This is a genomic window from Shewanella sp. SM20, from assembly GCF_025654545.1.
GTDB classification, from domain to species: domain Bacteria; phylum Pseudomonadota; class Gammaproteobacteria; order Enterobacterales; family Shewanellaceae; genus Shewanella; species Shewanella oncorhynchi.
Map to the genome: position 1 here is coordinate 1 of NZ_JAKKRK010000042.1, position 46,974 is coordinate 46,974.

Sequence of the window (46,974 nt, forward strand, 5' to 3'; positions counted from 1 at the left end):
TTTCGACCTAACTTTCGACCTAACTCAGTCAAGGTCAGTGTCTTACATTCAATCAGTGCCTTAGAGGCCAGCATCAAGCTGTTTAATCGTTTTAGGTGAAGTTCTGGGCAGTATTGGTGTAAAGAATGTTGTAGGATATTGGCTTCGCGCATCTTGTTGTCCAAGTGTAGTTTTTAGCGAAACCATTTGATCATGCAACAAGATGCGCTTCCACTCTAATTTGATGATTTATTTGTAAATCATCAGGGGATTCTTCAGCACTCAGTGGCGATGAACCTCAAGTGTTGTTTCATTGTGGTCAGAGCCGACATTCCCACGCCTTTTTACCAGGAATCGAGCTGATGACAGTTCGCTTTCACCCCGGCGGCGCGTTTCATTTACTTGGCATTGAACTGCAAGATATTCTGTCTGCCGCATCAATGAAGGCTATTGATGCGACGCAATTGCAGCTAACAGGATTGGATCAACTGCTATCGCAACTGGCGGAAACCAATCAGCCAGCCCAACGCGTCGCCCTACTTGAGCACTGGTTATTGCAGCTCACCCAGCAGCAATGTGATGCGGCCTTATCTCGACATAAAAGCGCTATGATTAGCTTAGTGCAGGCGAGTTTACCAAAGCTTACTCAAACCCAAGCCAGTTTAGAGGATTTCTATAGGCAACTGCCCTTAAGCCGCCGTCAATTTGAACGAAGATTTAAACAAGAAACCGGATTGTCACCCGCGCAGTTACTGCAATTAAACAGAGTCAAAATCGCCCGCAATTTACTCAGCCAATCACCTAACCTCAGCCTAGTGCAGGTCGCATTCGATTGCGGATTTTACGATCAAGCCCATCTACATCAACACTTTGTACGGGTGACACAGCAAACACCAGGACAATACAAAAAGCGTAAAATGTCGCAAATATCCAATCCTACGTCGCGCTAACCGCTTAGATTGAAGCCTCAGCTTATAGGAGGCTTTTATGTCAGAACGAATACCACGCCAGCAAATTTATCAGCTACAACCCGCACTCGCCAACGCACTGTTAAGCTTAGACAAAGCAGCGGGCGACTCCCACTTTTCGCCATTACTGGTGCATTTAGTCAAGCTTAGAGCATCGCAACTCAATGGCTGTGCTTTCTGCCAACGCATGCACGCAGAGGAAGCCAGAAACGATGGCGAAGAGCAACTGCGTTTAGATTTACTTGCCGCTTGGCATGAGGTCGATGGGGTATTTGATGAACAGGAACGAGCAGCTTTAGTGTGGACAGAAATACTCACCCAAGTTGCGTCGGCCCCCGTCCCTGATAGTCAATATGCTCAGCTGGCCGAGCACTATTCCGAGAAAGAAATTGTCGACCTCACCAGCTTAATCATTGCCATTAATGGCTGGAACCGCGTCGCGATTGCCTTCCATTTACAGCCCATCTAGCGGCAAATAAATGGACAAATAAACAGGGCACCGAATCGGGTGCCCTGCTTGTTAATATCACTATGTAGTTCTTATCACTATACCATTTGTATAACTAACTTAATGTCAGTGCCACTATTTTAAGTGGATGATTGTCATCGAACGAAGGGAAATCCTCATGGGGATCGAGCCAAGTGTGCGTAGTGACTGTACGGCCTTGTTTTTCAACGCAGCGCACTAAACTGTCAAACCATGCTTGGCGCTCGACTTTCGCCACATTGTTACAGCAAACGATAGTGCCACCGACTTTGGTCGCCATTAATGCGGGCTTGAACAAACCTTGATAATCATTGACCAAATCAACAATACCAAAAGCACTCTTGGCATAACGCGGCGGATCGAGGAACACCAGATCAAACTGGGTTTGCGCCAATTTGGGATAACTCGGTAATTTTTGATTGCGACGCCCTCCCACACTCAAGCCTGCCAATTGGCGCAGGACCGGAAACGCATCACTCTGCACAAACTCACATACATTCGACACCTGATTTAACGCCGCATTCGCTTTGCCCGTCGCTAAAGCAAAGGAAGAAAAATCAACATTCATCACCTGAGTCGCGCCGCCGATGGCTGCCGCAGTACCAATGCCGCAGGTGTAGGAAAACAAATTCAGCACAGTTTTATCTTGGCTGTGTGCCCGCACATATTCGCGGCCAATGCGCATATCAAGGAATAACAGCGGATCTTGTCCTTCGTGGCGCAGTTTAGTGCTGAACTTGATGCCATTTTCCTGCATTACTCGCTCAGAACTCGCAATCTCTGTCAGTGCGGGAGATAAGGCATTCAATACACGGGAATGGCCTAATGAACGATCGTTATACACTATCGGCAAATCGGCCTGTTGCAACAAAACAGTGCCGACATCAACCAACTCTTCGTCGGTTAAGGTCTGATGAAAACTCTGCACTAGCCAAGTATCGCCATAACGGTCGATATTCAAGCCACTGACGCCTTCGACTGTGCCATGGAACACCCGAAAACAATCGGTTTGATCCTGTTCTGCTTGTTGTAAAAAATCATGGCGTTTCGCCAGAGCCGTCGATAACAGCGTTTGAATAGACATAAAAAGCGGGACTCGCGCAGCGGAAACCTGCGTAAGGTTTCAAGAGGGAAAACGGCATAATACCAAACTAGGTCGCAGAATATCGGAAAAGTTCGCCCCGAAAACAGCATAAACACCGACTAACACCCAAATGGGGGGAACTCTATGTCCCCCAACCCGCCAAGCCTGTTATAACCAAGTGCACGGAATAATTTTCAAACAAAGATGTAGGTTAAATCACTTCAAGCAACGGCTCTAACCCTGGCGCCGTTTTAGTCGGCACAAACTCTATCACCTCAAACTCAGCGACATCGGCAATGCAGAAAGGATCTTGCTGCAAAATAGCCTCTAGCGCCGCGCGACTTTCAGCCTTGGCGAGGATGACGCCACCGGTACGTGGCACCTTACGACCCGAGGCGACAAAAGTCCCTGCGGCATAATACTCATCAAGATAAGCAATATGGGCGGCTAAATGTAACTCCACTTCTGCAATTGGCTTTTTATAGGTAAGCGAGACAACAAACATAGGGATCCTTTAATCAACTGAAAAAATTTAAAATAATCGAACGAAAAACGCTTAATCTGGCGATCATCATAAGCTAAGTACCTATCTGATCCCACCATATCTAGGCTGGCTATTATCATAGTGCAGAGTGCGCGACTTTCGAGTCAAGCTATCAGCATCCGTACTGGATATTTATTGCATGCTGAGTCTGATTAAGTGCATTGAACTCGCCGTCAGTTATGCTGCGGTTGATTTTATCACTCAGTTAACATCCGCAATAACAATACCCTTTTATCTGAAAAATAATGCAATGACTGATCATCAAGTATTCTAACAAGATTAGAGAGTTATTTGAGCATTCCAGCAAGCCTATGACTATTGATAAACCGTCTAAATGCGTTACACCTATGTTTCCATCCAGTTACTAAGCCATGATGAATACGTATGTAAGCAGTTGTGCAAAAATCTACGCCGAGGCTACTATAAATCCGCTCGTTTCACCCTCTGCTTGTGGGGTTTGAAATCTGTGAGGTCGTTTCTGATAGGGTTACATACAAGGATTGCTATCAGGCTTAAGTTCTTTCTGCTGACTGGCTTTAGGCCACTCACTTGGGCTAACCCCTTTGAATTAAGGTGTTAGCCCAAATTTGAAATGAATTTATCGGCGAATATGCTTCTGAGGGAGGAGTATATTCGCTATTTTTTCACAGAGTACACTCATTCATCGCATGCGCGAAAGCACCATGAATAAGCCATGAATCTGACTCTTGGCTTTTATTGTATGCTCTTGGCTGTGATGAAATAGCTCACCACATAAAAGCAAAGTACAGTGCCAATCCATTGCTAGGCAAAACAATTAAAACAATAAGCACTCAAGGCAGAACGACTGCCAGCAACAGAAAGGAAGTTCAATGTCTTCGAATTACCAGCAAGATCCCCATCAAGCCGCAGCGCCTCAGTTGCCGCATGCATTCAAGCAACAACCTGAGCTGAGTTTCTGGCAAATTTTTAATATGTGTTTCGGTTTTTTAGGCATTCAATTTGGGTTTGCCCTGCAAAATGCCAACGTCAGCCGCATTTTTCAAACCTTAGGGGCTTCTATCGATGAAATCCCCATACTGTGGATTGCCGCGCCGCTAACGGGTTTATTGGTTCAACCTATTATTGGTTATTTGAGTGATAACACTTGGGGACGCCTTGGCCGTCGCCGCCCCTATTTTTTGATTGGCGCGATTTTTACTACCCTTGCCATTTTTATCATGCCGCACTCGCCTACCCTGTGGATTGCCGCCGGCATGTTATGGATCATGGATGCCTCGATCAACATCGCCATGGAGCCATTTCGCGCCTTCGTCGGTGACAATTTACCGAAAAGCCAACGTACTCAAGGCTATGCCATGCAAAGCTTTTTCATCGGCATTGGCGCTGTGGTGGCTTCGGCCTTACCCTATATTTTGACTCACTTTTTTGATGTTGCGAATACTGCACCAGCAGGTGAAATTGCCGATTCAGTGCGTTATGCCTTCTATTTCGGTGGCGCAGTGTTATTGCTCGCCGTCAGTTGGACTGTCGTATCGTCAAGAGAATATTCCCCTGAAGAACTAGCCGCCTTTAACGCAAAACAAGTCGATGCTGAAGATGAAACTTTAGCCCGCACTCGTACCCGCAAGGATTATCAATTTGCCTCCTTCGTATGGATGGGTCTCGGCGCCCTGCTCACCTTCGCTATTGGGGCGCAAGATTTAGACAAGCAGCTGTATATTTTGAGCTTAGGGATTTTCGCCTTTGGCCCATTACAACTGTATTGCGCGCTGCGTTTGGGCCATTCACAACCCGCTGAACGCAATAAGCTCGGCATGGTATTTAGCGTGGTCGATGACTTGTTCCATATGCCCAAAGCCATGCATCAACTGGCGATCGTGCAGTTTTTCTCTTGGTTCGCACTGTTTGCCATGTGGATTTACACCACTGCCGCCGTGACGTCTTACCATTTTGGCAGCAGCGATGTGTTGTCCCAAGCTTATAACGACGGCGCAGATTGGGTCGGCGTACTGTTCGCCTCCTACAATGGTTTTGCCGCCATTGCCGCGATTTTTATTCCTATGCTGGCTAAGCGTATTGGCATCAAGCTAACCCACACAGCCAATATGTTCTGTGGTGGTATAGGTTTGATTAGTTTCTTTTTTATTAAAGACCCAAGCCTGTTATGGCTGCCTATGATAGGTGTCGGTATCGCGTGGGCGTCAATTTTATCTGTGCCCTACGCCATGTTGTCGGGCATGTTACCCCCGCAAAAAATGGGCGTTTACATGGGGATTTTTAACTTCTTCATCGTCATCCCGCAGCTTCTTGCCGCCAGTGTGCTGGGTTTAGTGCTCAATGGTCTGTTCGATGGTCAACCTATTTATGCACTGATCACAGGTGGCGTCTTGATGATGTGTGCAGGCATTGCCGTATTATTTGTCGACCAAGACATTGTCGAACAAAATAACTCAAATAATCAAATTGCAGCGATGAACCGCAAGACCCACTCAATCACGAAAGCCACAAGCAAATTAACGAATAAAATTAACAAATAAAAGTTAGCTCTTTATAGCAGCGATACACATTAGGCGACATGCAGCAATGCATGTTAAGCGCGGTGAATTCGGTCATTTGGCTAATCACAGCTGCATAAAATATCTTTATCAATTCAATCACTATAAAAATAAAACCATTATTTGGGGAGAACGAGATGGAATCGAGTCCTACGCCGCAGCAGGATCTGCACACCAGCCAAAACCGTCACACACAAGCGTTAACAAGGCACAGCCGCCTAGCGCTTGCCGTCGCCGCAAGCCTATTAGGGATAATAGGATTAGCGGCCTGTTCACCCACATCGAATTCAGCAACAACTGCCACAAGTGTGAATGCCGCGCCAAATGTGCAGCGGGTTGCGCCCGGCGCACCGGGTAAAGCGCCGACTTGGGCATTTTCGGGTAAAACCGGTATTGGAACGTCTTACGAGCCTTACACCCAAGGTCAATACCAAGATGCTAAGCAAAATCCCATTAGCCGTGTTTGGTTCTCCCTCGCCCAAGGTATTTTAACCGAAACCATGTATGGTCTTATTCACAATGCGCAGCTCAAAGAACTGCAATTTGTGATCACGGGAAATGGCTTTGTCGATACCGAAAAAGATAACACCATCAGCAGCATAGAATATTTAGATACAGATACTAATGGTCGCCCGCAATCCCTTGCCTATAAAATTATCAATAAAGATGTTGAAGGTAAGTATCAGATTGAAAAGCATATCTTTACCGATCCCAACCGCGACACTTTGATGATGCGTGTCACCTTTACCGCCTTTGAAGATGGCATTACACCGCATTTGTATGTCAATCCGCATATCGACAATGCGGGCGCCAATGATATCGGCCGCATCGACACTCATACTGACAGTCATGCTAATAATCAGGCGCTGGTGGCCTATACCGCCGCCAAAGACAGTAGCGTAATGACGGTAAAATCCGATCTGAATTTTGTGCAGGCTACGACTGGCTTTGTCGGTGTCTCCGATGGCCTAGCCGATTTGGCCGATAACGGCAAACTCGATACGCCCTATCAAATAACCAGTGCGCAAGATAAATCGACCGTCGGCAATATCGCCTTTACCGCAAGCTACCCTACGCTCATCAAAGCCAAACCCGTCACTTTTAATCTCGCCATCGGTTTTGGTAAAGATGAAGCACAAAGTTTAGCCAATGCCGATGCCACCTTGGCCGCAGGTTATGATGCTGTGCTCAGCCATTACAATGCAGGCTGGCACGATTACCTAAGCTCACTGCCCGCCATCGCTAACATGGCCAACAACACGACCGATAACGGTAAGCTGCTGTATACCAGCGCTATGGTCTTGAAAGCGCAGGAAGATAAAACCTATGCGGGCGCACTTATCGCCTCGTTATCTAATCCTTGGGGCGATACGGTTTCGGCAGCCGTGCCGAGCACTGGCTATAAAGCGGTATGGCCGCGCGACTTTTACCAATGCGCCATGGCATTCCTCGCCATGGGTGACACGCAAACGCCCAAAGTGGCCTTCGAATACCTGAAAAAAGTGCAAGTGACCGAAAAGACGCCCGGCTTTACGGGTACGCCCGGTTGGTTCCTGCAAAAGACCCATGTGGATGGCCAAATTGAATGGGTCGGCGTGCAACTCGATCAAACTGCCATGCCTATCATGCTCGGCTGGAAACTCTGGCAAGCGGGCGTACTCACCCCTGATGAGATCAGTCACTGGTATCAAGAGATGCTCAAAGGTGCAGCGGACTTTTTGATCAGCGGCGGTGACGTCAATCTGGATTGGAATCACACCCAAATCACCCCGCCCAAAACCCAGCAAGAGCGTTGGGAAGAACAAGCGGGTTACTCCCCCTCAACAACGGCCGCAGTGATTGCCGGTCTTGTTGCCGCGAGTGACATCGCCAAAGAAGCCAAGGATATCGACTCCAGCAGCCGTTATCTTGCTGCCGCTAAAAGCTTAAGTGACAGCTTGGAAAAGCATTTAGTCACCACCCAAGGATTATTGAAGAACAGCGCAGGCGTCAGCCCGCCTTACTATTTACGTTTAAGCCCGAATGGAAAGCCAAATACTAGCGATACACTGGCGGCAAATAACGGTAAGCAAGGTTTAGATCAGCGTCAAATCCTCGATGGCGGATTTTTAGAACTAGTGCGTTATGGCGTGCGCGGTGCAACTGACAAGCTCATCAAGCAAAGCCTTCAACTGATTGATAATACAGAGCTTGAACCAAATCTACGCATAAAATACGAGTTTACCGCCAAAGATGGCAGCACTATCCCAGGCTTTAGACGTTATGGTAACGACGGCTACGGTGAGGATACGGTTTCTGGCAATAACTATGCGGAATCCGGCAGCAACAGCGCCGATCAACGCGGCCGAATCTGGCCATTCTTCACCGGCGAGCGCGGTCATTTTGAATTAGCACTCGCCCAAGCAAAAGGTGAGCTAACAGGCAATAACGCGCAGCAAACCAAGCAGCAGTTAATCAACACCTATGTGCAAGGCATGGAAACGTTTGCGAATGCTGGCATGATGTTACCCGAGCAAGCGTGGGACGGTGTCGGCGACGCCACCCGTTATCATTACCAACTCGGACAAGGCACCAACTCTGCCACACCGCTTGCCTGGACCCATGCCGAATACATCAAACTGGTGCGCTCAATGACCGATGGCCAAGTCTGGGATTATTACCCTATCGTCCCAGCGGCATTGAAATGACAAGTTGAAATAGCCGATTAAAATAGCGCATTAGCTTAACAATACTTTGATAAATTGCAGGCTAGAACAGCATCCTAGATATTGTTCTAGCTTTTTTATAGACGGTTTTATGATGCCTGATTTAGCGCCCGCTTTTCATAGGCTTATGCTGCGGGTAATCTTGCGGCGTGCAACCAAATTGCATTTTAAAGGCGGCACTGAAACTGCTGACACTCAAATAACCTAAACTATGGGCCACCATAGTTGTGCTCTCCCCTTGGCTTAAGCTCTCAAGCGAATTTAACAAACGAAATCTTTGTCGCCATTGTCGATAAGTAAGCCCAGTTTCAGCTTTGAATAGTCGCTCAATAGTTCTCACACTCGCGCCGCCCATTTCGGCTAACTCGGTCAGTGAGTAACTCACTTTTGGACGTCGGATCAGCGTTTGGATCAAGCGGCTGAGTCTTGGATCTGAGCCAGCAGGTAAATGGGCATCCAGACTGTCCAGAGTTTGAAGCTCATCGATGGCAACCAAACCCAGCCGATGCAGTTGTCCACTGTCCATAAGATGTGAACTTTCACAAAGTTTAAGCACTAATTCGCGCATCAACGCTGTCATCGTCACCATCACCACTTGCGTATCCTGTGGCCTAACATCATAGCTAGGATCAATATAGATATTGCGAGTATGGGCGTGGGTTTCACTGTTCACTTGATGGGGCAAATTGCAAGGGATCCAAACGGCATGGGTTGAGGGTACCACCCAAACGGCATTTTCACTGCGAACACGTAACAAGCCTTTGACGGCCCAAAGTAACTGACCCCGCGGGTGCGAGTGAGGCTCGATACCCGCTTCCGCCGCCATATTGCGAGTATGGGTCAGCACGGGCCGATTGGCATCTATGATAAACGCCGCATCACTGGGTGTTAATAATGTCGCTTTAGGAACATGTTTTGACATATTACCCTCTTAAAACGCCAAACTAAGTCAGCTATCTTAGTAGGCATCTTTTACGTATTCAACCCAATAGGTCGGTAAACATGAAACGTTTTATTGGCGTTAAACAGCTAGCGTTTTTCAGTGCACTGTTGATCGCTACTTTACTTGCGCTTTTTCCGCTAAGTCAGCATCCCGCGGTGTTTTCCTACAGCGCAGGCGTAGTGTTAGTGACCTTGATGTTTTGGAGCACAGGTTTCTTCCCGCCCTTTATGGCGGGGTTAATCTTTTTTGCCCTTGCCACCATTTTTAAACTCATTGAGCCGAGTATACTTTTCTCCGGATTCGGCTCAACTGCGGTGTGGTTAATCATTTCAGGGTTTGTGATCGGCAGTGCAATCACTCAGTCAGGTTTAAGTCGCAGAATGGCCAGTTTGATTGCCCCAATACTGACCACAAGTTATCCACGCTTAATTGCGGGTTTGGTCTTTAGTGCCGTGCTGCTTGGCTTTGTGATGCCCTCATCCGTTGGCCGTGCAGTGGTACTGGTGCCTATTGGTATGGCGTTAGCCAAGCAAGTCGGTTTTGCTCGTGGTAGCCATGGGCGGATAGGCATTGCGACCGCCTTGGCACTGGCGTGTAACATGCCCAGTTTTGCCGTGTTGCCCGCGAATATTCCCAACATGATATTAGCGGGTTCCAGTGAGAATCTATTCAATATCCACTTTGGTTATACTGAGTATCTCTTATTGCATTTTCCAATCCTTGGTTTACTCAAATCGATATTGATTGTGGCGCTAGTTATCTTCCTATTTCCTGCAAAAATTGATAAAAATCAGCCTGAACGCGTTATTGAAAAAGAAGCTTATAACCTTGGTATGCAAAAGAAAGTTGCACTGTTACTGGCGATTACTTTGCTCTTTTGGGTGACTGACTCGCTGCACGGCATCAACCCCGCTTGGGTAGGATTAACAACGGCTATCTTGTTATTGCTCCCAAAATGGGGAGTGCTTGAGCCTAAGAGTTTTAATAGTTCAGTGGATTTGTCGACCGTCATTTTTGTCGCGGCGGCCTTAGGTCTGGGAGCATTGGTCAATCATTCCGGGCTCGGCACTGCGCTAGGTCAACTGTTCAGTGAATGGTTACCCTTGCAGCAAGGGGCATCGTTCCTGAATTTTATGTCGTTATCGTTAATCGCGACGCTAACAGGATTAGTGGCAACGGTTCCAGGCGTGCCGACTGTGTTATCCCCCATGGCGGCAGACTTTGCCAATGCAACTGGCTTCTCCACCCCTGCGGTATTAATGACGCAGGTGATCGGGTTTTCAACCGTGATTTTTCCTTATCAGGTGGCTCCTTTGATTTTGGCGATGCAATTATCCCAAGAGCCATTAACTAAAATACTTCGCATCACCTTACCTCTAGCGGCAATAACTCTAGTTGCACTTATTCCACTGGATTATCTGTGGTGGCTATGGCTCGGTTGGATAGCCTAAACCCTCACCATTGGCGGTATTCATGCCGCCAATGGTGGATTTTAGAGCGGTTATATCAAGAACTCACAAGGCCCACGTCCAAAGCGCGATGCTCAGGTGACTGAGTAAAACTCAATTACTTGATCTTGAGTTGGTAAACACTCGTTGTGCCACTAACTTCATTGCCTATTATTAACAAAGGATTACCGTTAGGGCTTTTATCGGCACTGACAAATTTCATCCCTTCTGGTCCCAAATCACCCGCCAATGTTGCATCACCTTTGACTGCACCTGTAGCGGTATCGACAACGAAGTCAGCTTCAAAATCACGGTTCACAACATAGTCGACAAAATGCACATCAAAAGGATTAGTCACGTCATAGATCATAAAGCCAGAGGTACGTTCTAAACCAACAAAGGCATATAGTCGTTGACCAATTTGGCCTAGGGCTAAAGCTTCTGGCTCTGGCCCCTTGTCATCGCTGCGACTATCACCTTTATTTTCTTCGTTGTTATTGTTGAACTTATCCCCCAGTAGTGCGGCGGTAATACGTTCAAAATCACTGCCACTGTCAAACACTTGCTGACCATCAGCATTCCAAATCGAGAAGGAACGAGCACCAAAGCTCACGACTTTGTCGTAGTCGCCATCCTTATCATCGTCCCCCATGCTCGTCGTTACCTTAAGACGCGCTAATTGGGTTTTATCTTTTGCGGCGGCAAATTGTGGGTGATTCGGGTCGAGCACTAAATCCCCTGCGCGGGCTTCTTCCGAAAAAGCCGCATAGTCACGGGAGTCACCTTCATTCGCAGTCACAATAAAGTCAGTGTTATTCCAACGGTAGCTAGCAAGGGTATCGGGTTGATACATGCCGTACACCCCAGTGTAGCTTTGCAGGTTCACAAGATTGTCTTTGTCACTCGCATCAATTTTATTCACATCAAGCCCGTAATCTTTGAGGCCTAGTGGTAAAATCTTTGAGACTTTCGCATTGGCGATATCAATCACGGCAATAGCATTGTTCTCTTGTAAACTGACAAATGCACGGCGGTTATCTTGGCTAATGGCGATATATTCAGGTTCTAAATCCTGCGCCACACTCGCCATTGGGCCATTAATTTTAATGTCAGCGGTGATTTCAGTTGCACGCGCACCGCCATGATTAAACACACTAAAATCTATGATGGTCGCAGCGGCTGCAGGCTTACCGTCAGTAATCGCAATCAGCGCAACACTGCCTTCAGGATCTAAGGTATAAGCAGGATTAGGTTCGCCTTCATTGGCCACGAGTAAAGTTTTACCGTCGTGGGTGAACACTACATTATCGGGTAAAGCACCGACTTCGACGGCGCTGATAAACTGTGGAGCATCTGTGCCATTAAGCTGATAAAAAGCTACAAAACCATTGGCTTGAGTTTTATTGCCTGCAGAGTCACCACGCTCAATGGCAGCCGCTAACAAGTTGCCTGAAATACTCACGCTGTTAACGCTACCCATAAAGGTTTGACCCACATCCTTAGCAACATCGAGTTCAGCTAATTTGTCGAGATTATTCAATGCTAAAGGATCTGTGGCGTTTGATGCAGTCACTAATAAGCTGCCATCGATAATATCGACTTTGCCGCTGATCGCATTGACCACAAAAATACGGTTAGATGCACTGTGATATTCAACGATTTCGGCAGCACTTAAGCCATAAACGCCAGTCTGATGACGACCAATCAACTCTGCTTTTAAGCTTGCAGTTTGTGGCTGGCAAACATATTGGGTTTGCGCGACTGCAATTTCACTGTTATCCAATTGTCCATTATGGTTGGCATCTAATCCGGTATCGATACGCTGACCACCGGCGGGACAATTTGCATCACCAATAGTTAATGCGGTCACTTTAACCAGTGAATTTAAGCCGTTGTCGCCTTTATCACCTGCTGCGCCATCATCACCGCTGCAAGCACCTAGCAATAAGCTCGCCATAATGGCGGCTGCAAGCGGGAGTCGTTGTGTTTTCATCGTGTCATTCCTGAATATTTTATTTTTAGTAGGGTGAAGCTAAAGCCAACTAAATTAGTCAGCATAAAAGACACCTAGATGACAAAGCAGTGACACTCAGATGACAACTAACACTTTTGAATGAAGCATATTGGAGGATAACGGCTCGAGCCGCCAAGGTTATACCTCGATTATCGAGACTTGCTACTTAGTTACAATTTAATCGGTAAAATACGGTAAAGAAATCATCGCAAAGATTGGTTTATTTGTCCTAGCGCTTTACTATGCTATTGCTTAATGCCTTACCGTGAAAATTGATCGAAGCACAATTCACTTTTCCCCAAACACTGCCAATTAGCGCAAGATGCTGGCTAAAAATGGACGGATTAGAGTGAATTGTCCTAGTACAATTTAAACCACGCCGCATAACCCTGAGAAATACGCTTTCAATTCTTTCGCCACCCGAGGTAACAGTGGACCCACAATCACAACCTTCTGCCCATAACGGCAGACATATACCGAATTTAGCACTGCTTATTCCCATGCTAGCGGCGATTGTCGCGATCACACCATTGGCCATCGACATGTACTTACCTGCGATGTCGACATTGGCCCTTAGTTTTCATACCGATATCACAACAGTGCAACAGTCCCTGAGTATCTACTTAGCAGGTTATGCACTGGGCATGTTGTGTTTCGGTCCCTTAGCTGACCGCATTGGCCGTCGCCCTATGGTGATAATGGGGCTGAGTGGCTTTATGCTAACAAGTTTATTGATTGGTTTTGCTGGTCAAGTCGAAATCTTTCTTGGACTACGCTTTTTGCAGGCCTTTATCGGCGCAGCAGCGACTGTGGTGGTGCCGGGATACATCAAAGAAGTCTATGGCGACAATACCGCCAAAGGTATGTCTTACGTGAGTTTAATCATGATGTTAGCGCCATTACTGGCACCTAGCATTGGCAGCATTATCTTAGAACTCGGTGATTGGCATTTAATCTTCTTCATTCAATCTGCCTATGCAGCAACCCTGTTATTACTCGTGCTGTTTGCGCTAAAAATGCCCAGCGATAAAGATATGGATACCCGCAGCCAAAAATCGTTTCTTGGTGCCTATGCGACCGTATTTTCCCGATCTGGCGTTAAGTTAAACATTGCCAGCGGCGTGTTAACGTCTTTTGCGTTTTTCTGTTATCTCACCGCATCACCCTTCGTTTATATGGAAGTCTTTGCCTTAGATAAATCCTATTTTGCCATCTTGTTTAGCACCAACGTTGGCGCTTTGATGTTGGCCAATATCATTAATACTCGCATTGTCGGCCGCTATGGTTCGCTGCGTATGTTGCACGTATCGACCTTTTTTGGCGCTATTGCGGGAGCTGGTTTATTAACCGTCAACCTACTGGATATGAGCTATCATTTTACCGTGATCATGCTTATTCCTTTGATGGGCAGCCTAGGGGTGATGTCGGTCAACGCCGATGCGATAGTGCTGATGAAGTTCAAACAAGAAACCGGAACGGCAACAGCGGTTATTGGCACCTTAAGATTTGGCTGTGGCGCGTTAGCGGGGCCGTTATTAGCGGTGTTCTATGATGGCACAGCAGTGCCCTTCTCCGCCCTCATGTTAGGCTCTATTGCGTTAGTCGGCATTTGCCAATTTAATCGTCCAAAACATCAAATACAGCCGACGATTTAAGGATCTATTTTTAAGGGTCTATTTCTAAGAGCCATGGATACCAATGCCACATCGGCAACACATGTTTGATCGCGTGAAAACAGCGCATTAGCCTTCACTAATGTAGCAAATAAGTAATATTCAATCGCAACAGTTAAGTATCTGCTTATCTAACGTCCCACAGCAAAACGGCACTTTTAGTGCCGTTTTTGCTTTTTAAGCATCTAACAATCTGAAAAATATAAAATAAGTCCATAAATCAGCCTAGATTACTTGGCGATTCCAGCAAGTTCTCCACCCATTCAAACGTGAAATTGTTTCAAGTTGGTTACTTTTTACATAAAAGGCTTGAAATGTTGTTTTTTTTGAATATGATGAAATTCTGTTCATTGCAACAGTTGCTGCATCCTAAGGATGAATCACTTGTCTTCTACGAAGTCAGTTCAGCATTTCGGAGTCTGAATTACCCTTCAGGCTTAATTTTTAGAGCGATTACCGTCGCTGTAACAAAATACTGTTTACCGTAACGGTACTATGCAATAGGAGTTCCACATGGAGATGTTATCCGGCGCCAGCATGATAGTGCGTTCTTTGATTGATGAAGGCGTAAAGCACATTTTTGGCTATCCTGGCGGTTCAGTTTTAGATATCTACGATGCCCTGCACGTTATCCCAGGTATTGAACACATACTCGTTCGCCACGAACAAGCCGCCGTACACATGGCCGATGGCTACGCCCGCGCCACGGGTAAAGTGGGTGTGGTATTAGTCACTTCAGGACCCGGTGCCACCAACGCGATTACCGGTATTGCCACCGCCTACATGGACTCTATTCCCCTCGTCGTATTATCGGGTCAAGTACCGAGCAACCTTATCGGTAATGACGCCTTCCAAGAATGCGATATGATCGGCATCTCTCGTCCAGTGGTCAAACATAGCTTTTTAGTTAAAGATCCCACTCAAATCCCTGAAACGATAAAAAAAGCCTTTTATATTGCCTCTACCGGCCGTCCTGGGCCTGTGGTCGTCGACCTGCCAAAAGATTGCTTAAACCCAGCGCTACTGCACGAATATATTTATCCCGAAAGCGTGAAAATGCGCTCATACAACCCGACAACCTCGGGGCATAAAGGACAGATCCGTCGTGGACTACAGGCACTATTAGCGGCTAAAAAGCCTGTGCTCTATGTCGGTGGCGGCGCCATTATCTCGGGTTGTGATAAGCAAATTTTACAATTAGCTGAGAGATTAAATATTCCCGTCGTCAGCACACTTATGGGACTAGGGGCTTTTCCAAGTACCCACAAAAACAGCCTAGGCATGTTAGGGATGCACGGTCGCTACGAAGCCAACATGACAATGCATAACTGCGATTTGATCTTCGGTATTGGTGTGCGCTTCGACGATAGAACCACTAATAATGTGGAAAAATATTGCCCGAACGCGACCATTTTGCACATAGATATCGACCCCTCGTCTATTTCAAAAACTATCCACGTCGATATTCCCATCGTAGGGTCGGCCGACAGTATTTTAGACAGCATGTTGACACTGTTAGATGAATCGAACGAGCACAATGACAACGATGCCATCGCCACTTGGTGGAATGATATTGAGCAATGGCGCGGCCGCGATTGTCTGGCCTATGACAAAAACAGTGGTCGCATCAAACCACAGCAAGTGATTGAAACCTTGTATAAGCTGACCAATGGCGATGCCTATGTCGCCTCTGATGTTGGCCAGCACCAGATGTTTGCCGCCTTGTACTATCCGTTCGATAAGCCGCGCCGCTGGATCAACTCAGGGGGTCTAGGCACCATGGGGTTTGGCCTACCCGCCGCAATGGGGGTTAAAATGGCGATGCCTGATGCCACGGTTGTCTGTGTCACGGGTGATGGTTCAATCCAGATGAACATTCAAGAGCTTTCGACCGCGCTGCAATATGATACGCCGGTTAAAATTATCAACTTAAACAATCGTTTCCTTGGCATGGTTAAACAATGGCAGGACATGATTTACTCTGGCCGTCACTCACATTCCTATATGGATTCAGTACCTAATTTTGCCAAAATTGCCGAGGCCTATGGCCATGTAGGTATGACGATCAGCGATCCCGCCGAACTTGAGTCAAAAATGGCAGAAGCGCTGGCGATGAAAGACAGACTGGTCTTTATCGACATCATGGTGGATGAAACTGAGCACGTGTACCCAATGTTGATCCGTGGTGGTGCGATGAATGAAATGTGGCTGACCAAGACGGAGAAATGCTAATGCGTCGAATTATATCTGTATTATTAGAAAACCAATCCGGCGCCCTTTCTCGTGTGGTCGGTTTGTTTTCACAGCGCGGCTATAACATTGAAAGTTTAACGGTGGCGCCAACGGACGATATCACACTGTCGCGGCTTAACATCACAGTCGTTGCCGATGAAATGGTGTTAGAGCAAATAGAGAAGCAGCTACATAAACTCATCGATGTGTTAAAAGTTTCGAATATTACCGAGTCAGCTTATATTGAACGCGAATTAGCCCTTATCAAGGTCCGCGCCCAAGGCGAGTTTAGGGAAGAAGTTAAACGGATGGCGGACATTTTCCGCGGCCAGATTGTCGATGTCACCGCCAATTTATATACCATCCAAATGGTCGGCACATCAGAGAAACTCGATGCGTTTATTCATGCGCTAGGTGAAGTGACTAAATTGGTCGAAGTCTCTCGCTCCGGTGTGGTGGGTTTGGCTCGCGGAGAAAAGGCCATGAAAGCGTAACTTTCTCACGGAAATCTCGCGGACATTTTTTGCGTGAACACAAAAACAAGGGGAGCATTATGCTCCCCTTGTTTTTAGGTGGTTACCACAGTGTCAATTATGACTGGCTGTCTAGCAAGCGCGATGAAGTGATCTCAATTTTGCGTGGTTTCAATGCTTCAGGGATTTCACGCACTAAATCAATATTGAGTAAGCCATTTTCTAAACTTGCGCCGAGCACAGTGACATAGTCTGCCAGTTGGAAAGTGCGCTCAAAACCGCGTTCCGCTATGCCTTGGTACAAGTATTTACGCTCGGTTTGGCTTTCAGCTTTGTTGCCTTTCACCAGTAATTTCTCACCTTCACTGCTGATCTCAAGTTCATTCATTGAGAATCCGGCCACGGCCATAGTAATGCGATAGCGATTTTCGCCTAATAATTCAATGTTATATGGGGGATAGCCAGTATTGCCATTATTAGCGGCGGCATGTTCTGCCAGCTGAGCTAAACGGTCAAAACCAATGGCACTACGGTACAGGGGAGCTAGATCATAATTACGCATATTCATATCCTTGTCTTAAGCAATATGGAGAATTGGCGGACGGTTTTCACGATGAAAACGCTTGTAGAGTCTGCCGAGTTAAATCTTCTGTCCTTACGGCACAGAATTCACACTAGGATCCTCATCGAGCGATCCTGAAATAGATATAAGGACGGGAGAGAAAATTTCAAGCAAGAAAATTAAAAAAATGTGCAAAATTTAAAAAGACTAATAAAAACAAAATTTTATTAAGTTTTAACACTTTGAATTGACGTATGATTTGTATAAAGGGATTAGCATCATTGCAATATGGAAATCTATATTCGCTAAATTGCAGCCAATAAAAAAGGAGCCTAAGCTCCTTTTTCAGTCTTAGCATCGAATTAACGAGTGCGTGGACACAATTCTTCAGCGCTGAAGAAGTAAGCAATTTCACGAGCAGCAGATTCAACAGCATCTGAACCGTGAGCCGCGTTTTCGTCAATGCTTTCTGCGAAATCAGCACGGATAGTACCAGGAGCTGCTTGAGCAGGATTAGTTGCACCTAAAATTTCACGGTGAGCTAAAACAGCGTTTTCGCCTTCTAATACTTGGACCATGATTGGACCAGAAGTCATAAATGCAACCAGAGCACCGAAGAAACCGCGCTCGCTATGCTCAGCATAGAAACCTTCAGCTTGTTCTTTGGTCAGGTGTAACATTTTAGCTGCAACGATCTTAAGACCAGCAGTTTCAAAACGATTGTAGATAGCACCGATGTGGTTTTTTGCAACAGCATCTGGCTTGATAATAGAAAATGTGCGTTCGACCGCCATAACTAGCTTCCTTTGTCAGCAAGTTTAAAAAATTCGCGCGGATTATACGAAATTTAAAAGCTAAATCCTATCTTTATAGCAAATTAGTCTGAGATATTGCGCACATTCGCTTTATTCGTAATCAGTTTGATCACACAAAATACCCCGCTAGGAGGATAAATCCTTAGCAGGGTTCATTAACTCATTAAAAAATGGGATTATTTTCTATTTTTTGCCCAAATACCAGCCCATGCAATCAAAGCGACTAAAATGACTGCGGGTGCAAGATCTAACAAGTGATGGAATAAACCGACACCGCCATGACCTGGATGAGCCCAAGCCATTGAAGGGACAAGCATACATAACAATACAAGCAAAAGTTTCATGTGAACATCCTTGCAGTTGCGATAATAAAGTTAAGCCATATAAATGCCTTAACCAATATACAACAAATTACGATATCCACTGAAAATGAACTTGACTGTGATCAAACTCTCGCGAAATATTCTCTGCGCCACTGCAAATACGTGAGGTAAATCACCTTAGTTAATTTTCTGAAGGACAAGATGCCTCACATAAAAAGCCGTACCACAACTGTGCTCACTACTTTTCATCAATCCAACACTGCTGAATTGCTTCCAGTATTTTTTCATTGCAATGCTTAGGATCATCAGCAAAATCATTCAAAGCTAACACCCACTCATACAGTTGGGTGAAATGCAGCTGAGTGGGATTCACCTCTGGGTGTGCTTCGAGTAATTCCAACGCAATATCTAACGAATCTATCCAAGTTAATGTCATCGTTTTCCCCTATTCTGTTCGCTTGAATGGATAAGCTAGTGCTTAACGCCGTTACCCATAAGGAGGTGAATCAAGTGTTGATATTCCGTAGTCAATACTCGACAACCGAGGCATTACCCCTGTGCTTGCGTCACCTTTTTTACTTTAATCGCATTTTTTTCAACAAAATCAATAATAGCACCCGCAACATCTTTCGTGGTGGCGCCTTCAATCCCCTCAAGCCCTGGTGAAGAGTTCACTTCCATGATCACAGGGCCATGGTTTGAGCGTAACAAATCAACCCCTGCCACATTTAATCCCATCGTCTTCGCCGCACGAATAGCTACAGAGCGCTCTTCAGGAGTCAGTTTGACTAAACTCGCCGTGCCACCACGGTGCAAATTAGAGCGGAACTCACCGGGCATAGCTTGACGTTTCATGGCGGCAATCACTTTATCGCCGAGCACGAAACAACGAATGTCTGCGCCGTTGGCTTCTTTGATATATTCCTGCACCATGATGTTGGCTTTAAGGCCCATAAAGGCTTCAATCACGCTCTCAGCCGCTTTGCGGGTCTCGGCTAATACCACGCCAATGCCTTGAGTGCCTTCGAGTAATTTAATCACCAGAGGCGCGCCACCCACCATATCAATTAAGTCTGGAATATCACTCGGTTTATTGGCAAAACCGGTAATAGGCAAACCAATACCGCGGCGTGACATCAGCTGCATAGAACGCAATTTGTCCCGTGAGCGGGAAATTCCAACTGAATCATTTAAGGCATAGACGCCCATCATCTCAAATTGGCGCAACACCGCCGAACCATAAAAGGTAATCGACGCCCCAATACGGGGGATCACGGCATCAAATGCAGGTAACTCTCGCCCGCCAATGTGGATACTCGATTGCCGCATGTTGATATTCATATAACATTCAAGGGGATTGATTACGTGTACTTCATGACCACGTAATTGAGCCGCTTCAACGAGTCGCTTCGTTGAATATAACTCTGGCCCTTGCGATAAAATCGCTATTCTCATTTGGTCTCCGGCAACCATTAATTTTGAGCGCATAATACGCCTGCGCAAGGATAAATCAAACAACTAGAGGCATAGACAAGATTAGTTGCACAAATGCTCAACGCCAAAAGCAAAAAACCAGTCACGTGGACTGGTTTTAATCATTATCGAAGCAATATTAATTGCCTTCGCTAACCATGTTAACCGTGTATTTAGGGATCTCAATCACCATGTCAGTGTCGACCACTTTAGCCTGACAAGATAGACGGCTTTCGGGCTCGAGTCCCCATGCTTTGTCTAACATGTCATCTTCTAGCTCATCACTTGGCTCAAGATCATTAAAGCCTTCACGCACGATACAGTGACACGTCGTGCAAGCACAGGACTTTTCACAGGCATGCTCGATATTGATGCCATTACGCAGCGCAACATCGAGAATGGTCTCACCAACATTCGCCTCAAGCACAGCGCCATCAGGGCACAACTCGGCATGGGGAAGAAAGACTAATTGGGGCATTACATCACCTATATGTTGTCGATCGACTGGCCTTTAAATGCCACTCGAATAGAATTGTCCATACGTCTGGCAGCAAAATCTTGGGTTTGCTCATCCAGTTTTTCAATCGCGAGTTTAATCGCATCGGCATCATCGCCCGCGGCAACTTGCGCCACATTGGCCATAGTAGCATCGATCTGAGCACGCTCATCGGCATTCAGCAAATCGCCATCCTTCGCTAACGCTGCATGTAAAGACTCGAGTACCCTCGCCGCCTCCACTTGCTGCTCGGCCAGCATACGACGACCGATATCGTCTTTGGCATACTTCATCGAATCTTTCAGCATAGTGGCAATTTCAGTATCCGATAAACCAAAAGACGGCTTAACTTGAATACTAGACTGCACGCCGGTGGATTTCTCCATCGCCGTCACGCTAAGTAAACCATCGGCATCCACTTGAAAAGTCACCCGAATGTGCGCAGCACCAGCGGCTAACGGCGGAATACCCTTTAAGGTAAAACGCGCCAGTGAGCGGCAATCGGCAACGAGCTCACGCTCACCCTGCACCACATGGAATGCCATGGCCGTTTGACCATCTTTAAAGGTGGTAAATTCCTGCGCCCGTGCAACAGGAATCGTGGTATTACGCGATACCACTTTTTCAACTAAGCCGCCCATGGTCTCTATGCCTAATGACAAAGGGATCACATCGAGCAATAACAAATCCGATTCAGGTTTGTTGCCCACTAAAATGTCGGCTTGAATGGCCGCACCAATGGCGACAACACGATCGGGATCGATAGATGTCAGGGGTGGTTTACCGAAGAAAGCTTCGACCTGTTCACGCACTAATGGCACGCGCGTTGAACCGCCAACCATCACAGTTTCAAGCACTTCATCCGTCGTCACGCCCGCATCACGCAGGGTACGGCGACAGCTGGCAATCGTCTTTTTCACCAATGCCGCAATCATGGCATCAAATTCAGCTTTAGTAACGATTTGCGTCAGTTCAGTACCATCGGCAAGGATCACTTTCGCTTCAGTTTCTGCTGCATCAGTTAAGGCTTCTTTAACTCGACGCGATTCAATCAGCAACTGACGACTTAATTGTGAGTCGATGTCGCTAAGCTGCCACACTTGCTGCATATGTGCTTGCAGTAAATGATCGAAATCATCGCCGCCAAGCGCTGAATCACCACCAGTGGCTAACACTTCAAATACACCACGATTCAAGCGCAAAATAGAAATATCGAAGGTACCGCCGCCTAAATCATAGATAGCAATCACGCCCTCTTGCTTAGAATCTAAGCCATAGGCAATCGCAGCAGCCGTCGGTTCATTCAACAGACGTAGCACTTTAACACCCAGCAAAGCTGCGGCATCTTTTGTGCCTTGGCGCTGAGCATCGTCGAAATACGCAGGCACAGTGATCACCACGCCTTGCAGTTCGCCGCCTAAGGTTTTTTCAGCGCGGGCGATCAGCGGACGTAAAATCTCCGCAGATACTTGCACGGGATTCACTTGGCCTTGGGGAGTCACAAATAAAGGTAAACCGTTTTCGCTTTCGGCAAACTCGTAGGGTAATGATTGCTCGCCAGCTTGAATATCCGCTAGGCTGCGGCCCATAAAACGCTTTACCGAAACGATCGTGTTTTGCGGATCCTGCGCCGAACTCAACGCCGCAAGTGCGCCGACTTCGACTGAATCTTGGGTATAACGCACGATAGAAGGTAATGAATGCTGTCCAAGTTCGTCCGGCAGGGTTGCCGTCTCTCCACTTCGAACGGCCGCCACCAAAGAATTGGTCGTACCTAAATCGATGCCAACGGCAAGTCTATGTTGGTGCGGCGCGGCACTTTGACCGGGCTCAGCTATCTGCAAAAGGGCCATATATATCCAACTTAGTAATGCCAACTCAAGCGTACTTGAGTCAGCAAAGTAACATAAACACGGAAAATCAATCTAACAGAGCGTCTTCGACTCTGGTCAACTCGTCGTGTAATTTTGCCATAAATTTGAGTTTGCGAACTTGATCCGCCGCTAACAATGCATCTTCAGCCTGATCACTGGTTAACAGTTGAGTCAGTTGCTGAGTGAGTTGCGCGCGGTACTCTGCAAACGATTGATATAGCTCGTCAATACTCGCTTGAGGATCGGCACTATCGCGTATATCTTCTAACGCCTCGCGCCATTCCATTTGCTGCATCAAGAAGCCGGTATCTTTCACTGTCGTGGTTTCATGGCTTAATTCAATTCCACGCAGCGACAACATATGCTCAGCGCGGCGAATGGGATCTTTTAAGGTTTGAAAACCATCATTGACTTGCGCCGTGCGCTGCACCGACAGCAATTTTTGCTGATCAGTATCATTGGCAAATTTATCGGGATGAACCGCCCGTTGCAGTTCACGATAGCGTTCTGCAAGTAAGGCGGTATCAATATCGAAGGCAGGGGAAAATTTAAACAGCTCGAAATAATTCATGCGTCAACTTTAGCGGTTAAACAGTGAAACTCTCACCACAACCACACTCACCTTTTGCGTTAGGATTATTAAATTGGAAGCCTTCATTCAGCCCTTCTTTAACAAAATCCAGCTCGATCCCTTGAAGATAGATAAGGCTCTTGGCATCTATGATGATTTTCACATCTTCGATATCAAACACTTCATCATCATCATTTAAAGAATCAACGAACTCAAGTACATAAGCCATACCAGAACAGCCTGATGTTCTTAAGCCGAGACGCAGGCCTACACCTTTGCCTCGGTTGACTAAGAAAGATCTGACACGATCGGCTGCCGCTGGGGTCATTGTAATCGCCATCTTAACTCCAGATGTTACTTAGCTTGTTTCGATTTGTACTCGTCGATAGCAGCTTTAATGGCATCTTCAGCCAAAATTGAACAGTGGATCTTCACTGGTGGCAATGCCAATTCTTCAGCGATATCCGTGTTTTTGATCGCCGCAGCTTGTTCGATAGTCTTGCCTTTAACCCACTCAGTTACCAGTGAGCTAGACGCAATCGCGCTACCACAACCGTAGGTTTTGAACTTAGCGTCTTGAATGATGCCATCAGCACCAATTTTCAACTGAAGTTTCATCACGTCACCGCAAGCAGGTGCGCCTACCATACCGGTCACGACCGAAGGATCGTTTTTATCAAAAGAACCAACGTTACGTGGATTCTCATAATGATCTATCACTTTTTCACTGTAAGCCATGGTACTGCTCCAAAATTATCTATTGTAAAGGTCAGAATTAATGATGTGCCCACTGAACTTGGTTCAGGTCGATCCCATCTTTAAACATTTCCCACAAAGGAGACATTTCTCTTAATTTATCAATAGATTGAGTAATAACTTCGATAGCGTGATCGATTTCTTCTTCGGTTGTGAAACGGCCGATTGAGAAACGAATCGAGCTATGTGCCATTTCATCATTTAAGCCAAGTGCACGTAATACGTAACTAGGCTCTAGGCTGGCTGAAGTACAAGCCGAACCCGATGAAACCGCTAAATCTTTCAGTGCCATCATTAACGACTCACCTTCAACATAGTTGAAGCTGACGTTGAGGCTACCGCTAACACGGTCAATCGCATCACCATTGATATAGGTTTCTTCAATGTGCTTGATGCCATTCCATAATTTGTCACGTAATGCACCGATACGGGCATCATCAGAGGCCATTTCCGCTTTTGCGATTGCAGCCGCTTCACCTAAACCTACGATTTGATGCGTTGGTAACGTACCGCTACGCATGCCACGCTCATGACCACCACCGTGCATTTGCGCTTCTAGGCGAATGCGTGGCTTACGACGAACATATAGTGCGCCGATACCTTTAGGGCCATACATTTTGTGACCAGAAATCGAGATCAAATCCACTTTAGTGGCTTGCACATCGATAGGCACTTTGCCTGCACTTTGCGCCGCATCCATGTGGAAAATAATGCCCTTTGAACGGCATAGCTCACCGATTGCATCGATATCGTGGATAACACCGATTTCGTTGTTCACGTGCATGATGCTGACAAGGATAGTGTCGTCACGCATCGCTGCTTCTAAACGTTCCATCGGAATGATGCCGTTAGCCGCAGGCTCTAAATAAGTCACTTCGAAACCTTCACGCTCTAATTGGCGACAAGTATCGAGAACCGCTTTATGTTCAGTCTTACTGGTGATGATGTGCTTACCTTTCTTGTGATAGAAATGAGCAACACCTTTTATCGCTAAGTTGTTCGATTCCGTCGCGCCAGAGGTAAACACAATTTCGCGGTGATCGGCGTTAATTAACTCGGCAACTTGGTTGCGAGCAATATCCACCGCTTCTTCGGCTTGCCAGCCGTAGCGGTGTGAACGTGAGGCCGGATTACCAAAGATGCCGTCCATTGTCATGCATTGGAACATCTTTTCCGCGACTCTAGGATCAACAGGCGTGGTGGCGGCATAATCTAAATAGATAGGAAGCTTCATAACACACTCCGTACTGAGCAGTCTCTGGTAGAGGCTACATACAACGTACAAAAATTATTTTTATATATAACAAAGTGCCGCTATAAACTGACTCTTTGTTCCTTTTGCATAGTGTCTTGCTTAAGTGAGATAAATTGCACATCTCGCTTCTGCATCAAGCCGGCAAGACTGATACCATCTAAAAAATCGGAAATTTGTTTGCTTAAATCGCCCCAAAGTGAATGGGTTAAGCAGCGAGTTCCACTCTGACAGTTGCCAAGTCCTTGGCAACGAGTCGCATCGACAGACTCGTCTACAGCATGGACAACCATGCCGACTGAAATATCATTAGCTTCTAGGCCTAAGCGATAACCACCGCCCGGTCCACGTACACTGGCAACTAAACCGTGTTTTCTTAGCTTAGCGAAGAGTTGTTCCAGATAGGAAAGCGAAATCCCTTGTCTTTCAGAGATATCCGCTAAGGGAACTGGTCCCGATGCTGAGTGGATTGCCACATCTAGCATAGCGGTTACTGCATAACGACCTTTTGATGTAAGTTTCATAACTACCATAGCTCCCGAACAGGTATGCATTATTTCAACATACCCGAGTAATTCAGTCAAGTATTAAAACCTACTAAAACACTCAAGTATATGAGTGTGCACATAACCAATACCCTTTCATCTTGGTGGGGTATTTAACCTTTTTCTAGGCTAAGATTCAATGCTAAAGCGCCAATTAATCGACATCTAGCACGATATAAACGCAGGATAAAAGTGATCTCGGTACTATGGTGCGATCAAACTCAGGTTTGATCACAATATGCGCCTTTACAACAGGATGAGCTAAAGTAACACGCTAAACGAGACCCTTGTGAGGGTTAGCCCTTAAGTAAGTTAGACCGCTAAGTTAAACCATTTCGTTAAAACTTAGATACTCGGATCAAACTCATCTAATGCACTATGGCGTTTTTCCGCCGCCGCTTTTTCTGCATCATTAAACTCACCCATATCAAGCTCTGGCAGCTTTTCAGTGCAGACATTGCCACCCAGCCCTTGAATGGCTTGACACAACTCTTGAACTTTCGAGTCCATCAAATGCATGTGATCGAGCATCTGCCCTATTGCATTGGCCACCGGATCGGGATTATCCGGTGATACCGCATACGCATCGAAGCCATATTTTTTTGCCATCGCGCTGCGGCGTTCAGTTTTCTCTTTCGATTGCGGTGACGGTGTTGCTACCACGCGCCCAGGAATCCCCACAACCGTGGTATCTTTGGGCACATCTTTCACCACAACAGAATTAGAGCCCACACGCGCACCATCGTGCATGGTAATAGGACCGAGGATTTTTGCCCCTGCGCCCACCACTACGTTATTGGCTAACGTCGGGTGACGTTTCCCCGCCTGCCAGGTGGTTCCACCAAGCGTGACACCGTGATAAAGGGTGCAATCATCACCAATCTCAGCCGTTTCACCTATCACAACGCCCATACCGTGGTCGATAAAAAATCGATGACCTATGGTTGCCCCAGGATGGATTTCAACCCCTGTCAACCAACGGGAAAACGTCGATAAACAACGTGCCGTTAAGCGCCAATCGCGCTTCCATAGCTTATGGCTTATCCGATGCAACCAAATGGCATGCATGCCTGGATAGTTAACCAAGATCTCAAACGCGCTACGCGCCGCAGGATCACGGTGATATATAGATTCAATATCTTCTTTTAGCCTAGCTATCACGCCCATTGTTTATCCTTCGCGATTAGTGTTAATTATTAAGGTTTGGCTATTTTTCTTTAGAACCCGCCACTTTCTCAATTGACGTCAAAATACCCCTGAGGATATTCATTTCCTGACTCTCAATCCGTGCACGACTAAACAAGCGGCGAAGTTTCATCATCACTTGTCCAGGATGGTTCTTGATGATAAATCCAGTTGATAACAGTGTCGTTTCAAGGTGTGCGAAAAAACGTTCCTGATCGGCAGCCAAGGGATACTCAGTCAGCTCTTCTTCGGCAACGTCTTTTTGCGCGAGATGGGCAACGCGGGTTTCATAACAAATGATTTGTACGGCTTGCGCCAGATTAAGCGAGCTGTACTCTGGATTTGCAGGGATAGCCACATGATAAGTGCACTGTTGCAGCTCTTCATTGCTTAAACCATGGTTTTCACGGCCAAACACAATCGCAACAGGGCCTTTAAGTGCCTCGGTCGCTAATTTCACCCCAGCTTGTCTTGGCTCTAACATGGGCCAATCTAAAGTGCGACTGCGCGCGCTGGTTGCAATCACTAGACTGCAATCGGCAATCGCTTCAGCAAGTGAATCCACTTTCACAAGATGTTTCAGAATATCCGATGCACCCGCGGCTAATGCTATGGAATGACCATCGGGCTCAACCCGGGGTTCTGCAAGATACAGAGTAGACAGACCCATAGTCTTCATCGCTCTGGCAGTAGAACCAATATTGCCGGGGTGCGAAGTCCCCACTAAAACCACTCGAATATTACTTAGCATGAAACAACTTAATTTAATTCATAAAACGTTGGGGACGAATATTATCACAGCCATTGCCGAATGCTTATATGAAAATCGGTATTTGATATAACTATCAAATCGAGTATAATACCGTCCGCTATTTTAACGTTCTTTAACATCCAGGGGATTGCAATGCATCCGATGCTGACGATTGCTGTACGCGCTGCCCGCGCGGCCGGCCAAACTATTATGCGCGCCTATACTGAACTTGACCGTATCGAAGTCAGTTCAAAAGGTATCAACGATTTTGTTACCAGTGTAGACAAGGAAGCAGAAGCGACAATTACTTACCAAATTCGTAAATCTTACCCTGATCACACTATCGTGGGTGAAGAGAAAGGCGAAAACCGCGGTGAGAATAAAGACTATGTTTGGATAGTCGACCCTCTGGATGGCACTAACAACTTTGTTAGAGGCATTCCCCACTTCGCGGTTTCTATCGCTCTGCAATACAAAGGCAAGACTGAAGTTGCCGTTGTTTACGATCCTGTCCGTGAAGAACTCTTTACCGCCGTCCGTGGTAAAGGCGCCAAACTCAATGATTTCCGCCTGCGTGTTACCAACGTGAATGAATTAGCACCTACTATGATTGGTACTGGCTTCCCATTCAAGGCGCGTCAACACACTGAAACTTACATGGCTATTTTCGGCGAAGTCTTCGGCCAATGTGCTGACTTACGTCGCGCAGGTTCTGCCGCATTAGATTTAGCCTATGTTGCCGCGGGTCGTTTGGACGGTTTCTTTGAAATCGGCTTAAAGCCATGGGATATCGCTGCTGGCGATCTGATTTGCCGCGAAGCGGGCGGTACTGTGACTGATTTTACTGGCAACCATAACTATTTGGTTTCGGGCAACATAGTTGCTGGCTCGCCTAAGGTGACCACAGAATTAGTGAAGATCATGCGTCCATTATTGAACGAAGGCTTAAAGCGTTAATCAAGATTAACACTTAGCTTTAAATAAACGCATAAAACAGATACAAAAAAGGCCAGTGGTAATCTCTTTAAGAGCACCTACTGGCCTTTTTGTTTATATGGTTTTCATTCTAAAGCCTTAAGTACTCGAGTCATCAAGTCCTCAGTCACCACAATATCGTATTTAGAAATAGTATAGTAATTAAGCAATAGTCATTGGGAAGAAAGGAGTGTCCTGAAAACATCTACACTTATTTCAGCCCAAATCGGCTAACATGACGAACAGCCACTTATCCAGTTATCTACCCGCTAACGCTTGTGCTGGTGCAATTTGGCTCGCCTTCCAAGCGGGATACAAAGTCGCGATTAAACTCATCACAAACGCCATCACAATCACCAGTACCGCATCCGAAACATGCAATTCAGACGGTAAAAAATCGACAAAGTAAACATCGGCCGAGAGCAGTTGAATACCGAGTAATTGCTCAACTGAGCTCGCAATCGCACTTAAATTCAGCGCCACACTAATGCCAATAATGCCGCCAAGACCACAGCCAAGCAGACCATTTAACGCGCCCTGCACCATGAAAATCCCCATCACAGCCAAACGACTCAGGCCCATGGTCATCAAAATCGCAATTTCGGACGCTTTATCCCGCACCGCCATGACTAAGGTGGAGACAATGTTAAAGCAGGCCACACCAATCACGAGCACTAAAACTAAATACATCACAGTGCGAACTAACTGAATATCTTGATATAAATGCCCTTGAGTACGAGTCCAGTCACTGATATACACAGACTGCTTTTGCGCATAACCGAGTTCGCGCACTTTTACTGGTGCATCAAACACTTTATCGACGCTAATACGCACACCCGTTACACCGTTATTCATGTTCAAGATCTGCGCCGCGTATTGCAATGGAATATAAGCGGTTGTCAGTTCAAGCTCGCCGCCCAGATGATAGGTGCCTGACACCACAAAACGATGGCTCTTCGCAGCACGTAAACTGCCTGCCGCGTCTGGATCGATATCCTGCACATATAAGGCCAGCGTATCACCCACCTCAAGCCCCAACTTAGCCAATAAACTCTCGCCAAGGACGATATGATTCTCATCTTGGCTCAGACTCTGCCAGCTTGCATCACTCATAAACTGTGACAAAGTTGAAACCTTCGTTTCTTCTTTCGGATCAATACCCACCACGGCTAAGCCTTGAAAACCACCAGGCTTCTGCACTAAACCTTGCATGCGAATAAAGGGGGCTGCACCACGAATACCTTCAATTTGTAGCGCACCTTGCGCAACACTCTGCCAATTGACGATAGGTTCGTCCACCCCGACAATGTCCGCCTGCGGCACTACACCCAGTAATCTTTGCTCTAGCTCGCGCTCAAAACCATTCATTGCAGACAGAACTATGATCAATACCGCCACACCTAAAGCGATACCGGCAGTCGATGCAAAGGAAATAAAACTAATAAAACTGTTGGATTGGCGGGCGCGATAAAAACGCCAACCAATCGATAGGGCTAACGGTCCTTTCATACTTGGGTTTCCGCCGCTAATTGCAAGTAACCGTTTTTCATCATCAGTTGGCGGTCCATACGGGCAGCCAATTTATGATCATGAGTCACCACAACAAACGCCGTACCTAACTGATCGGCCAGCTCGCGGATCAACTCATAAACCGCATCGCCACTGTTAGCATCTAAATTACCCGTAGGTTCATCGGCCAGCACTAACTTAGGTTTATTAATCAACGCCCTTGCAATAGCGACACGCTGACGCTCGCCGCCCGATAGTTCGGCGGGAATGTGGGTCATGCGATGGCCTAGCCCTACCCGCTCCAATAAGACTTTGGCATCGAAGAGCGCTTTTTTACGATCTTTACCTTGAATAAATGCCGGCATAGCGACGTTTTCTAGCGCAGTGAATTCAGGCAATAAATGATGGAATTGATAGATAAAGCCGAGATCTTGATTGCGGATCTGCGCTTGGCGCGCACTAGACACTTGGTATAAATCTTCGCCTAGCAACAAGACTTTGCCCGCGGTTGGCTCATCCAAAGTCCCCATAATATGCAGCAGCGTACTCTTACCTGAGCCTGAGCTGCCGACAATCGCCAACTGCTCGCCCTTAAACACCTGCAAATCGACATTAGACAACACTTGCGTGGTCACGGCGCCATCATGGTAACTCTTACTGACACTCTGCACTTGCAGTAACACGTCTTGCATTGAAGTTCTCTCTTAAACATGCTTTGGCATCAATTTATTTCATTAAATCAATGCATTAAATTATTTCCATCTTGGCAAGCCATCACTCACGAATGAATGCCCATGGGTGACGACTATTCGTAAAAGCTCACAAGCTTACTCGTATCTCAACGCAGTTGCAGGTTGCACTCTGGCCGCACGCAGCGCGGGATATAAGGTCGCCAACAAGGTGACCAATAGCGTGCCTATCACGATCACTGACAACTGTATCAACTCCAGTTTTACTGGCAAACTCTGTCCCGCACCTAAAATCGAAATGCCTAAGGTCGCCATAATGCCATTCAGATTCAAAGTGATAAGTATACCTACCGCGAGCCCAAGCACTAAACCGAGTACTGCATTGAGCGAACCCTGCACCACAAAAATGCCCATCACGGCGGGCGTGGTTACGCCTTGGGTTTTTAGCACTGCCACATCCGTGGTTTTATCGACCACCATCATCACCAGCGCCGAAACAATATTGAATGCGGCCACGGCCACAATCAGGCTCAGCATCAGTGACATCATGTTCTTTTCCATTTTTACCGCACCAAACAAGTGACCATAGGTATCGCGCCAATCGCTGGTTGTTACCTTAATATCTTGTTTTGCGAGAACATCCTGCACTTTAGACGCTAAAGCGGGCGCGCTGAAGGGATCAGCTAAATAGAGTCTAAGCTGATCAATAGCCTCACTCGGTTGACGCATTAGACGCTTTGCATCTTGATAATGGATATATGCAACGCCGGCATCAACCTGAGAGCCCATTTCAAAAATGCCAGATACCAAGAACTTACGTTGACTCGGCACTGGGCCTAATGGGGAGTACACCACACCATCGCCACTCAATAATCGTACCGTATCACCGGGAGCGACTTTGAGTTGCCGTGCGAGCTCAGATCCTAAAATCACCTTGAAGTCGCCACTCGCCAACTGTTCAAATGCACCTGAGTAAGTGTGCTGCGCAACGGAGGATAACTTTTGCGCTAATTCGGGAAACACCCCATAAACCTGCACAGCGCGAATATTCGACGCAGATTGCACCATGGCCTGCGTCGACACGCTCGGTGTAACGCCTAACACACCCGGTAAGGCTTTAAGCGCACTCGCCTGCTTTGTCCAATCGACTAACGGCGCTTCGCTATAAAGGGTTAATTGCGGTACTGCACCTAAGATACGTTGCTTAAGTTGGCCTTCAAGGCCATTCATCACTGAACTGACAACGATCAGGGCTGCAACGCCTAAAAAAATGCCCGAAACGGCAAATAAGGTAATGAACGACGCGAACGCGTTCGCTTTTTTGGCCCGCCAATAACGGTAACCAATATAGAAAGGGAATCCTGGATTCATTGAAAGAGGGTTGCGTCCTGTGTGCTGAACTTGCTAAATCATGAAGATGGGCACGATAATAGGGGTATTGGTCCTATAAATAAAGAGGCAAGCCTTGTTCACTGACACCAATCCGTATTTTAGTGTGCCTCACCACTTTACCGCCTACCTAAGCCAATGGCCGAGTTCCCAGCCATTACCCTCAGAAATGGCACTGAGATCAATGCAATCATTAGGCATTCAATTGCTCAGCGAAGTCAAAACACTCGAAGCTAACTGCTTGCTACAGCTGCGCCATTTAGATAACGAGGCAAAAGTTGTCGTGGATTTTTTAAAGCTGCAATCTCGCAAAGTGGATTTAGTGCTGCAGCATGTATTAGAGAAAGAAACCCAAGAGGGCGAAAAATGCATTGGCAATCAGTTTGGTGGCAGCGGCCTAAGATTACTCACCCCAACAGCCTTAGATATTGGCTCCCACTATAAAATCACTCTGTTTATTCACGACGAATTAGTTGCCATTCTCTGTTTTGGCAAAGTCATCGCCACTCAAGCACAAAAAATAGCACAAGCCGAAGGCGATATGAGTCGTAACGACAGTACAGAGCAACATACTCAACCTGAACATCTACAATGGCAAACCGACTTTGAATTCAGTCAAATTCTTGAATCTGATGTGGAGCAATTAGTCAAAGCCAGCCTCAATGTGCAACAGAAACAACTCAAGTTACGCAAACTCGCCAGAGACGAGCGTCAATAGCCGCTGACTTTTCTCTGGCACCTACGCCATCAAGTCTCTACAATGTCTGCAACTCTTTGTGAATGAATCAGTTTATCGCACGCCAATGACTCACATATCAGCCCTAACGCCGCCAGCCGTCAAAAATGGCACTCAAATTCAGACTCTGTCCACCGTGGGCGGCGTTTGCCAAGCCGTTACACTCGCCAATTTAGCGCGTCAACATAAGGGAACGACCTTAGTCGTCACCAGTGACACGCCAAGTGCCTTAAGCTTAGAGTTAGAGCTGAGTTATTTGCTCAGTAAAACAGGCATTAAGGTCAGATTGTTCCCTGACCGCGAAACCTTGCCCTACGACAGTTTTTCGCCCCATCAGGATTTAATCTCCCAGCGACTCGAAACGCTATCGCAGCTGTCTCAGATTGAGCAAAATATCGTTATCGTGCCCGTCACCACCTTGATGATACGCCTGCCACCTAAGGCCTATTTAAGCGCAAACGTGTTTGTGCTCAAAAAGGGGGATAGCTACAAGTTACACGATGTACGCCAGCATTTAACCGACACTGGCTACCATTCGGTGGAGCAAGTGTATGAACATGGCGAGTTTGCCATTCGCGGTTCGATTCTGGATATCTTCCCAACGGGGATGAATATGCCACTGCGCATCGAGCTATTCGATGAAGAAGTGGAAACCATTCGCCATTTTGATCCAGAAACCCAACGCTCATTGCAACCTGTCGACTCGATTCGCCTATTGCCCGCGAAGGAATTCCCAACCGACAGTTTGGCCATCGAAGGGTTTAGGCAAAGATACCGCCGCCGTTTCGAGGTCATAGTCAAAGAGCCGGAATCGGTTTATCAGCTAGTGAGCCGTAACTTGATGCCGGCGGGGATCGAAAACTACCTGCCGCTATTTTTTGATAACACCGCCACCCTATTCGATTACTTGCCCAAGGACACTCAACTCGTCACCTTAGGCGATATCGAAAAGTCGGCGCGCGCCCATCTGCAAGAAGTCGAGCATCGCTATCAAGACAGACGCGTCGATCCGCTGCGGCCATTACTGGCGCCTAAAGAGCTGTATTTACTCATAGAAGAGTTATTTGCCGCCTTTAAACCGCTGCCACGTTATCAAATGCAAGTGCCAACAGATGGCACTGAAACAACGAAAGCGGTTGTTATTGCCGCCAGCACCCTACCCGACATCAGCGCCAATCATAAATTAAAGCAACCACTGCTAGCGCTGCAAGATTATGCCAGCAGCGCCAAACGCATGTTGTTTAGCGCTGAGTCCGAGGGTCGCCGCGAAGCGCTGCTTGAATTGCTCGCTAAAATTCAGTTAAAACCTGCACTGTTTAACCATTTTGATGAATTTATTCAAAGTGATGCCAAGTTAGGCCTTATCGTGTCGCCGCTGTCACGCGGTTGTTTACTGCAAATCAGCGCCAAAGAAAGTATCAGTATCATTTGTGAGACTGAACTCTTCGGCCATCGTATTTCCCAGCAACGTCGCCGTGAAAAACAGCGTCAGATCAGTAATGATGCCCTGATTAAAAACTTGGCCGAACTCAAAGTTGGCCAGCCCATAGTGCATTTAGAACACGGCGTTGCACTTTATAGGGGCTTAGTCACCCTAGATACGGGTGGACTGGTCGCAGAATACTTGCAATTAGAATACGCTGGCGGTGACAAACTGTATGTGCCAGTGTCTTCATTGCATCTCATCAGCCGTTACAGTGTTGGCGCCGATGAAGACGCCCACTTAAATAAACTCGGCAACGAGACGTGGGCTAAAGCCAAGAAAAAGGCGATTGAAAAAATCCGCGACGTCGCAGCCGAGCTGCTCGATGTCTATGCCCGTCGCCAAGCGCGTCCCGGCGAAAGCTGCGCAATTGACGAAGAAGAATACGCTCAATTCGCCCGCGGCTTCCCCTTCGAAGAAACCGTTGATCAAGAAAGTGCCATCATCGCCGTGTTAGCCGATATGCAATCGCCGACCGCAATGGACAGATTAGTCTGTGGCGATGTGGGCTTTGGTAAAACCGAAGTCGCCATGCGCGCCGCCTTTGTGGCCGTCAACGCTGGCAAACAAGTGGTCGTGCTAGTTCCGACCACATTGCTTGCCCAGCAACACTATGAAAACTTTAAAGACAGATTTGCCGACTGGCCCGTGGTCACTGAAGTTATGTCACGCTTTCGTACCGCCAAAGAGCAGACTCAAGTGCTGCAGCAATTGGAAGAAGGCAAAGTCGATATTGTTATCGGTACCCACAAGTTACTGCAATCTGAGGCCAAGTTTGAAAACTTAGGCCTGTTGATTATCGACGAAGAACACAGATTCGGTGTGCGTCAAAAAGAGAAAATCAAGGCGCTGCGCGCCAACGTGGATATCTTAACCCTGACCGCGACGCCCATTCCGCGCACCTTAAACATGGCCATGTCGGGTATGCGCGATTTATCGATTATCGCCACCCCGCCCGCCAAACGTTTAGCAGTGAAAACCTTTGTACGGGAATCGGATCCCGCGACTGTGCGCGAGGCTATTCTGCGGGAAATTCTCCGTGGCGGCCAAGTGTATTACCTGCACAATAATGTTGAAAGTATTGAGAAATGTGCCCAAGGCATTATCGATTTATTGCCTGAAGCACGAGTCGTTGTTGCCCACGGTCAAATGCGTGAGCGCGATCTAGAACGGGTAATGTCAGACTTTTACCATCAAAGATTCAACGTGTTAGTCTGTACCACTATTATCGAAACCGGTATCGACGTCCCAAGTGCCAACACCATTATTATTGAGCGCGCCGACACCTTTGGTCTGGCGCAGTTACACCAATTACGCGGCCGCGTCGGACGCTCGCACCATCAGGCCTATGCCTATTTGATGACGCCGCATCCCAAACGTATGACCCCAGATGCGCGCAAACGTTTAGAAGCCATTGATGCTCTTGAAGATCTCGGTGCGGGCTTTATGCTGGCGACCCAAGATTTAGAGATCCGCGGCGCAGGTGAACTCTTGGGCGATGAACAGAGTGGCCATATTTCGAAAATTGGTTTTAGCTTGTACATGGAAATGCTCGAAGCGGCAGTCAAAGCCTTAAAACAAGGCAAAGAACCGTCACTGGCGCAAATGCTCAATCAGCAATGCGAAATTGAACTGCGTATCCCAGCCCTTCTGCCTGAAGCCTATGTGAGCGACGTAAATATTCGTCTGTCGCTCTATAAACGCATCGCAGGGTGCGAAACACAGGCGGCGCTGGATGAGTTAAAAGTCGAATTGATCGACCGTTTTGGCTTATTACCTGAACCGACGCGTAACTTAATGGAAATGACCCTCTATAAACATGAGGCGACTCGCTTAGGTGCGACTAAAATAGAAGTGCACAGTAAAGGTGGCAGCATCGAATTTAGTGATGATCATGTCATAGATCCTGTGTTTATTATTGGATTACTCCAAAGCCAGCCACAAATCTATCGAATGGAAGGACCGAATAAGTTAAAGTTCAGCCTTGCAGCCGAAACCAGTAAAGACAGGCTCGCTTTAGTGAAACTCTTGCTAGAACAATTATCGCAACATCGTCTTGGAGATAAATAGTGTTACGTAAACTCGCGGTCTCTATCGCTACACTCATTGCACTATCACACAGTCAAGTCGTCCAAGCAGAAGCTTGGTTCGAGGTTGAAGTCTATGTGTTTGAACGCCAAAGCCAGTCAAGTGAACAATGGCCTGATGCGCCAAACAAGACGAAAACCGATAACGCAATAGACTTAATCTCCCCCGCTATCGCGCAAGCAATCACGCCGATACCCAGCGCATCTGCGCCTTGCACACTGGTATTTGATGCCGATGCAAATAGCCACTGCGCTGAAACCTTAAACGGTACCTCGACGTCAGAACCTATGCCTGCCGCGCCTGCGAGTGTGGAATATCGTTACCCGCCGGTGATCCCATCAGAAATCAGCAGCGCACAGATCAGTTATCCTACAGCCAATGGCAACCCAGTATTGTTAACCCGCAGCCAAAGTCAGTTCGCGAGCATTATCAATAGTATCTCCCGCGAACGTGGTACCCGCAGTTTACTGCACATGGCTTGGCAACAACCTATGCGTGGTAAGAATGGCTCAGTACCCATACGCTTATTTGCGGGTAAAGATTTCTCAGGTACTTATCACTTCGATGGTAGAAAAATCATTAAGCAAGCTCAAGCAGAGCCTATGACTAATGCCGATGGCACGCCAATGCTTGCACCTGCTGTATCACCAGTATGGGAATTAGATGGCACACTGAATATCTATTTAAGCCACTATTTGTATATTGAAACCGCATTGCACTTGCGCAAAGAAGGCAGAAAGTTAATGCCAGCCGTACCCAGTGATGCTTCCGATACCAGCGCAACACTCACGGCGCCCAAAGTCATGACACCATTTTTAATGTCTGTGCCTTTGGAGCAAAACCGCCGTGTGAAGAGTGAAGAAATCCATTATTTAGATCATCCCGAAATGGGCATGGTGATCCAAATCCGCAAGATGGCGCAACCCAGTGCAATGCAAAATAATCAGAATGCCGAATCAATACAGACTGTTGGCCAATACTGAACAAACGCACAACCCGCACAATTCTTAAGTTAACACGGTGCAGTTAAGTTAACATGGTACGTTTAAATTAAGACTGAACGATGGAGAAATCGAGGTAGATATCATCAGCCTCGTCTTCTCCTACCGTTACGGTTAATCCATCAGTGCAGGGCACACCTACTTCGCACCAAGCAATTAAAGCATTAACGGCGATGTCACTGCCTTGGGCGAGAACTTCAACACTGCCATCGCGGCAATTGGTTACATATCCTGTCACACCAAGGGCTCTGGCCTTAGTCAAGGTCGCATGACGGCAACCAACACCTTGCACTTTTCCCGTCAAATTAATTAATACTCGCTTCATCTCACGCTCCTTTTTCACGGAACCTTGTTATAGAAATAAGCATAGCCGCAATTATCCAAAGGCTAAGTGTTAACCTATGGATTTGTAGAGCAAAAAACAAACAATATTTAAATTTAGGCAAAAAAAAACAGCTAACAAGACTGCTGCTAGCTGTGTCGGGCGACATACGCAAAGGGATATCCAATAAATGGACAAATAAAACAGCAATTCTGTATCATTTTGTTACAAAATAGCAAGGGTCGCTACTTTACACAATAAATAATTATTTTCAAGAGTTTGAAAAGTAAAACTATCCATCACGAATGAATATAATGCTTTTAGCTGAAAATCAGCTCGTACACCCATCTGCATTGTTCATGTTTAAAAACACCCCCTGTGATAGCCGAAGAAGTATGAAGGCGTATTGACGTTTAACGCTGAGATTGTGTTTGTTCTGGCAAGTTAGTAAACGCGAAACGAGGGTTTGAGAAGTGAGCCCTTTAATGACAAGCGGTGCGTATGCCTGACGATAAAGCAAGGCAAGCAAACTAGATGCAAAAAAGTAAAAAACCGGCCAATTAGCCGGTTTTTGCTTGATTGTGTGGTTAGGTGATGAAGTGCTACTCGCTGATCATCTGACCATTTTGATAGCGATACTCGGATGAGGGTTCACCATTAAAGTAGTACACCGACCTGCCGTGCAGTTGATTATCAAGATACTCATCACTTTGCAGCAGGCTGCCATCTTCGTTAAAACTATAGCCTTTGCCTTGCAATTGACCTTTATCATCATACTGGGCCTGCCCTAATAAATGGCCATTGGCGGAAAAGGCTTGCCAGTGACCCACTTCGTGTCCTGCTTTATAGTTGCCATGCCAGAGCTTAACCATGCTGTAGCTGCTTTCATCTTGCAGCAGCCATTGGCCTTCGCGCTGACCGTTAACATACTGACCTTGGGCTTGAAGTTGTTTATCAAAGCCACGCAGTAAATACGCGCCATGTAACTTAGCGTTTTTATAAAACTCTCGACGCATTATCGTGCCATCGGCTGCGATTTCTGTTTGTTCACCACTCAGCTCACCTTGTTGGTTAAACTGCTCATTGCGCGTCGTATCCGCGTTTTTTGTGACCCACTTGCCGGACTTTAACCCTAAGTGATATTGGCCGCTGACAAAACCGCCGTCCTCGGCCTTATCTTCTCGATATGCACCGTGCATTTGACCTTTGCGGTAGTTTATCCGCCTGATATAACCGTTCCAGCCTGCACCGATATACAAGCCATCGTATCGCCCCTTGAGTTGTTCATCACGTTCAATCAGCTCTCCTGCTGCATCAAAACGCTGACGTAAGCTCCAGTCTTTTGCTGTATCTTGCTGATATTGATAAGTTAACTTTCCCGCAGAATCGAAGCGCTGTTCAGTGCTAGTCTGACCGTTAGCGAGGTATTGCGTGTCGGTTTGGGTCGCAACGTTACCGGCATTATCATAGGTAATATGTTGAATTTCACGACCATCCTTATCATACTTTTGCAGCTCTGCTAACCGCCCTTGTTCATCAAAACGCTGCTGGTTTCCCACCTGTTTATCATGCTCATAGTGTTTAATCTCTTGCAGCACATCGGCAGCTCGGTAAATCAACACTTCGCCGTGTATTTTCCCCTTAAGATAAAACTCTTTAGTGTATAACCAGCCTTCTTTTGTCCAATACAGTCGCTCGCCTTCTCTTTTTCCCGCCACCATATTAACGGTTTGCTCCGGCTGACCATTGTTATGAAAGCTTTCATATAGCCCTTCCATACCGTTAGCGCCGTAGGTTACGCGTGTTTGCAACTGGCCATTGTTAAAATAACTTTGCGATAATCCTAATTCAGCCCCATTCACACGATGCTGAAGCTCCCTTAATTGACCATTAGTATGGTAACTTTTCTGATCTCCATTCAACTGGCCATGCTGGTAGTGGTACTCTCCCGAGATCGCTCCGTCTTCCCAATAATGCAGATGCGTGCCTTGATAACGCCCTTGTGCATCGCTACTGCCCTTGCGAGACAATTGACCATCGGGATAGAAAAACTCAAAATCACCAACGATAAAACTCTCGGCTAAATTGGAACTGTTGACGCTGCCCTTAAAAACGGGTTTATCCGTCTCCAGATAAAAGAGTTGTAGCGGCCACACGCCATCTTTCTCTGTTGGTGCTTGCTCCTGATAATAAATGGCTTCACCAGGCACATCGCTAAGCCGCCATAGTTCGTCGAGTAAAATTCGCTCAGCCGACAGATTGAACGACATAAGTAGCGCAGATAATAGTAATAAGACTCTCATATTCTGCTCCTTAAGGTAACGCAGGGAATGTATTAACCCACTGTTTATTGACCGGTTCGCCGCTTATCGTCAGCTGCTCTATCTGTGCTGCGCGCCCCGCCAGTACAAACCAGCGTTCCTCACGTAATACTTGCTGCAACGGACGCTGATAAAAATCACTACTGTCACCTTGAATAGCAGGAGCTAGCTGTAAATTTTGCGCATTTAAAAAACGATAGCGCCGCATAAAGTCGGCCACGGTTTGATGGGTATCAACATTCGGCAACTGAGTGATATCAATCAACCAGCTTTGCTCGGGTTGATACGCTAGCGCTTGCCATTTGGGCGTACCGGTACAGGTCAAAGTGCTGCTGACATTGATGTCGTAAAAATTGCGGCGGATCCTATCGGCGCTAGTCAGTTGGTACAGCACAAACTTATCCAGCCCTCCACCAAAACCCGTGTTGTTAGTGCTTGTGTTTGTCCATTGCAGTGTGTGCTCGTTGACCTTAGGTGCATCGACAACACTGAGCGTGCACACTGCTGCTTGCTCGGAAGTTAACAGCAAACTGACGCCGTATTTGGCCACAACTTGCGGCTCAAGTAAGGCGGGGTCTTCAGGTGCAGTAACTTGCGGCTGATTAACATAGGACGCATACATATCATCACTATAAAGCAGCTGTTGCTGCGCCGGCGGATAGGCGACATTTTGCGCGTAATCTTGAGTCGGAATAAAACGAATGTTCTTAGTCAGTTCACCACTGTCAACCACAGTATTCACATAGAGTGTCAGCGTCGGCGGCGCTGCGGGAAAGGTAAACTGTGTGATCGATTCATATTGTGTCGATGAGGCCAACGCCAGCATATTTTGCTCTGCCGGGGTTAACCAATCCGGTCCAGTGGGCGGCGGTGAAAGATATTTCACCATAGCGCCTTCGGCACCGTCAAAGCGTCGGTATAACCAAGATTTGTCAGTGCTGCCTCGCGATTTCAGCAAATAACTGAATGGTTTATCTGCGATCGGCGAGAGTTCCAGCTGTATATCTTCATACTGCAAGGCCACCGTTTTGCTGGGATCGGGGGTCAGGTTAAGTTTGACTAATTTCGCGCCGCGATAATGGGCAGTCGCGCGAAACTCAGCAACCTGAGCTAAGAGGTCATTCGGCGCATTCCAACCGATAAGCAAATTCTGCTGCTCAGACTGATGGAAACCATCCTGTTCTGGATAACTGTAACTGCCTACCTTGCTCAATTGCAGCGGCAGTACTGTGCCATCCGCACTGTGTGCTGTGATATCGGTTAAGCTAAACCCGCCTTCGGGTTTAAAACCTGAAAAGTCATACTGATAAGTCAGCTTTAATAAATCATCTTGCTGGTAAAAGTAGCCCGCATCATAGGCAAATACAGCATCTTGGGTTAAGGTCTTATTGACGTTATCCAACACAACGTCAGGTTGTTTTTGATACTCAAATACTGGGAAATCATAAAAACCTAAATACTGCGTCAGATCGCCCAACTGGCGCTCCTGCGGCAACATAATAACGTTGCTGCGCACTGTGCCCTTATAGCCGTAGCGCTCAAACGGCGCTTCTGCCACTAAGGCTAACTGCGCTAACCAACCCCGCTCACGTTCTAACATCAGCTGACCGTATATTTTGGCTTGCTCGCCGTCACTTTCAACTTTAACTAACACATGCGTATCAGTGACTTGCAATACAGTAAGCTTGGCATTGGCGTGGCCTTGATAGGTAGGAAGCGCGACAACCGCCCCCGCTTTGGCGGGTATGGTGCTAAGAAAGGCCGATGAGCTAAAGAGCTTTTTCAGCTCCTGCTCAAGCTCTGCGCCGCGTTCAGCCAGCAGCGCCTGCCATACAGATTTGTTCAATGCACTGAATTCTTTAACGCTGCCATCGTCTAGATTTAACGTAAATTCAAACCCCTGCGAGAAAATAGCGTGCATTTCTGGATTACGATCGGCCCGTTGGCCACTACTGACGCCACTCCCTTGGCCATCGCGCATGTTCATATAATCGACATGCACTTGAAACCGACTGTTTTTGCCTGTTTCGAGGACCTTATAACGCAGCAATTGATGTGACGTGGCGTTAACCGTTTCGGTACGACTACCATTGTCTACCGTGATGTTAGTGGTGCTATACAGCTGATAAGAGCGCTCTTCCCCTTTTTCAGGCGTAAACTCAACATCAGCATCCCCAAAAGAACAGGCCGATAATAAACAGCATGCAACTACGCTAACCAAGTACTTCATGGTTATTCCTTGTATCTCAAACAAATAGTAAGCGCCGCATTATGCCCTTTCATACCCAGTAAATAAAATGCTTTGGCTATTTTGCCTGTCCAGCGCAACAGGAATACCGCTTTTACGGTGATACCCCCCATGCCAGCGCGGACATAATTTATAAGAAGTTCATAGGAAATTCATCATGGCTCGGCTAGCAACATCTTTTAAATCATCCCTAATCACATGTGTAGCATCCATGCCACCAACGGTCACTGTTGCAACAATGCCAATCTTAACTAAGTCCTTTATTCATAAATCTGCCCTAAACAGCTTTTGCCCCAAAATCAATTTCGAAGTTCAAAAATCAAGCAGGACGAATAAACTTTAGCTATACAAACCCTAAGGCAGGACTACTTTCAATCTAGAAGTTATGCCTTTCCAATCTTTCCTTGAAATTATAAAATTTTTGCTTTTGTGTATGATAATTTCCTGAAGTAGTTGGCTTAACTTGTCCTAAGGTTGTTAGATAAGTAATTAATTTTAATTATTTATCTATTTTCATTATTGATATATTATCGGGATAGCATATTTTTGATAGAGTCGATAATGAATAAGCAGTCATTTAAGGAAGAGAATTTACAGGATGTATTTGGCCTTAGAAATAGAACATCTAAGTCTATAGCCAAAAAAAGGCAAGCCATTGATCTTAAAGACGTTTCAGAAATGATATCTTTAGGAACATTTAAGCTTCAAACACTAGATTCGCATCAAATTAGAAAAAAACCTATATATACACCTAATACAAAAGAAGATGATATTGTTTTATCAAAGCTAAATTTTAATATAAGATCAATATATAGGGTAAAACAAAGTGATAGACATACAATTGTTAAGCAGATCATATCTCTACTGAAGGAGTCAACACCGAAATATATATACAAGCTAGATATAAGCGATTTTTACGAGACAATTAATCCAAGCTTGTATTGTGATAAAATATTTAATGATAGCATTATATCAGCAGAGTCTAGTTATATTTTAAACGAGTTTTTATCTGCAGTAGATAATAGTGGCGTCATCGGCTTACCTAGAGGTATTGGATTAAGCTCAACATTGTCTGAATTGGCTATGAGAGATTTTGATAAAAAGATAAGGTCTAATAGTAGAGTATATTTTTATACTCGATTTGTTGATGACATTTTAATAATGGCTACCAGCAGGCTTGAATTAAAATCAGATGTGATTAACTACCTTCCGAAAGGTCTTAATTTGAATTGGAAGAAAACTCGAACTTTGAAAGTATTACGTTGCTATTGCGGCGAATCATGCGGATGTAGTACAACAAAGTGTAAATGTTTTGATAAGTGTGATTGTAGCAAAAAGAAGAAAGTTGAAACTAATTTTAGTTATCTAGGTTATAATTTTTCATTCCCAACACTTTTAAATAAGGATAAAGGGAATGAAGATGTTACGGTTGGTATGTCTCCATCAAAAGTTAGTAAAATTAAAAACAGAATATTTCTAAGCTTTAAGTTTTATGAGGAATTAGGTAATTATAAGCTATTAGAAAATAGAATTAAATTTTTAACTGGGAACCATTTTATTTCTGATAAAATGCATCGAACCGATAGAATGAAGTCTGGCGTTTATTACAACTATATACATTTGACAGATATTTCTGCTTACGAAGATTTGGATAGGTTTTTACGTAAAACCATATTTTCATGGAAGTCAACAAAACATATTTTGACTGCAACAAACCAAGGTAGACTAAATAAGTTCTCATTTGTATCAGGCTTCAAAAATAAGTTTGTAACTGAGTTTAGCGGCCCTCAGGTCAATAAATTAAAAGGATGTTGGAATAATGGATAAGGTTATAATTAAAAAACATGATAAGTATCGATTTCTATTAACTGACACATTGCCATATGAAACACCATTATTTTTTTCAAATTTTGGTTTTTATTTATTTCTAAAGAAAAATATTGATATGGATACTTATTTGAAAGATATCTTTATCGGTAAAGCTAAAGATACTTATCAAGCATATAACTTTAAGATAAAAAAAGGGGAAGATAGGCATAGACTTATAAGTGTTGCACATCCTGCTTCACAGTTTGCTATATGTAATTTGATTCATAATAATGCTGAGTTAGTTACATATTTGTGCTCAAAGTCTAACTTCAGCATTCGAAAGCCTACTAGAGTTGCATCATACTTCTATGAAAATAAAGGATTAGCAGCTTCAAATAAGAAGTGTGAGAAAGTTAGGGATGACGATGTTGAACAGCAACAATCTATTTCTGACGAAAACTATTCTGAAGATAAATATGGTACATCATATTTTTCGTATGATGGTTATACACTTCTTTATAAATTCTTCAACTCTTTAAAATTTCAAGCGGTAGAAAAAAAGTATACAAATTTCTTAAGATTTGATATCGCTAAGTGTTTCAATAGCATTTATACACATAGCATTAGTTGGGCGATTAAAGGGAAGGCTTTTTCAAAGGTTAATGCTGGTTCGTACTCCTTTGATGACCAGTTTGATAAAATAATTAGAAATATGAATGAAGGGGAAACAAATGGTATTATCGTTGGACCTGAGTTTTCAAGAGTATTTGCTGAGATAATTCTTCAAAAAATTGACACTGAAGCTGAAAGCAGACTGCTTGAACTTGATTATAAAAACCGAGTTGATTACGAGATTAAAAGATATGTAGATGACTTTTTTGTTTTTACTCGTAACACGAAAACTGCTGATGATATTTATAATACCTTTGTCGATGTATTGTCTGAATATAAACTTTTCGTTAATGAATCTAAAGATTTTAGAGACATAAGACCTTTTATTACAAACCTAACCATTGCAAAAACAGAGGTCACTGAGGTACTAACTGATTTTTTTAAGTCAATAAAAAGAGATAAATCTGACATTGAAGACATTAAAGGTAAAGTGTCAACACCGTCCATACAAAACATATACAAGCCATACACGAGATCAAACAATCTAATTACTAAATTCAAGTCTATAGTCAAAAAGAATAATGCAAGTTATGACGCATTTAGTGGATTAGTTATGTCTATATTTAGGTCTAGAACTACAAAACTATTAGAAGAAATTGAAAAAGTTTCCGATATGGAAAAATATAGTGTCATCTACAGAAATTACATCATATTTCTTTTGGACTTCCTTAACTTTATTTATGTTATGAGCACAAGGGTAAGAACTAGTCATATTATGTCTCAGATTTTTGTAGTCATAGCAAGCATCAATAGTAAGTTATTAAAATCTGATCAATTAGAGATTGAAAAGAAGCTTAGAGATGAAGTAAAGCTTTTTGTTAAACTTGTCATTGAATGCGATAAACCTAAAATCGAATTCGTAAATACTCTCATTTCTTTGAGAAGTCTGTTTGGAGAAAGTGTTGTTGATGACTCCCTTATTCTAGATTTTTTTAAAACAAGCAAACAAGGAGTCGGTGTAGATTCATTAGATTACTTTGATCTTACTAGTTTGATGTATTTATGTTGTCTAGATGGTAAAAATAATGACATTGTTACCGCTGCATATAGTAGTTTAAAAGATAGAATTTCTGCTTGTGATTCACCTAAAAACTCTTCGGAATTAATACATTTACTTTTGGACTTGGGGACTTTTCCATTGATCGATGAAGTTCAGTATAAATCCTCTTTAAGTGATTACTTATTAAAGGTCTATGGTTCAACTCCGGCAGATGACAAAGTTAATCGTATGTATAATTCAATTAGGAAGCAGCGATTCTTTGTGGATTGGAGAAAAAGCATAAATATTAATAAAATGCTTCAAAGAAAAGAGATGCAAAGAGGCTATGATTCTTAAAGTTTTGGTGTTAATATTTAGAAGTCTTCCCCGTTAGTGGATTCATTCATTATTAAGGGCTGAAATTAACATTAAACCGCAAGTTTTTTGTCGTTAGCTTCTGAGGCTATTAGAGATGCGATCGGTTTATGTGCTAAGGCATATGACTGGAAGTGAAATCTAGCAATCTCCTTACTTCGGTTTGGAGGACGAGATTATGGGAAGCGGCTTGTACCGTTGGAAAGGTTCTACAAAAACTGGACCACGAATAATCTAGTCGCAAACACACCAGCGGGAAGACACCCAATTCTACATAGTAGGGATGTTTGTTTATTAAAAGTATCAATAAACATCATCCATACTCCTCCTTTTCAGGTTGTTTTTACTGTTTCATAAAGCGTAAATAATCAAGTTTTTTTGGTATGCATATTAAATATTTATTTTATCATGAACTAAGATATTAGGTTTTTACCGTAAACTACCGTTTTGAGGTAAGCGTAACGCCAACCACACCTTGCGGTGTGGCTGGTGATCAGTAAGGCAGGAGTTGCTGTAGTTTCTCTTGGGTGTTGGCTTTGGGTAGCTCGGTTAATAAGCGGCATAGGTAATCATACGGCTCCAGTCCGTTGATTTTTGAGGTCTCGACCAGGCTGTACAGTGCCGCACTGGCTTGTGCTCCCGTCTTGGTATTGGCGAACAACCACGCCTTGCGACCAATCACGAACGG

The 46,974-nt window shown here is 45.5% G+C and carries 38 protein-coding genes and 2 pseudogenes; 14 read left to right on the forward strand and 26 right to left on the reverse strand.

Translation table 11 applies throughout. The features are described from left to right. Positions 1-152 (reverse strand): annotated as a pseudogene (locus tag L5M18_RS16490) (IS4 family transposase); the annotation flags it as partial. A gap of 99 nt (positions 153-251) precedes the next feature. Between L5M18_RS16490 and L5M18_RS16495 the strand changes: the two are divergent. Beyond that, positions 252-929 (forward strand): annotated as a pseudogene (locus tag L5M18_RS16495) (helix-turn-helix domain-containing protein); the annotation flags it as partial. Positions 930-966: 37 nt separating this feature from the next. After that, positions 967-1,416 (forward strand): carboxymuconolactone decarboxylase family protein, encoded by a 450-nt coding sequence (locus L5M18_RS16500; RefSeq protein WP_263197807.1) that lies wholly within the window; start codon positions 967-969, stop codon positions 1,414-1,416. Between the two features lie 94 nt (positions 1,417-1,510). Here L5M18_RS16500 and L5M18_RS16505 read toward each other — a convergent pair whose 3' ends face one another. Both L5M18_RS16505 and L5M18_RS16510 read right to left on the reverse strand, forming a co-directional pair. Continuing rightward, positions 1,511-2,518 (reverse strand): class I SAM-dependent rRNA methyltransferase, encoded by a 1,008-nt coding sequence (locus tag L5M18_RS16505; RefSeq protein ID WP_263197809.1) that lies wholly within the window; start codon positions 2,516-2,518, stop codon positions 1,511-1,513. A gap of 211 nt (positions 2,519-2,729) precedes the next feature. After that, positions 2,730-3,023 carry a YciI family protein gene (locus L5M18_RS16510; protein WP_198572268.1) on the reverse strand — a complete coding sequence of 98 codons (294 nt, stop codon included), beginning with the start codon at positions 3,021-3,023 and terminating at the stop codon, positions 2,730-2,732. A gap of 890 nt (positions 3,024-3,913) precedes the next feature. On the opposite strand from L5M18_RS16510, the gene L5M18_RS16515 reads away from it, so the two are divergent. Both L5M18_RS16515 and L5M18_RS16520 read left to right on the forward strand, forming a co-directional pair. Continuing rightward, positions 3,914-5,581, forward strand: a complete 1,668-nt coding sequence (locus L5M18_RS16515) for an MFS transporter (RefSeq protein ID WP_263197810.1) — start codon at positions 3,914-3,916, stop codon at positions 5,579-5,581. Positions 5,582-5,736: 155 nt separating this feature from the next. Next, the gene (locus L5M18_RS16520) at positions 5,737-8,286 is read left to right on the forward strand and encodes a glycoside hydrolase family 15 protein (RefSeq protein WP_263197812.1); all 2,550 of its coding nucleotides are present in this window, start codon (positions 5,737-5,739) and stop codon (positions 8,284-8,286) included. A gap of 121 nt (positions 8,287-8,407) precedes the next feature. Here the strand turns inward: L5M18_RS16520 and L5M18_RS16525 are convergent, their stop codons facing one another. Beyond that, positions 8,408-9,226, reverse strand: a complete 819-nt coding sequence (locus L5M18_RS16525) for an AraC family transcriptional regulator (RefSeq protein WP_263197814.1) — start codon at positions 9,224-9,226, stop codon at positions 8,408-8,410. An 80-nt stretch (positions 9,227-9,306) separates the two neighbouring features. Between L5M18_RS16525 and L5M18_RS16530 the strand changes: the two genes are divergently transcribed. Further along, positions 9,307-10,698 carry an SLC13 family permease gene (locus L5M18_RS16530; protein WP_263197815.1) on the forward strand — a complete coding sequence of 464 codons (1,392 nt, stop codon included), beginning with the start codon at positions 9,307-9,309 and terminating at the stop codon, positions 10,696-10,698. 115 nt (positions 10,699-10,813) lie between these two features. Here the strand turns inward: L5M18_RS16530 and L5M18_RS16535 are convergent, their stop codons facing one another. Beyond that, positions 10,814-12,688, reverse strand: a complete 1,875-nt coding sequence (locus L5M18_RS16535; RefSeq protein ID WP_263197816.1) for a choice-of-anchor I family protein — start codon at positions 12,686-12,688, stop codon at positions 10,814-10,816. A gap of 452 nt (positions 12,689-13,140) precedes the next feature. Between L5M18_RS16535 and L5M18_RS16540 the strand changes: the two genes are divergently transcribed. From L5M18_RS16540 to ilvN, 3 genes are all read left to right on the forward strand, one after another. Then, positions 13,141-14,364, forward strand: coding sequence for a multidrug effflux MFS transporter (locus L5M18_RS16540; RefSeq protein WP_263197818.1), 1,224 nt, complete (start codon positions 13,141-13,143; stop codon positions 14,362-14,364). A 531-nt stretch (positions 14,365-14,895) separates the two neighbouring features. After that, positions 14,896-16,614 (forward strand): acetolactate synthase 3 large subunit, encoded by a 1,719-nt coding sequence (locus L5M18_RS16545; RefSeq protein WP_105252618.1) that lies wholly within the window; start codon positions 14,896-14,898, stop codon positions 16,612-16,614. Then, positions 16,614-17,108: an acetolactate synthase small subunit gene (gene ilvN, locus L5M18_RS16550; protein ID WP_028759823.1), complete on the forward strand. Its 495-nt coding sequence runs from the start codon at positions 16,614-16,616 to the stop codon at positions 17,106-17,108. The genes L5M18_RS16545 and ilvN overlap by 1 nt, the downstream gene beginning before the upstream one ends. 97 nt (positions 17,109-17,205) lie before the next feature. On the opposite strand, the gene L5M18_RS16555 is transcribed toward ilvN, so the two are convergent. From L5M18_RS16555 to trmJ, 14 genes are all read right to left on the reverse strand, one after another. Continuing rightward, entirely contained in the window at positions 17,206-17,649 is a 444-nt protein-coding gene (locus L5M18_RS16555; RefSeq protein WP_028759822.1) for an Hsp20 family protein, read from the reverse strand. A 362-nt stretch (positions 17,650-18,011) separates the two neighbouring features. Further along, positions 18,012-18,443, reverse strand: a complete 432-nt coding sequence (gene ndk / locus L5M18_RS16560; protein ID WP_263197819.1) for a nucleoside-diphosphate kinase — start codon at positions 18,441-18,443, stop codon at positions 18,012-18,014. 197 nt (positions 18,444-18,640) lie between these two features. After that, complete coding sequence (locus L5M18_RS16565; RefSeq protein WP_006081849.1) at positions 18,641-18,808, reverse strand: hypothetical protein; 168 nt, start codon at positions 18,806-18,808, stop codon at positions 18,641-18,643. Positions 18,809-19,025: 217 nt separating this feature from the next. Then, positions 19,026-19,223: a Fe-S cluster assembly protein IscX gene (gene iscX / locus L5M18_RS16570; protein ID WP_028759821.1), complete on the reverse strand. Its 198-nt coding sequence runs from the start codon at positions 19,221-19,223 to the stop codon at positions 19,026-19,028. Between the two features lie 113 nt (positions 19,224-19,336). Further along, positions 19,337-20,242: a 30S ribosomal protein S6--L-glutamate ligase gene (gene rimK / locus L5M18_RS16575; RefSeq protein ID WP_006081851.1), complete on the reverse strand. Its 906-nt coding sequence runs from the start codon at positions 20,240-20,242 to the stop codon at positions 19,337-19,339. A gap of 157 nt (positions 20,243-20,399) precedes the next feature. Then, the gene (gene fdx, locus L5M18_RS16580; RefSeq protein ID WP_006081852.1) at positions 20,400-20,738 is read right to left on the reverse strand and encodes an ISC system 2Fe-2S type ferredoxin; all 339 of its coding nucleotides are present in this window, start codon (positions 20,736-20,738) and stop codon (positions 20,400-20,402) included. A gap of 8 nt (positions 20,739-20,746) precedes the next feature. After that, on the reverse strand, positions 20,747-22,609 hold the full coding sequence (gene hscA, locus L5M18_RS16585; RefSeq protein WP_198572276.1) for a Fe-S protein assembly chaperone HscA: 1,863 nt from the start codon (positions 22,607-22,609) through the stop codon (positions 20,747-20,749). Between the two features lie 67 nt (positions 22,610-22,676). Beyond that, a complete protein-coding gene (gene hscB / locus L5M18_RS16590) occupies positions 22,677-23,201 on the reverse strand; it encodes a co-chaperone HscB (protein ID WP_263197821.1) in 525 nt (174 codons plus the stop codon). A 16-nt stretch (positions 23,202-23,217) separates the two neighbouring features. Beyond that, positions 23,218-23,541: an iron-sulfur cluster assembly protein IscA gene (iscA, locus tag L5M18_RS16595; protein WP_006081855.1), complete on the reverse strand. Its 324-nt coding sequence runs from the start codon at positions 23,539-23,541 to the stop codon at positions 23,218-23,220. A 14-nt stretch (positions 23,542-23,555) separates the two neighbouring features. Then, positions 23,556-23,939, reverse strand: a complete 384-nt coding sequence (gene iscU / locus L5M18_RS16600; protein WP_006081856.1) for a Fe-S cluster assembly scaffold IscU — start codon at positions 23,937-23,939, stop codon at positions 23,556-23,558. Positions 23,940-23,976: 37 nt separating this feature from the next. Next, a complete protein-coding gene (locus L5M18_RS16605) occupies positions 23,977-25,191 on the reverse strand; it encodes an IscS subfamily cysteine desulfurase (RefSeq protein ID WP_028759818.1) in 1,215 nt (404 codons plus the stop codon). 80 nt (positions 25,192-25,271) lie between these two features. After that, positions 25,272-25,733: a Fe-S cluster assembly transcriptional regulator IscR gene (gene iscR, locus L5M18_RS16610; protein ID WP_006081858.1), complete on the reverse strand. Its 462-nt coding sequence runs from the start codon at positions 25,731-25,733 to the stop codon at positions 25,272-25,274. A 366-nt stretch (positions 25,734-26,099) separates the two neighbouring features. Continuing rightward, positions 26,100-26,921 (reverse strand): serine O-acetyltransferase, encoded by an 822-nt coding sequence (cysE, locus tag L5M18_RS16615; RefSeq protein WP_028759817.1) that lies wholly within the window; start codon positions 26,919-26,921, stop codon positions 26,100-26,102. Positions 26,922-26,961: 40 nt separating this feature from the next. Further along, a complete protein-coding gene (gene trmJ / locus L5M18_RS16620; RefSeq protein ID WP_028759816.1) occupies positions 26,962-27,690 on the reverse strand; it encodes a tRNA (cytosine(32)/uridine(32)-2'-O)-methyltransferase TrmJ in 729 nt (242 codons plus the stop codon). A 153-nt stretch (positions 27,691-27,843) separates the two neighbouring features. Between trmJ and suhB the strand changes: the two genes are divergently transcribed. After that, positions 27,844-28,647 carry an inositol-1-monophosphatase gene (suhB, locus tag L5M18_RS16625; RefSeq protein ID WP_028759815.1) on the forward strand — a complete coding sequence of 268 codons (804 nt, stop codon included), beginning with the start codon at positions 27,844-27,846 and terminating at the stop codon, positions 28,645-28,647. A gap of 276 nt (positions 28,648-28,923) precedes the next feature. Here the strand turns inward: suhB and lolE are convergent, their stop codons facing one another. The 3 genes from lolE to L5M18_RS16640 all read right to left on the reverse strand — a co-directional run bounded on the left by lolE (position 28,924) and on the right by L5M18_RS16640 (position 32,234). Continuing rightward, a complete protein-coding gene (gene lolE, locus L5M18_RS16630; protein WP_212601067.1) occupies positions 28,924-30,174 on the reverse strand; it encodes a lipoprotein-releasing ABC transporter permease subunit LolE in 1,251 nt (416 codons plus the stop codon). After that, positions 30,171-30,866, reverse strand: coding sequence for a lipoprotein-releasing ABC transporter ATP-binding protein LolD (gene lolD / locus L5M18_RS16635; RefSeq protein WP_263148108.1), 696 nt, complete (start codon positions 30,864-30,866; stop codon positions 30,171-30,173). The genes lolE and lolD overlap by 4 nt, the downstream gene beginning before the upstream one ends. Before the next feature lie 135 nt (positions 30,867-31,001). Next, entirely contained in the window at positions 31,002-32,234 is a 1,233-nt protein-coding gene (locus L5M18_RS16640) for a lipoprotein-releasing ABC transporter permease subunit (protein WP_263197823.1), read from the reverse strand. 94 nt (positions 32,235-32,328) lie between these two features. Here L5M18_RS16640 and L5M18_RS16645 point away from each other — a divergent pair, with 94 nt between their 5' ends. The 3 genes from L5M18_RS16645 (at position 32,329) to L5M18_RS16655 (ending at position 37,542) form a co-directional block, all read left to right on the forward strand. After that, a complete protein-coding gene (locus L5M18_RS16645; RefSeq protein WP_263197824.1) occupies positions 32,329-32,970 on the forward strand; it encodes a hypothetical protein in 642 nt (213 codons plus the stop codon). A gap of 85 nt (positions 32,971-33,055) precedes the next feature. Next, positions 33,056-36,541 (forward strand): transcription-repair coupling factor, encoded by a 3,486-nt coding sequence (gene mfd, locus L5M18_RS16650; RefSeq protein ID WP_263197838.1) that lies wholly within the window; start codon positions 33,056-33,058, stop codon positions 36,539-36,541. Continuing rightward, a complete protein-coding gene (locus tag L5M18_RS16655) occupies positions 36,541-37,542 on the forward strand; it encodes a peptidoglycan binding protein CsiV (RefSeq protein ID WP_263197825.1) in 1,002 nt (333 codons plus the stop codon). The genes mfd and L5M18_RS16655 overlap by 1 nt, the downstream gene beginning before the upstream one ends. Before the next feature lie 67 nt (positions 37,543-37,609). Here L5M18_RS16655 and L5M18_RS16660 read toward each other — a convergent pair whose 3' ends face one another. From L5M18_RS16660 to L5M18_RS16670, 3 genes are all read right to left on the reverse strand, one after another. Further along, the gene (locus tag L5M18_RS16660) at positions 37,610-37,885 is read right to left on the reverse strand and encodes an acylphosphatase (protein ID WP_263197828.1); all 276 of its coding nucleotides are present in this window, start codon (positions 37,883-37,885) and stop codon (positions 37,610-37,612) included. Positions 37,886-38,484: 599 nt separating this feature from the next. Further along, complete coding sequence (locus L5M18_RS16665) at positions 38,485-40,185, reverse strand: toxin-antitoxin system YwqK family antitoxin (RefSeq protein WP_263197830.1); 1,701 nt, start codon at positions 40,183-40,185, stop codon at positions 38,485-38,487. 10 nt (positions 40,186-40,195) lie between these two features. Continuing rightward, positions 40,196-42,433 (reverse strand): hypothetical protein, encoded by a 2,238-nt coding sequence (locus L5M18_RS16670; protein ID WP_263197831.1) that lies wholly within the window; start codon positions 42,431-42,433, stop codon positions 40,196-40,198. 579 nt (positions 42,434-43,012) lie between these two features. Between L5M18_RS16670 and drt3a the strand changes: the two genes are divergently transcribed. After that, positions 43,013-44,278 (forward strand): antiviral reverse transcriptase Drt3a, encoded by a 1,266-nt coding sequence (gene drt3a / locus L5M18_RS16675; RefSeq protein WP_263197834.1) that lies wholly within the window; start codon positions 43,013-43,015, stop codon positions 44,276-44,278. Further along, positions 44,271-46,268 carry an antiviral reverse transcriptase Drt3b gene (drt3b, locus tag L5M18_RS16680; protein WP_263197836.1) on the forward strand — a complete coding sequence of 666 codons (1,998 nt, stop codon included), beginning with the start codon at positions 44,271-44,273 and terminating at the stop codon, positions 46,266-46,268. The genes drt3a and drt3b overlap by 8 nt, the downstream gene beginning before the upstream one ends. Positions 46,269-46,779: 511 nt before the next feature. On the opposite strand, the gene L5M18_RS16685 is transcribed toward drt3b, so the two are convergent. Further along, a partial coding sequence (locus L5M18_RS16685) for a transposase domain-containing protein (RefSeq protein ID WP_263197837.1) occupies positions 46,780-46,974 on the reverse strand: 195 nt, incomplete at its 5' end.

Bases quoted from the DNA above. Each gene is read 5' to 3' on its own strand.
- L5M18_RS16500 (WP_263197807.1), top strand. From the start codon at position 967: ATGTCAGAACGAATACCACGCCAGCAAATTTATCAGCTACAACCCGCA.
- L5M18_RS16505 (WP_263197809.1), bottom strand. From the start codon at position 2,518: ATGTCTATTCAAACGCTGTTATCGACGGCTCTGGCGAAACGCCATGAT.
- L5M18_RS16510 (WP_198572268.1), bottom strand. From the start codon at position 3,023: ATGTTTGTTGTCTCGCTTACCTATAAAAAGCCAATTGCAGAAGTGGAG.
- L5M18_RS16515 (WP_263197810.1), top strand. From the start codon at position 3,914: ATGTCTTCGAATTACCAGCAAGATCCCCATCAAGCCGCAGCGCCTCAG.
- L5M18_RS16520 (WP_263197812.1), top strand. From the start codon at position 5,737: ATGGAATCGAGTCCTACGCCGCAGCAGGATCTGCACACCAGCCAAAAC.
- L5M18_RS16525 (WP_263197814.1), bottom strand. From the start codon at position 9,226: ATGTCAAAACATGTTCCTAAAGCGACATTATTAACACCCAGTGATGCG.
- L5M18_RS16530 (WP_263197815.1), top strand. From the start codon at position 9,307: ATGAAACGTTTTATTGGCGTTAAACAGCTAGCGTTTTTCAGTGCACTG.
- L5M18_RS16535 (WP_263197816.1), bottom strand. From the start codon at position 12,688: ATGAAAACACAACGACTCCCGCTTGCAGCCGCCATTATGGCGAGCTTA.
- L5M18_RS16545 (WP_105252618.1), top strand. From the start codon at position 14,896: ATGGAGATGTTATCCGGCGCCAGCATGATAGTGCGTTCTTTGATTGAT.
- ilvN (WP_028759823.1), top strand. From the start codon at position 16,614: ATGCGTCGAATTATATCTGTATTATTAGAAAACCAATCCGGCGCCCTT.
- L5M18_RS16555 (WP_028759822.1), bottom strand. From the start codon at position 17,649: ATGCGTAATTATGATCTAGCTCCCCTGTACCGTAGTGCCATTGGTTTT.
- ndk (WP_263197819.1), bottom strand. From the start codon at position 18,443: ATGGCGGTCGAACGCACATTTTCTATTATCAAGCCAGATGCTGTTGCA.
- L5M18_RS16565 (WP_006081849.1), bottom strand. From the start codon at position 18,808: ATGAAACTTTTGCTTGTATTGTTATGTATGCTTGTCCCTTCAATGGCT.
- iscX (WP_028759821.1), bottom strand. From the start codon at position 19,223: ATGACATTAACTTGGATAGATTCGTTAGATATTGCGTTGGAATTACTC.
- rimK (WP_006081851.1), bottom strand. From the start codon at position 20,242: ATGAGAATAGCGATTTTATCGCAAGGGCCAGAGTTATATTCAACGAAG.
- fdx (WP_006081852.1), bottom strand. From the start codon at position 20,738: ATGCCCCAATTAGTCTTTCTTCCCCATGCCGAGTTGTGCCCTGATGGC.
- hscA (WP_198572276.1), bottom strand. From the start codon at position 22,609: ATGGCCCTTTTGCAGATAGCTGAGCCCGGTCAAAGTGCCGCGCCGCAC.
- hscB (WP_263197821.1), bottom strand. From the start codon at position 23,201: ATGAATTATTTCGAGCTGTTTAAATTTTCCCCTGCCTTCGATATTGAT.
- iscA (WP_006081855.1), bottom strand. From the start codon at position 23,541: ATGGCGATTACAATGACCCCAGCGGCAGCCGATCGTGTCAGATCTTTC.
- iscU (WP_006081856.1), bottom strand. From the start codon at position 23,939: ATGGCTTACAGTGAAAAAGTGATAGATCATTATGAGAATCCACGTAAC.
- L5M18_RS16605 (WP_028759818.1), bottom strand. From the start codon at position 25,191: ATGAAGCTTCCTATCTATTTAGATTATGCCGCCACCACGCCTGTTGAT.
- iscR (WP_006081858.1), bottom strand. From the start codon at position 25,733: ATGAAACTTACATCAAAAGGTCGTTATGCAGTAACCGCTATGCTAGAT.
- cysE (WP_028759817.1), bottom strand. From the start codon at position 26,921: ATGGGCGTGATAGCTAGGCTAAAAGAAGATATTGAATCTATATATCAC.
- trmJ (WP_028759816.1), bottom strand. From the start codon at position 27,690: ATGCTAAGTAATATTCGAGTGGTTTTAGTGGGGACTTCGCACCCCGGC.
- suhB (WP_028759815.1), top strand. From the start codon at position 27,844: ATGCATCCGATGCTGACGATTGCTGTACGCGCTGCCCGCGCGGCCGGC.
- lolE (WP_212601067.1), bottom strand. From the start codon at position 30,174: ATGAAAGGACCGTTAGCCCTATCGATTGGTTGGCGTTTTTATCGCGCC.
- lolD (WP_263148108.1), bottom strand. From the start codon at position 30,866: ATGCAAGACGTGTTACTGCAAGTGCAGAGTGTCAGTAAGAGTTACCAT.
- L5M18_RS16640 (WP_263197823.1), bottom strand. From the start codon at position 32,234: ATGAATCCAGGATTCCCTTTCTATATTGGTTACCGTTATTGGCGGGCC.
- mfd (WP_263197838.1), top strand. From the start codon at position 33,056: ATGACTCACATATCAGCCCTAACGCCGCCAGCCGTCAAAAATGGCACT.
- L5M18_RS16660 (WP_263197828.1), bottom strand. From the start codon at position 37,885: ATGAAGCGAGTATTAATTAATTTGACGGGAAAAGTGCAAGGTGTTGGT.
- L5M18_RS16665 (WP_263197830.1), bottom strand. From the start codon at position 40,185: ATGAGAGTCTTATTACTATTATCTGCGCTACTTATGTCGTTCAATCTG.
- L5M18_RS16670 (WP_263197831.1), bottom strand. From the start codon at position 42,433: ATGAAGTACTTGGTTAGCGTAGTTGCATGCTGTTTATTATCGGCCTGT.
- drt3a (WP_263197834.1), top strand. From the start codon at position 43,013: ATGAATAAGCAGTCATTTAAGGAAGAGAATTTACAGGATGTATTTGGC.
- drt3b (WP_263197836.1), top strand. From the start codon at position 44,271: ATGGATAAGGTTATAATTAAAAAACATGATAAGTATCGATTTCTATTA.